General features: G+C 65.5%; 54 protein-coding genes (2 of these 54 running past the window's edge). 34 read left to right on the top strand and 20 right to left on the bottom strand.

Translation table 11 applies throughout. The features are described 5' to 3' along the window. From phnC to phnE (ACVW17_RS35870), 4 genes are all read left to right on the top strand, one after another. Positions 1 to 96, top strand: partial view of a phosphonate ABC transporter ATP-binding protein gene (gene phnC, locus ACVW17_RS35885; RefSeq protein WP_456798672.1) — the 3' end only. 720 nt of this gene lie to the left of the window's left edge; 96 of the gene's 816 nt are visible here — the last part of the coding sequence; the start codon falls outside the window, past its left edge; its stop codon occupies positions 94 to 96. An 80-nt stretch (positions 97 to 176) separates the two neighbouring features. After that, a complete protein-coding gene (gene phnD, locus ACVW17_RS35880) occupies positions 177 to 1,109 on the top strand; it encodes a phosphonate ABC transporter substrate-binding protein (RefSeq protein WP_456756240.1) in 933 nt (310 codons plus the stop codon). A gap of 81 nt (positions 1,110 to 1,190) precedes the next feature. Continuing rightward, entirely contained in the window at positions 1,191 to 2,075 is an 885-nt protein-coding gene (gene phnE, locus ACVW17_RS35875) for a phosphonate ABC transporter, permease protein PhnE (RefSeq protein ID WP_456798671.1), read from the top strand. After that, a complete protein-coding gene (gene phnE / locus ACVW17_RS35870) occupies positions 2,072 to 2,920 on the top strand; it encodes a phosphonate ABC transporter, permease protein PhnE (RefSeq protein ID WP_456798670.1) in 849 nt (282 codons plus the stop codon). The genes phnE (ACVW17_RS35875) and phnE (ACVW17_RS35870) overlap by 4 nt, the downstream gene beginning before the upstream one ends. Before the next feature lie 153 nt (positions 2,921 to 3,073). On the opposite strand, the gene phnF is transcribed toward phnE (ACVW17_RS35870), so the two are convergent. After that, on the bottom strand, positions 3,074 to 3,799 hold the full coding sequence (gene phnF, locus ACVW17_RS35865; RefSeq protein WP_456798669.1) for a phosphonate metabolism transcriptional regulator PhnF: 726 nt from the start codon (positions 3,797 to 3,799) through the stop codon (positions 3,074 to 3,076). Positions 3,800 to 3,903: 104 nt separating this feature from the next. On the opposite strand from phnF, the gene phnG reads away from it, so the two are divergent. The 9 genes from phnG to ACVW17_RS35820 are packed head-to-tail and all read left to right on the top strand — an operon-like array spanning position 3,904 to position 10,858. Next, positions 3,904 to 4,365, top strand: coding sequence for a phosphonate C-P lyase system protein PhnG (phnG, locus tag ACVW17_RS35860; protein WP_456798668.1), 462 nt, complete (start codon positions 3,904 to 3,906; stop codon positions 4,363 to 4,365). 4 nt (positions 4,366 to 4,369) lie between these two features. Beyond that, positions 4,370 to 4,978 (top strand): phosphonate C-P lyase system protein PhnH, encoded by a 609-nt coding sequence (gene phnH / locus ACVW17_RS35855; RefSeq protein WP_456798667.1) that lies wholly within the window; start codon positions 4,370 to 4,372, stop codon positions 4,976 to 4,978. A gap of 3 nt (positions 4,979 to 4,981) precedes the next feature. Beyond that, on the top strand, positions 4,982 to 6,085 hold the full coding sequence (locus tag ACVW17_RS35850) for a carbon-phosphorus lyase complex subunit PhnI (RefSeq protein WP_456798666.1): 1,104 nt from the start codon (positions 4,982 to 4,984) through the stop codon (positions 6,083 to 6,085). Next, positions 6,082 to 6,966 (top strand): alpha-D-ribose 1-methylphosphonate 5-phosphate C-P-lyase PhnJ, encoded by an 885-nt coding sequence (locus ACVW17_RS35845; protein WP_456798665.1) that lies wholly within the window; start codon positions 6,082 to 6,084, stop codon positions 6,964 to 6,966. Before ACVW17_RS35850 ends, ACVW17_RS35845 begins: the two co-directional genes overlap by 4 nt. Continuing rightward, on the top strand, positions 6,959 to 7,756 hold the full coding sequence (gene phnK / locus ACVW17_RS35840; protein WP_456798664.1) for a phosphonate C-P lyase system protein PhnK: 798 nt from the start codon (positions 6,959 to 6,961) through the stop codon (positions 7,754 to 7,756). Before ACVW17_RS35845 ends, phnK begins: the two co-directional genes overlap by 8 nt. An 8-nt stretch (positions 7,757 to 7,764) precedes the next feature. Continuing rightward, positions 7,765 to 8,463 carry a phosphonate C-P lyase system protein PhnL gene (phnL, locus tag ACVW17_RS35835; protein ID WP_456798663.1) on the top strand — a complete coding sequence of 233 codons (699 nt, stop codon included), beginning with the start codon at positions 7,765 to 7,767 and terminating at the stop codon, positions 8,461 to 8,463. Positions 8,464 to 8,476: 13 nt separating this feature from the next. Further along, the gene (locus ACVW17_RS35830) at positions 8,477 to 9,631 is read left to right on the top strand and encodes an alpha-D-ribose 1-methylphosphonate 5-triphosphate diphosphatase (RefSeq protein ID WP_456798662.1); all 1,155 of its coding nucleotides are present in this window, start codon (positions 8,477 to 8,479) and stop codon (positions 9,629 to 9,631) included. Then, the gene (gene phnN, locus ACVW17_RS35825) at positions 9,628 to 10,224 is read left to right on the top strand and encodes a phosphonate metabolism protein/1,5-bisphosphokinase (PRPP-forming) PhnN (RefSeq protein WP_456798661.1); all 597 of its coding nucleotides are present in this window, start codon (positions 9,628 to 9,630) and stop codon (positions 10,222 to 10,224) included. The genes ACVW17_RS35830 and phnN overlap by 4 nt, the downstream gene beginning before the upstream one ends. Positions 10,225 to 10,246: 22 nt before the next feature. After that, the gene (locus ACVW17_RS35820) at positions 10,247 to 10,858 is read left to right on the top strand and encodes a pyridoxamine 5'-phosphate oxidase family protein (RefSeq protein WP_456798660.1); all 612 of its coding nucleotides are present in this window, start codon (positions 10,247 to 10,249) and stop codon (positions 10,856 to 10,858) included. A 13-nt stretch (positions 10,859 to 10,871) separates the two neighbouring features. Here the strand turns inward: ACVW17_RS35820 and ACVW17_RS35815 are convergent, their stop codons facing one another. Then, positions 10,872 to 11,471, bottom strand: a complete 600-nt coding sequence (locus tag ACVW17_RS35815) for a TetR/AcrR family transcriptional regulator (protein ID WP_456798659.1) — start codon at positions 11,469 to 11,471, stop codon at positions 10,872 to 10,874. A 204-nt stretch (positions 11,472 to 11,675) separates the two neighbouring features. Between ACVW17_RS35815 and ACVW17_RS35810 the strand changes: the two genes are divergently transcribed. Continuing rightward, a complete protein-coding gene (locus ACVW17_RS35810) occupies positions 11,676 to 12,923 on the top strand; it encodes an efflux RND transporter periplasmic adaptor subunit (RefSeq protein WP_456798658.1) in 1,248 nt (415 codons plus the stop codon). A gap of 23 nt (positions 12,924 to 12,946) precedes the next feature. Next, the gene (locus tag ACVW17_RS35805; protein ID WP_456798657.1) at positions 12,947 to 16,129 is read left to right on the top strand and encodes an efflux RND transporter permease subunit; all 3,183 of its coding nucleotides are present in this window, start codon (positions 12,947 to 12,949) and stop codon (positions 16,127 to 16,129) included. 36 nt (positions 16,130 to 16,165) lie between these two features. On the opposite strand, the gene ACVW17_RS35800 is transcribed toward ACVW17_RS35805, so the two are convergent. The 4 genes from ACVW17_RS35800 to ACVW17_RS35785 form a co-directional block, all read right to left on the bottom strand. Continuing rightward, positions 16,166 to 16,384, bottom strand: coding sequence for a hypothetical protein (locus ACVW17_RS35800; protein WP_456798656.1), 219 nt, complete (start codon positions 16,382 to 16,384; stop codon positions 16,166 to 16,168). Positions 16,385 to 16,600: 216 nt separating this feature from the next. Continuing rightward, entirely contained in the window at positions 16,601 to 17,401 is an 801-nt protein-coding gene (locus ACVW17_RS35795) for an SDR family NAD(P)-dependent oxidoreductase (protein WP_456798655.1), read from the bottom strand. Position 17,402: 1 nt separating this feature from the next. Beyond that, a complete protein-coding gene (locus tag ACVW17_RS35790) occupies positions 17,403 to 17,957 on the bottom strand; it encodes a carboxymuconolactone decarboxylase family protein (RefSeq protein ID WP_456798654.1) in 555 nt (184 codons plus the stop codon). 47 nt (positions 17,958 to 18,004) lie between these two features. Continuing rightward, positions 18,005 to 18,955 carry a hypothetical protein gene (locus ACVW17_RS35785; protein ID WP_456798653.1) on the bottom strand — a complete coding sequence of 317 codons (951 nt, stop codon included), beginning with the start codon at positions 18,953 to 18,955 and terminating at the stop codon, positions 18,005 to 18,007. A gap of 236 nt (positions 18,956 to 19,191) precedes the next feature. Between ACVW17_RS35785 and ACVW17_RS35780 the strand changes: the two genes are divergently transcribed. The 4 genes from ACVW17_RS35780 (at position 19,192) to ACVW17_RS35765 (ending at position 26,141) form a co-directional block, all read left to right on the top strand. Continuing rightward, positions 19,192 to 22,665 (top strand): indolepyruvate ferredoxin oxidoreductase family protein, encoded by a 3,474-nt coding sequence (locus tag ACVW17_RS35780; RefSeq protein WP_456798652.1) that lies wholly within the window; start codon positions 19,192 to 19,194, stop codon positions 22,663 to 22,665. Positions 22,666 to 22,847: 182 nt separating this feature from the next. Further along, positions 22,848 to 23,234 (top strand): hypothetical protein, encoded by a 387-nt coding sequence (locus ACVW17_RS35775; protein ID WP_456799013.1) that lies wholly within the window; start codon positions 22,848 to 22,850, stop codon positions 23,232 to 23,234. 344 nt (positions 23,235 to 23,578) lie between these two features. After that, positions 23,579 to 25,159 carry an alkaline phosphatase D family protein gene (locus ACVW17_RS35770; RefSeq protein WP_456798651.1) on the top strand — a complete coding sequence of 527 codons (1,581 nt, stop codon included), beginning with the start codon at positions 23,579 to 23,581 and terminating at the stop codon, positions 25,157 to 25,159. A 163-nt stretch (positions 25,160 to 25,322) separates the two neighbouring features. Continuing rightward, on the top strand, positions 25,323 to 26,141 hold the full coding sequence (locus ACVW17_RS35765; protein WP_456798650.1) for an aldo/keto reductase: 819 nt from the start codon (positions 25,323 to 25,325) through the stop codon (positions 26,139 to 26,141). Between the two features lie 92 nt (positions 26,142 to 26,233). Here the strand turns inward: ACVW17_RS35765 and ACVW17_RS35760 are convergent, their stop codons facing one another. Next, positions 26,234 to 26,461 carry a hypothetical protein gene (locus ACVW17_RS35760; protein WP_456756216.1) on the bottom strand — a complete coding sequence of 76 codons (228 nt, stop codon included), beginning with the start codon at positions 26,459 to 26,461 and terminating at the stop codon, positions 26,234 to 26,236. A 161-nt stretch (positions 26,462 to 26,622) separates the two neighbouring features. Between ACVW17_RS35760 and ACVW17_RS35755 the strand changes: the two genes are divergently transcribed. Beyond that, entirely contained in the window at positions 26,623 to 27,903 is a 1,281-nt protein-coding gene (locus ACVW17_RS35755; protein WP_456798649.1) for an amidohydrolase family protein, read from the top strand. A gap of 10 nt (positions 27,904 to 27,913) precedes the next feature. On the opposite strand, the gene ACVW17_RS35750 is transcribed toward ACVW17_RS35755, so the two are convergent. Together ACVW17_RS35750 and ACVW17_RS35745 are read right to left on the bottom strand one after the other, a co-directional pair. Next, positions 27,914 to 29,152 (bottom strand): aminotransferase-like domain-containing protein, encoded by a 1,239-nt coding sequence (locus ACVW17_RS35750; RefSeq protein WP_456798648.1) that lies wholly within the window; start codon positions 29,150 to 29,152, stop codon positions 27,914 to 27,916. A 62-nt stretch (positions 29,153 to 29,214) separates the two neighbouring features. After that, the gene (locus tag ACVW17_RS35745; protein ID WP_456756213.1) at positions 29,215 to 29,757 is read right to left on the bottom strand and encodes a DUF3124 domain-containing protein; all 543 of its coding nucleotides are present in this window, start codon (positions 29,755 to 29,757) and stop codon (positions 29,215 to 29,217) included. Between the two features lie 58 nt (positions 29,758 to 29,815). On the opposite strand from ACVW17_RS35745, the gene ACVW17_RS35740 reads away from it, so the two are divergent. The 4 genes from ACVW17_RS35740 to ACVW17_RS35725 all read left to right on the top strand — a co-directional run bounded on the left by ACVW17_RS35740 (position 29,816) and on the right by ACVW17_RS35725 (position 35,281). Further along, positions 29,816 to 31,549 carry a cation:proton antiporter domain-containing protein gene (locus ACVW17_RS35740; RefSeq protein WP_456798647.1) on the top strand — a complete coding sequence of 578 codons (1,734 nt, stop codon included), beginning with the start codon at positions 29,816 to 29,818 and terminating at the stop codon, positions 31,547 to 31,549. A gap of 200 nt (positions 31,550 to 31,749) precedes the next feature. Continuing rightward, positions 31,750 to 32,826 (top strand): 3,4-dihydroxy-2-butanone-4-phosphate synthase, encoded by a 1,077-nt coding sequence (ribB, locus tag ACVW17_RS35735; RefSeq protein ID WP_456798646.1) that lies wholly within the window; start codon positions 31,750 to 31,752, stop codon positions 32,824 to 32,826. A gap of 192 nt (positions 32,827 to 33,018) precedes the next feature. Next, positions 33,019 to 34,233 (top strand): acyl-CoA dehydrogenase, encoded by a 1,215-nt coding sequence (locus ACVW17_RS35730; protein ID WP_456756210.1) that lies wholly within the window; start codon positions 33,019 to 33,021, stop codon positions 34,231 to 34,233. Positions 34,234 to 34,363: 130 nt separating this feature from the next. Beyond that, a complete protein-coding gene (locus ACVW17_RS35725) occupies positions 34,364 to 35,281 on the top strand; it encodes an MBL fold metallo-hydrolase (protein ID WP_456799012.1) in 918 nt (305 codons plus the stop codon). 128 nt (positions 35,282 to 35,409) lie between these two features. Here the strand turns inward: ACVW17_RS35725 and ACVW17_RS35720 are convergent, their stop codons facing one another. Continuing rightward, on the bottom strand, positions 35,410 to 36,267 hold the full coding sequence (locus ACVW17_RS35720) for a DUF1499 domain-containing protein (protein ID WP_456756209.1): 858 nt from the start codon (positions 36,265 to 36,267) through the stop codon (positions 35,410 to 35,412). Between the two features lie 307 nt (positions 36,268 to 36,574). Then, positions 36,575 to 38,203 carry a fatty-acid--CoA ligase gene (locus ACVW17_RS35715; RefSeq protein ID WP_456756208.1) on the bottom strand — a complete coding sequence of 543 codons (1,629 nt, stop codon included), beginning with the start codon at positions 38,201 to 38,203 and terminating at the stop codon, positions 36,575 to 36,577. Positions 38,204 to 38,279: 76 nt separating this feature from the next. Here ACVW17_RS35715 and ACVW17_RS35710 point away from each other — a divergent pair, with 76 nt between their 5' ends. Beyond that, positions 38,280 to 39,443 (top strand): extensin family protein, encoded by a 1,164-nt coding sequence (locus ACVW17_RS35710; RefSeq protein WP_456798645.1) that lies wholly within the window; start codon positions 38,280 to 38,282, stop codon positions 39,441 to 39,443. A 24-nt stretch (positions 39,444 to 39,467) separates the two neighbouring features. Here ACVW17_RS35710 and ACVW17_RS35705 read toward each other — a convergent pair whose 3' ends face one another. Further along, positions 39,468 to 40,145 (bottom strand): L,D-transpeptidase, encoded by a 678-nt coding sequence (locus ACVW17_RS35705; RefSeq protein WP_456798644.1) that lies wholly within the window; start codon positions 40,143 to 40,145, stop codon positions 39,468 to 39,470. A gap of 336 nt (positions 40,146 to 40,481) precedes the next feature. Here ACVW17_RS35705 and ACVW17_RS35700 point away from each other — a divergent pair, with 336 nt between their 5' ends. Together ACVW17_RS35700 and ACVW17_RS35695 are read left to right on the top strand one after the other, a co-directional pair. Beyond that, positions 40,482 to 41,459 carry a magnesium transporter CorA family protein gene (locus tag ACVW17_RS35700; protein WP_456756205.1) on the top strand — a complete coding sequence of 326 codons (978 nt, stop codon included), beginning with the start codon at positions 40,482 to 40,484 and terminating at the stop codon, positions 41,457 to 41,459. Positions 41,460 to 41,590: 131 nt separating this feature from the next. Beyond that, positions 41,591 to 41,812 carry a hypothetical protein gene (locus tag ACVW17_RS35695; RefSeq protein WP_456756204.1) on the top strand — a complete coding sequence of 74 codons (222 nt, stop codon included), beginning with the start codon at positions 41,591 to 41,593 and terminating at the stop codon, positions 41,810 to 41,812. 127 nt (positions 41,813 to 41,939) lie between these two features. Here ACVW17_RS35695 and ACVW17_RS35690 read toward each other — a convergent pair whose 3' ends face one another. Further along, the gene (locus tag ACVW17_RS35690) at positions 41,940 to 42,692 is read right to left on the bottom strand and encodes an SDR family NAD(P)-dependent oxidoreductase (protein ID WP_456756203.1); all 753 of its coding nucleotides are present in this window, start codon (positions 42,690 to 42,692) and stop codon (positions 41,940 to 41,942) included. 149 nt (positions 42,693 to 42,841) lie between these two features. Then, on the bottom strand, positions 42,842 to 43,483 hold the full coding sequence (gene pdxH / locus ACVW17_RS35685) for a pyridoxamine 5'-phosphate oxidase (RefSeq protein WP_456756202.1): 642 nt from the start codon (positions 43,481 to 43,483) through the stop codon (positions 42,842 to 42,844). Positions 43,484 to 43,591: 108 nt separating this feature from the next. On the opposite strand from pdxH, the gene ACVW17_RS35680 reads away from it, so the two are divergent. Both ACVW17_RS35680 and ACVW17_RS35675 read left to right on the top strand, forming a co-directional pair. After that, on the top strand, positions 43,592 to 43,999 hold the full coding sequence (locus tag ACVW17_RS35680) for an RT0821/Lpp0805 family surface protein (protein ID WP_456756201.1): 408 nt from the start codon (positions 43,592 to 43,594) through the stop codon (positions 43,997 to 43,999). Positions 44,000 to 44,123: 124 nt separating this feature from the next. Beyond that, positions 44,124 to 45,080: a DnaJ C-terminal domain-containing protein gene (locus ACVW17_RS35675; RefSeq protein ID WP_456798643.1), complete on the top strand. Its 957-nt coding sequence runs from the start codon at positions 44,124 to 44,126 to the stop codon at positions 45,078 to 45,080. Between the two features lie 387 nt (positions 45,081 to 45,467). Here the strand turns inward: ACVW17_RS35675 and ACVW17_RS35670 are convergent, their stop codons facing one another. Both ACVW17_RS35670 and ACVW17_RS35665 read right to left on the bottom strand, forming a co-directional pair. Then, positions 45,468 to 46,232 carry an anti-sigma factor family protein gene (locus tag ACVW17_RS35670; protein ID WP_456756199.1) on the bottom strand — a complete coding sequence of 255 codons (765 nt, stop codon included), beginning with the start codon at positions 46,230 to 46,232 and terminating at the stop codon, positions 45,468 to 45,470. A gap of 81 nt (positions 46,233 to 46,313) precedes the next feature. Beyond that, positions 46,314 to 46,802 (bottom strand): sigma-70 family RNA polymerase sigma factor, encoded by a 489-nt coding sequence (locus tag ACVW17_RS35665; RefSeq protein WP_021076763.1) that lies wholly within the window; start codon positions 46,800 to 46,802, stop codon positions 46,314 to 46,316. 222 nt (positions 46,803 to 47,024) lie between these two features. On the opposite strand from ACVW17_RS35665, the gene ACVW17_RS35660 reads away from it, so the two are divergent. From ACVW17_RS35660 to ACVW17_RS35645, 4 genes are all read left to right on the top strand, one after another. Next, positions 47,025 to 47,624: a histidine phosphatase family protein gene (locus ACVW17_RS35660; RefSeq protein ID WP_456798642.1), complete on the top strand. Its 600-nt coding sequence runs from the start codon at positions 47,025 to 47,027 to the stop codon at positions 47,622 to 47,624. Between the two features lie 219 nt (positions 47,625 to 47,843). Beyond that, the gene (gene aroC / locus ACVW17_RS35655; protein WP_456756197.1) at positions 47,844 to 48,932 is read left to right on the top strand and encodes a chorismate synthase; all 1,089 of its coding nucleotides are present in this window, start codon (positions 47,844 to 47,846) and stop codon (positions 48,930 to 48,932) included. 49 nt (positions 48,933 to 48,981) lie between these two features. Then, positions 48,982 to 50,175 (top strand): adenylate/guanylate cyclase domain-containing protein, encoded by a 1,194-nt coding sequence (locus ACVW17_RS35650; protein WP_456798641.1) that lies wholly within the window; start codon positions 48,982 to 48,984, stop codon positions 50,173 to 50,175. A 13-nt stretch (positions 50,176 to 50,188) separates the two neighbouring features. Continuing rightward, a complete protein-coding gene (locus ACVW17_RS35645) occupies positions 50,189 to 51,067 on the top strand; it encodes a DMT family transporter (protein ID WP_456798640.1) in 879 nt (292 codons plus the stop codon). 6 nt (positions 51,068 to 51,073) lie between these two features. Here the strand turns inward: ACVW17_RS35645 and clpS are convergent, their stop codons facing one another. After that, positions 51,074 to 51,379, bottom strand: coding sequence for an ATP-dependent Clp protease adapter ClpS (gene clpS, locus ACVW17_RS35640; RefSeq protein WP_021076758.1), 306 nt, complete (start codon positions 51,377 to 51,379; stop codon positions 51,074 to 51,076). Between the two features lie 228 nt (positions 51,380 to 51,607). Here clpS and ACVW17_RS35635 point away from each other — a divergent pair, with 228 nt between their 5' ends. Then, positions 51,608 to 52,456, top strand: coding sequence for a DUF1194 domain-containing protein (locus ACVW17_RS35635; RefSeq protein WP_212017953.1), 849 nt, complete (start codon positions 51,608 to 51,610; stop codon positions 52,454 to 52,456). A 100-nt stretch (positions 52,457 to 52,556) separates the two neighbouring features. Here ACVW17_RS35635 and ACVW17_RS35630 read toward each other — a convergent pair whose 3' ends face one another. The 3 genes in view from ACVW17_RS35630 to ACVW17_RS35620 are tightly spaced (at most 53 nt apart) and all read right to left on the bottom strand, a layout consistent with a single transcriptional unit that may run on beyond the window. Further along, positions 52,557 to 53,390 (bottom strand): nucleotidyltransferase domain-containing protein, encoded by an 834-nt coding sequence (locus ACVW17_RS35630; RefSeq protein WP_456798639.1) that lies wholly within the window; start codon positions 53,388 to 53,390, stop codon positions 52,557 to 52,559. Between the two features lie 53 nt (positions 53,391 to 53,443). Next, positions 53,444 to 54,685: a class I SAM-dependent RNA methyltransferase gene (locus ACVW17_RS35625; protein WP_456798638.1), complete on the bottom strand. Its 1,242-nt coding sequence runs from the start codon at positions 54,683 to 54,685 to the stop codon at positions 53,444 to 53,446. After that, positions 54,678 to 55,103: the 3' portion of a TlyA family RNA methyltransferase gene (locus tag ACVW17_RS35620; RefSeq protein ID WP_456798637.1), read on the bottom strand. It continues 336 nt past the right edge of the window; only the last 426 of its 762 coding nucleotides appear in the window; the start codon falls outside the window, past its right edge — the gene reads right to left on this strand; the stop codon is at positions 54,678 to 54,680. The genes ACVW17_RS35625 and ACVW17_RS35620 overlap by 8 nt, the downstream gene beginning before the upstream one ends.

Raw genomic sequence — 55,103 nt, 5'->3', positions numbered from 1 at the left:
TATGACCTCGAGGCCAATGACGTCATCGGCGCGGCGCCGCTGCCCGCGCCCGACGGTGCGACCGCGCCGGCGCTCGGCACCGCTGCCGCGGCCTGAGCGTCGCGCATTTTTCTTGATCTGCGAGGCTGGGCGTTTTGCCCGGCCAACAGGTGTGTAACCACAAAAGAGGGGTAGTCATGTTCACTCGTCGCATCATTCTGGTCGGCGCTGCCGCGCTGGCCTTCGCCGGTTCGGCGTCCGCGCAGGACTGGAAAGCCAAATATCCGGAGCTGACCTTCGCGGTGGTGCCGGCCGAGAACGCCTCGGGCGTCACCGAGCGCTGGACGCCGTTCGTGGCGTATCTATCGAAGGAGCTCGGCGTGAAGGTCACGCTGCGCATCGCCAACGACTACGCCGCCGTGATCGAAGGTCAGCGCGCAGGCAACATCCAGATCGCCAGCTACGGTTCGGCGTCGTTCGCCCGCGCCCGCCTCACCGGCGTCAAGACCGACGCCTTCGCCAACGACATGAACCAGGACGGTTCGACCGGCTACTACTCGGTGTTTTACGTCAAGGCGTCGAGCCCCTACAAGAAGGTCGAGGATCTGAAGGGCAAGAACCTCGGCCTGGTCGACCCGAATTCGACATCGGGCAACAACGTGCCGCGCTTCGAGCTCGACAAGATGGGCATCCCCGATGCCGAGGGCTATTTCGGCAAGGTCGTGTTCACGGGCAGCCACGAAAACGCCGTGCTGGCGCTGGCGCAAGGCACCGTCGACATGGCGGCCAATCAGTGGACCAACGACGACGATTCGACGCTCGCGCAGATGCTGACCAAGGGCATGCTGAAGAACGCCGACGGCTCCGCGATGAAGAAGGACGACTTCCGCATCATCAACAAGTCGTCGCCGATCATCAACGGCCCCTACGCCTATAACTCCGACCTTCCGGAGGACCTGAAGGCGGCGATCGCCAAGGCCTTCTTCGACGCGCCGACCAAGGACAAGGCCGCGTTCGACCGTCTCTCCGACGGCCAGAAGAAGGGTTTCCATCCCGCCACGACCAAGGATTGGGACAGCACGATCGAGCTGATCAAGTTCGTCGACAGGCTGCGCAAGAAGGCGAGCTGATCGCACCACGGAGACATGCGGAGCCGGGTTTTTCATAACCCGGCTCTTTCCGTTGAACCTCCAGCCCGGCTGATCAACACGATGGCAACTGCCGTATCCATCCTTCCGGCCCAGCAACTGGCGGTGCTGGAAGACGCCTACCGCAAGGCGGTTGCGCGCAAGCGGCTGAGGGGCGCGCTGGCGACCGCGGCGTTCTGCGTCGCCCTGGTCGTCGCCGCGTTCGGCGCCGAGGTGAACCTGCGCACGCTGTTCACCTATTTCGGCAATTTCGTCAGTTATTTCGATCGCATCCTCACGCTCGATTCCGGCGCGCGGGTCTGGACCGACCCCGCCGAATGGTTCTGGGGCTGGCACAAATGGCTGAGGATGCTCGGCGAGACGCTCCTGATCAGCTATGTCGGCACGTTGACCGGCGCGGTGTTCGCCTTCGCGCTCAATTTCTTCGCCGCCCAAAATACCTCGCCGGGGCCCTGGGTGCGCTTCATCATCCGCCGCCTGCTGGAATTCGCCCGCACCGTGCCCGGCATCGTGTTCGCGCTGATCTTCGTGATCGCGTTCGGCCTCGGCCCGATGGCCGGCGTGCTGGCGATCGCGATCCACACCACAGGCGCGCTCGGCAAGCTGTTTGCCGAGATCGTCGAAAATGCCGACATGAAGCCGGTCGAGGGCATCCGCTCCACCGGCGCGAGCTGGCTGTCCTGCATGCGCTTTGCCATCCTGCCGCAGGTCTCGGCCGGATACGCCAGCTACGCGCTGCTGCGCTTCGAGATCAATGTCCGCGAGGCGTCGGTGATGGGTTTCGTCGGCGCCGGCGGCATCGGCCAGGAGCTCGTGGTCGCGATCCGCAAGTTCTATTACTCGGACGTCAGCGCCATCCTCGTCACCATTATCCTCACCGTGTTCATCATCGACATCTCGACCGGCTGGCTGCGCGGCCGGCTGTTCGGCAAGGAGACGCGCCGATGAGCCAGATGCCGAAGCCGGATGCCGCCGAACTCCGTGCGAAATATCCCGACGCCTTCGAGCGGCCGGCATCGGCGCGGCTGGCATTGCCCGCGATGATCGCGGTCGCGTTCGCGATCTTCGTGTTCGGCCTGGTCGATCTCGACTTCTCGCCGTCCAGGCTGATCTCGGGCGTCGGCCAGCTCGGCTGGATCACCATGCTGATGATCCCGCCGAATCCCGGCGCATCATTCCCGCTCTACATGCAGGCGCTCGGCGAGACGCTGTCGATCGCGCTGCTCGGCACCACGCTTGCGGCGCTGTTGGCGCTGCCGGTCAGCCTGCTGGCGGCCCGCAACGTCATCCCCTCGAATTTCATCCGATTCCCGGTGCGGCGCTTCCTGGACACGATCCGCGGCGTCGATACGCTGATCTGGGCGCTGGTCTGGATCAACGTCGTCGGGCTCGGTCCGTTCGCCGGCGTGCTCGCGATCATGGTCTCCGACTTCGGCGCGTTCGGAAAGCTGTTCTCCGAGGCGATCGAGGCGGCCGACCGCAAGCAGGTCGAGGGCATCCGCGCCTCCGGCGGCAATGCGCTGCATGAGATTCGCTTCGGGCTGCTGCCGCAGGTGCTGCCTGTCATCGCCGGACAGGTGCTCTATTTCATCGAGTCGAACACCCGCTCGGCCACCATCATCGGCATCGTCGGCGCCGGCGGCATCGGCCTGCAGCTCGCCGAGCAGATTCGCGTGCTGGAATGGCAGAAGGTGTCGTTCCTGATCCTGATGATCCTGATCGCGGTCGCTGCGATCGACTTCGTCTCGAGCAAGCTGCGCTTCGCCATCATCGGACGGCGAGCGGTGGCGTAGGACTCCACCTCGCCCCGCTCTTGCGGGGAGAGGTCGGATTGCGAAGCAATCCGGGTGAGGGGTGCTTCCCCGTGCTCATATCTGTCGAATTCGCGGAGACAGCCCCTCACCCCAACCCTCTCCCCGCAAGAGCGGGGCGAGAGAGCAGAGCGATCAGCCGTTCTCGACCAGAAACTCGACGCGCTCGGCGGCGAAGCGCGAGCGCTTGGTCACCAGCGGCTGGTCCAGCATGTCGACATCGGTGGCATCGACCACCAGCACCGGCCGTCCCAGCGGCAGGTCGAGCCGCGCCGCATCGGTGGCATCGGCAATCGCGGCGGTGATCCGGGTCGAGGCGCGGTGATAATCCTTCACGCCGTAATGTCCGAGCAGCTTGGTCATCGAGTGGACATTGGCGAACACGCTGCCGGCATCGGGAAATCGCTCGGCGGACAGCCATGTGGTGGAGACGCAGATCGGTGTCCGGTCGGCAAGCCGCACCGCTTCGATCCGGATCAGCGGCGCACCGATCTTCAGGCCCAGCTCACGCGCGATCTCGCGGTTGGCAATATCCTCACCGGCCTCGATCAGCTGGCCACGCGGTTCGTGGCCGCCGGCGCCGACGATCTCCGAGAATCGCGTGCGCGAGCGCAACGGATAGGCGAGGCGCTGGGCTTCGACATAGGTGCCGCTGCCGCGCTCGGCGCGCACCAGTCCGCGCTCCGCCAATGCGGCGAGCGCGCGCCGCACGGTGTGGCGATTGACGCGGTAAGTCTCGGCGATCTCCATCTCGCCGGGCAGCTTTTCGCCCGCGGCAAAGCGGCCGTCAGCGATGCCGCGCTCGATGCCGTCGGCGACCTGCCGCCACAAGGCGACGCCGGAACTTTCCTGCATGCTCATCGCGCGGTGATACCAGAAATCTTCGGTTTGTCACGAAACAGTCATGGCGCTCCGCTATCAAGTTGTCTAGTATCATAGACAACTTGATACAAGCAAGGTTGCCAATGAGTTCGACCGGATCAAACAGCAAGCAGGCCCAGCGCAAGGCTGCGATGACGGTGCTGGCGCACTCCGCGGCTGCGGATATCGCGGGCAGGCTGGCGGCGATCGCAATGCCCGCGCACGAGAACCTCCGTGAACCGGAAAACGGCCTTGTGATGCTGCGCGGACGGATCGGCGGCGACGGCGCGCCGTTCAATCTCGGCGAGGCGACGGTGTCGCGCGCGGCGGTGCGGCTTGCCACCGGCGAGGTCGGCTTCGGCTACACGCTCGGCCGCGATGCAGAGAAGGCGCGGATGATCGCGCTGTGCGACGCCATGGTGCAATCGGCGGCGTTGTCCGGCGAGGTGGAGACCAAGGTGATCGCGCCGCTGCGTGCCGCGATGAATGCTGAACGCGCCCGCAAGGCCGCGGAGACCGCGGCGACGCGGGTCGATTTCTACACGATGGTGCGCGGTGAGGGGTGATGCAATGACGACGATTGCCGAAATGCCCGCAGGCTTTGCCGACAAGGTGCTGTCGGCGCAATCCACCTTCCGTTCCGTGATGGATGCGATGGCGCGTCCAGGCAGCGTGCAGCGCGTCGCAGCAAGCGTCGGGGTGCCCGCCGGCATGATGCGCGGCTCGGCCGCGATCGCGCTGACGCTGTTCGATCACGACACGCCGATCTGGCTCGATGCCGCGATGTCGGCGACGCCGGATGTCGCCCGCTGGCTGAAGTTTCACGCCGGCGCGCCGGTGGTCGGGGATTCCTCGATCGCAAGCTTCGCGCTGATCGGCGATGCCGCGAACCTGCCAGCGCTGGAGCGCTTCGCGCTCGGCAGCAGCGAATATCCGGACCGGTCGACTACGCTGATTCTCCAGGTCGACAGCCTGACCCAGGGGCCGGCCTTCGAGCTGAAAGGGCCCGGCATCGACGGCAGCGCGTTGCTGCAGGCGATGATCAAGCCGCGCGATCTGTTTCAGCGGCTCGCAATCAACGAAGTCCTGTTCCCGCGCGGCATCGATGTCGTGCTGGTCCATGACGACGCCATTGTCGCGATCCCGCGCACCACGCGGCTGATCGCAAGCGGAGTGTGAGCGATGTATGTAGCCGTCAAGGGAGGCGAACGCGCCATCGAGAACGCTCATCGCCTGCTGGCGCATGAGCGGCGCGGCGATCGCGATGTGCCCGAGGTGACGCTGGCGCAGATCTCCGAGCAACTCGCGCTCGGTGTCGATCGCGTGATGACCGAGGGCTCGCTATACGACCGCGAGTTGGCGGCGCTGGCGATCAAGCAGGCGCGCGGCGACATGATCGAGGCGATCTTCCTGGTCCGCGCCTTCCGCGCCACGCTGCCGCGCTTCGGCGCCACCGAACCGGTCGACACCGGCGAGATGCTGGTGCGGCGGCGGATCTCCTCGACCTTCAAGGACGTCCCGGGCGGCCAGATCCTGGGACCGACTTTCGACTACACCCATCGCCTGCTCGATCCGCAGCTCGCGGCAGGCTTCATGCCGGAGCGGCCGGCCACCGCGGAGGCGTCGCAGGCGGCAACGCCGCGGGTCACCGATATCCTCGGCCGCGATGGCCTGATCGAATCCTCGCCGCAGGCAGATAGCAACGCGCCGGTCGGCGACCTCACGCGCGAGCCGCTGAGCTTCCCGGCCGATCGCGATCTGCGGCTGCAGAACCTGGCGCGCGGCGACGAGGGCTTCCTGCTCGCGCTCGGCTATTCGACGCAGCGTGGCTATGGCCGCAATCACCCCTTCGCCGGCGAGATTCGCTTCGGCGAGGTCGAGGTCGAGCTGTTCGCCGAGGACGTCGATTTTGCGGTGCCGTTCGGCTCGATCGAGCTGACCGAATGCCAGATGGTCAACCAGTTCAAGGGCTCGACATCAGAGGCACCGTGCTTCACCCGCGGCTATGGCCTCGCCTTCGGCCAGAGCGAGCGCAAGACCATGTCGATGGCGCTGGTCGACCGCGCGCTGCGGGCACGCGAGCTCGGCGAGGAAGCGGCGGCGCCGGCGCAGGACGAGGAGTTCGTGATGTCGCACTCCGACAATGTGCAGTCGACCGGCTTCGTCGAGCATCTCAAGCTGCCACATTATGTCGACTTCCAGTCCGAGCTCGGCCTGCTGCGCAAGCTGCGGCAGGAATTTGCCGAGGCCAATCAGGCGATCGAACTGCAGGAGGCCGCGGAATGAGCGCGCCGACATACAATTTCGCCTATCTCGACGAGCAGACCAAGCGGATGATCCGCCGCGCGATCCTCAAGGCGATCGCGGTCCCCGGCTACCAGGTGCCGTTCGCCAGCCGCGAGATGCCGATGCCCTATGGCTGGGGCACCGGCGGCGTGCAGGTGACGGCCGCGATCCTCGGTCCCGACGACGTGCTGAAGGTGATCGACCAGGGCTCGGACGACACCACCAACGCGATCTCGATCCGCAAGTTCTTCGGCAAGACCGCAGGTGTCGCGACCACGACCTCGACCGTAGAGGCGACCGTGATCCAGACCAGGCACCGGATTCCCGAGGCGTCGCTGCATGAAGGCCAGGTGCTGGTCTATCAGGTGCCGACCCCCGAGCCGCTGCGCTTCCTGGAGCCGCGCGAGACCGAGACGCGGCGGATGCACGCGCTCGCCGAATACGGCCTGATGCACGTCAAGCTGTACGAGGACATCGCGCGCTTCGGCCACATCGCGACCGCCTACGCCTATCCGGTGAAGGTGAATGCGCGCTATGTGATGGACCCGTCGCCGACCCCGAAATTCGACAATCCGAAGATGGACAATTGCGCGGCGCTGCAGCTGTTCGGCGCCGGCCGCGAGAAGCGCATCTACGCGATCCCGCCCTACACCACGGTGGTGTCGCTGGATTTCGAGGATCACCCGTTCACGCGGTACCGCTTCAACGCGCCCTGCGCGCTGTGCGGCGCCGACAATTCCTATCTCGACGAGATCGTCACCGACGACAGAGGCGGGCGGATGTTCGTCTGCTCCGACACCGACTTCTGCGAGCAGCGCCAGGCCGCCGGCCATCACGGCACCGAGAGCGCCGCGCCCCACAAGGAGAAGGCGCATGCCTGAGCTCGCAAGCCTCGACAACGACCAGCCGCTGCTGGTGGCCGACGGGCTCGCCAAGAATTACGGCCGGCTTCCCGCCTGCCGCGACGTCTCGTTCGCGCTGTATCCCGGCGAGGTGCTGGCGATCGTCGGCGAGTCCGGTTCGGGCAAGTCGACCTTGCTGCAACTGCTTTCGGCGCAGCTCGCGCCGAGCGCGGGCCGGGTGTCGTACCGGATGCGCGACGGCGTGCTGCGCGATCTCGCCGAGCTCGGCGAGGCCGAGCGGCGCTTCCTGTTCCGCACCGACTGGGGCTTTGTGCATCAGGACCCGGCGCAGGGATTGCGCATGGGCGTCTCGGCCGGCGCCAATGTCGGCGAACGGCTGATGGCTGTGGGATGGAATCACTACGGCCGGATCCGCGACACCGCATCGACCTGGCTGGAGCGGGTCGAGATCGATGTCGGCCGTATCGACGACGCGCCGAAAACCTATTCCGGCGGCATGCGGCAGCGATTGCAGATCGCGCGCAACCTCGTCACCGAGCCGCGGCTGGTGTTCATGGACGAGCCGACCGGCGGCCTCGACGTCTCGGTGCAGGCGCGGCTGCTCGACCTGATGCGCAACCTGGTCAGCGAGCTTGGCCTCGCCGCCATCGTCGTGACCCACGATCTCGCCGTTGCGCGCCTGCTGTCGCATCGCGTGATGGTGATGAAGGGCGGCCGCGTGATCGAGACCGGTCTCACCGACCAGGTGCTCGACGATCCGCGCGAGCCCTACACCCAGCTGCTCGTTTCCTCGATCCTGCCGCCATGAGCTTGCCAATGACCGCGATGATCGAACTTGCCAACGCCGAGAAGACCTTCACCATGCATCTGCAGGGCGGCGTCGAACTGCCCGTGGTGCGTGGCGTCTCGTTCCACGTCGTCGCAGGTGAATGCGTGGTGCTGTCGGGCCCGTCGGGCGCCGGCAAATCCTCGATTCTGAAGATGATCTTCGGCAACTATCGCTGCGACAGCGGCCGGATCGGCATCCGCCACCACGGCACGGTGATTGACCTTGCGACCGCCGAGCCGCGCCAGGTGCTCAGCATCCGCCGCTCGACCATCGGCTATGTCAGCCAGTTCCTGCGCGCGGTGCCGCGGGTGGCGACCATCGACGTCGTCGCCGAGCCGCTGATCGTCAACGGCGCGACGCGCGAGGAGGCCCGCGAGCGCGCCGGGAAACTGCTGCGCCGGCTCAACATCCCGGAGCGGCTGTGGACCCTGCCGCCCTCGACCTTCTCCGGCGGCGAGCAGCAGCGCGTCAACATCGCGCGCGGCTTCATCTCGAACCTGCCGATCCTGCTGCTGGACGAACCGACCGCTTCGCTCGACGCGCCGAATCGCGCCGTGGTGGTCGAGCTGATTGCCGAGAAAAAGACCAAGGGCGTCGCCATGGTCGCCATTGTCCATGACGACGAAATCCGTCATCTGATCGCCGACCGGATCGTCGACGTCACCTCGTTCGCCGCTGCCGCCTGAAGGACCGTTTGCAATGACCGCCAAGCAAGACACCATCATCGGCAACGCCCGGCTGGTCCTCGCCGATCGCGTGATCGAGCAGGGCTGGCTCGCGATCGCGGATGGCAAGATCGCCGAGTTCGGCGAGGGCAGGGCGCCGGAGGCTGCCGAGGATGCCGGCGGCGATCTGCTGATGCCCGGGCTGATCGAGCTGCACACCGACCATCTCGAGATGCACTACGTGCCGCGGCCGAAAGTGTTCTGGAATCCGGTTGCCGCCGTGATCTCCTATGATGGCCAGCTCGCGACCTCGGGCATCACCACGGTGCTGGATTCGCTGCGGGTCTGGCGCGAGGACGGCGCCGAGGATGTCGACGGCCGCGCCGGCGTGCTGGCGGCGGCGATCTCGGCCGCGCGCGAGGAGAACCTGCTGCGCGCCGATCACTTCCTGCATCTGCGCTGCGAGGTGCCGATGCCTGACGTCGTCGCCGAGGCCAAGGAGCTGATCGACCGGCCCGACGTGCGGCTGATGTCGCTGATGGACCACACGCCGGGCCAGCGCCAGTTCCGCGACGAGGTCAAGCTGCGCGACTACTATCGCGGCAAGGGCGGCGGCATGACCGACGCCCAGCTCGACGTGCTGTTCGCGCGGCGCTTCGCCTACCAGAAGGAATATGCCGTCGCCAACACCCGCGCGATCGTGGCGCTGGCGCATGCGCACAGGATCCCGCTGGCGAGCCATGACGACACCACGGACGAGAACGTGGTCGACGCCATCAACGACAAGGTCGCGGTCGCGGAATTCCCGACCACGATGGAAGCCGCGCGCGGCCTGCATGCGGCAGGCATCGACATCCTGATGGGCGCGCCGAACGTGGTCCGCGGCGGCTCGCACTCCGGCAATATCGCCGCGGTCGATCTCGCCAATGAGGGCATGCTCGACATCCTGTCGTCGGATTACATCCCGTCGAGCCTGTTGATGGCGGCGTTGCAATTGCCGCGGCATGTGCCGGCGATCGATCTCGCTGCTGCCGTCCGCACGGTGACCAAGACGCCGGCGGAAGCCGTCGGGCTCATCGATCGCGGCGAGATCGCGGTCGGCCGGCGCGCCGATCTGATCCGCGTCCACGTCGCGCGCGACCTGCCCGTGGTGCGCAGCGTCTGGCGCGAAGGGGGGAGGGTGGCGTGACCGACGCGTCCGTCATCGCCGGGCCGCATGCCAGCACGATCGGTCCCGGCCGGTTGATCCTGGTGGTCGGCCCGAGCGGCGCCGGCAAGGATACGCTGCTGGGGCTCGCGAAAGCGGCCTGCGCTGGTGATCGTGACATCGTGTTTCCCCGCCGCCTGATCACCCGCCAGGCCTCGGCGTCGGAAGACAATGAGGAGGTCAGCGCGGAAACGTTCCAGAACGCGGTTGCCGCCGGTGACTATGCGTTGCACTGGGAAGCGCACGGCCATCGCTACGCGCTGTCGCGGACGATCGACGACGAGATCCGCGCCGGGCGCACGGTGATCGCGAACGTGTCGCGCACCGTGATCGCGGCGGCGCGGCGCAACTATGCCAATGCGGTCGTGGTGTCGATCTCGGCGCCGCCGGACGTGCTGGCGGCACGGCTGGCCGCGCGGGCGCGCAGCAGCGACGGCCTGCTCGCGCAGCGGCTGTCTCGTACCGTCGACGAGAGCACGGCGACGCCCGATTTCACCATCGTCAATTCCGGCACCGCCGAATATCACGCGCGACAGCTGGTCCGCATCATCAAGGGCGAGCGCTGGGACGACTAACCACAGAGGGAGAACAGCACTGATGTCGGTGATCTCTACGATCGAGCAGCTTGAGGCGATCTACGGCTTTCCGAACGACGCGTCGACCGTGAAGGTCGCCGATCATGTGACGCCGCTCTATCGTGTGCTCATCGAGAAATCGCCATTCGTGTCGCTGGCGACCTCGGGGCCCGAGGGACTCGATTGCTCGCCGCGCGGCGACCTGCCGGGCTTCGTGCGCATCCATGATCCGAAGACGCTGATGATGCCGGATCGCCGCGGCAACAATCGCTGCGACTCGCTGCGCAACATCGTGCGCGATCCCCGCGTCGGGCTGCTGTTCCTGATTCCGGGCTCGGGCAGCACGCTGCGCGTCAACGGCCGCGCCTATGTCACGGCCGAGCCGGAGCTGCTCGCCTCCTTCAAGATGGAAGGCAAGGCGCCGCGTACGGTGATCGTGCTGACTGTGGACGAAATCTACTTCCAGTGCGCCCGCGCGATCGTGCGCTCCGACCTCTGGAATCCCGACAAGCGGGTCGATGCGACGACCTTGCCGACGCCGGGCCAGATCCTTGCCGAGATGAGCGAGCACACGGTCGGCGGCGAGACATATGATCGCGAGTGGCCGGAGCGTGCGCGCCAGACGATGTGGTGACGTAACGGGCCGCTCAGCCCTTCGTCTGCTCGTCGAACGCCTTCAGCGACACCGCAGCGATCTCGCGCAGCGCGTTGCGGTCGGCACCCGAGGAGGCCATCACGCACATGCCTGACGTCACCGCGGAGAGATAGCGCGCAAGCGTGGCTGGATCGACGCTCTCGCCGAGGTCACCTTCGGTCTTGGCGCGGTCGAAGCGTTTGCGCAACTGGTCCTCGGTTCGGGTGCGACGCGCCGCCAGTTCAAACGGAACGTTCTCCGAGCCGGTGCCGCAGGCAAGGCCGCCCTGCACCAGCAGACAGCCGGGCGGGTTGGCGGGGTCGGTCTGGGCGTCCGCATGCTCCATCACGAATCGTTCGGCCACCTCGTGCGCGGTCGGGGCATCAAGCACCCGGTCCATCCAGGCGTCGCGCTTCTCGGTGTAGCGGTCGAGCGCGGCCTTCAGCAGGCCTTCCTTGCTGCCAAAGGCGGCATACAGGCTCGGCGGATTGATGCTCATCGCCTCGGTGAGCTGCGCGATCGTCGCGCCCTCGTAACCATGGCGCCAGAACACATCCATGGCCCGGTCCAAAGCGGCGTCCGCGTCGAAGGCGCGGGGGCGTCCCATTCCCATTTGTCGTTGCTCCGTAAGCCGGGTGCCGTTTCTGCGACGGATTGTCCCCGGCTTATCCTCTTGTTGCACGTGATGTTTTTCCGCGTCTTCCCATTTCCCCACGAATGAGATAATAAATTCATAGTGCTCGATACATAAGTATCTTGCGAACCGGCGTCCAGCTCCACATCTGTAGCGAACACTACAGATATCTGGAGCGCGTGAATGCCCTCGTCAACCCAAAATCCCCGTTTCGGCGGTTTCCGACGCGTCGTCGGCGGTGTCGTGATCCTTGGCGCCCTCGCGGCGGCCGGGTCGATCGCGACCGGCCACTATTTCCATGCAGCCCAGGCGACCGCGACTGCCACCGCCGCCGCTGAACCGGCGGTGCCGGTCACCGTGGCCGTGATCCACCCGCGGCCGACCACCCTGTTCGATGACTTCTCCGGCCGCCTCGAGGCCGTCGATCGCGTCCAGCTGCGTCCGCGGGTGGCGGGTGCGATCCTGTCGACCAACTTCACCGAGGGCGCGCTGGTGAAGGCCGGAGACATCCTGTTCAAGATCGACCCTGCGCCCTATGCGGCCGAGGTCGACCGGGCCCAGGCGCAGCTCGAGGCCGCCAAGGCCCGTGCGGTTTTTGCCGCCAATGAGGTTGAGCGCGGCGCGCAGCTGGTCGGCAACAACATCGTCACCAAGCGCGATTTCGACCAGCGCGACAACACCAATCGCGAGGCGATCGCTAACGTGAAAGCCGCCGAAGCCGCGTTGCAGACTGCAAAGCTCAATCTCGACTACACCGAGGTCCGCGCGCCGGTCGACGGCCGGGTCGGCCGGATCGAGGTCACGGTCGGCAATCTCGTCGCAGCGGGGACATCTTCGCCGGTGCTGACTTCGCTGGTCTCGGTCAATCCGATCTATGCGAGCTTCGATGCCGACGAGGAAGTGGTGCTGCGCGCGCTGAATTCGATCGCGGATGCCTCCGGCAAGCGCGGCAATCTCGACCAGATCCCGGTCGACATGGTGACGTCGGGCGGCCTCAGCGCCAAGGGGCACATCCAGCTGATCGACAACCAGGTCAACGGTCAGAGCGGCACCATTCGCGTCCGCGCCGTGTTCAACAACGATGACGGGCGATTGATCCCCGGCCAGTTCGCCCGCGTGCGCATGGGCCAGCCCAAGCAGCAGACCCTGGTGCTGATCGACGAGCGCGCCGTCGGCACCGACCAGGACAAGAAGTTCGTCATGCTGGTCGGCGACGACAGCCGCGCGGTCTACCGCTCGGTCACCCTTGGCGGCGCGGTCGATGGCCTGCGGATCGTCACCGCCGGCCTGAAATCCGGCGACCGCATCGTCGTCAATGGCCTGCAACGCGTGCGTCCCGGTGCGCTTCTGAAGATGGAAGTCGCCGAGATGGGCGCCCGCGGCATGCAGCAGGCATCCACTGAAACCAACCAGCACGTCGTGCAGCGCTAGGCGCTACACGCGGGGGCGGAGCCATGAATCTCTCGAAATTCTTCATCGACCGGCCGATCTTCGCCGGCGTGCTATCGATCCTGATCTTCCTGGCCGGCCTGATCTCGCTGGTGGCGATGCCGATCTCGGAATATCCCGATGTGGTGCCGCCGTCGGTCGTGGTACGCGCGACCTATCCCGGCGCCAATCCGAAGGTGATCGCCGAGACGGTGGCCACGCCGATCGAGGAGCAGATCAACGGCGTCGAAGGCATGCTTTATATGTCGAGCCAGGCGACCACCGACGGCGCGATGACGCTGACGGTGACGTTCCGGCTCGGCACCGACCCCGACAAGGCGACGCAACTGGTACAGAACCGTGTGCAGCAGGCCGAGCCGCGCCTGCCGGCCGTGGTGCGCCAGCTCGGCATCATCACCAAGAAGAGCTCGCCCGACCTCACCATGGTCGTGCATCTGCTGTCGCCGAACAACCGCTACGACATGACGTATCTGCGCAACTACGCAGTGCTCAACGTCAAGGACCGGCTGGCACGGATCGACGGCGTCGGCGACGTCCAGCTCTATGGCGCGGGCGACTATTCGATGCGGGTCTGGGTCGATCCGCAGAAGGCGGCCGAGCACAGCCTGACCGCAAGCGATGTGGTGCGCGCGATCCAGGCGCAGAACGTCGAGGCGGCCGCCGGCGTGGTCGGCTCCTCGCCGAGCGTCAAGGGTCTCGACCTGCAGCTCTCCGTCAACGCGGAGGGACGGCTGTCGACCGAGGAGCAGTTCGGCGACATCGTGGTCAAGACCGGCTCAGCCGGCGAGGTGGTGCGGCTGCGCGACGTCGCCCGGATCGAGCTTGGCGCCTCCGAATACGGCCTGCGCTCGCTGCTCGACAACAAGCAGGCGGTCGCGATCCCGATCTTCCAGGCGCCGGGCTCGAACGCGCTTGAGATCTCCGACCATGTCCGCGCCACCATGGCCGAGATCAAGAAGAACATGCCGGAAGGCGTGTCCTACCAGATCGTCTACGATCCCACCCAGTTCGTGCGCTCCTCGATCGAGGCCGTGATCCACACCCTGCTCGAGGCGATCGCGCTCGTCGTGCTGGTCGTGATCCTGTTCCTGCAGACCTGGCGCGCCTCGATCATTCCCTTGATCGCGGTTCCGGTGTCGATCGTCGGCACCTTCGCGGTGATGCATGTGTTCGGCTTCTCGATCAACGCGCTCAGCCTGTTCGGCCTGGTGCTCGCGATCGGTATCGTGGTCGACGACGCCATCGTCGTGGTCGAGAACGTCGAGCGCAACATCGAATCCGGGCTGTCGCCGCGCGACGCCACCAACCAGGCGATGCGCGAAGTGTCCGGTCCGATCATCGCGATCGCGCTGGTCCTGATCGCGGTGTTCGTGCCGCTCGCCTTCATCTCCGGCCTCACCGGGCAGTTCTACAAGCAGTTCGCGCTGACGATTGCGATCTCGACCGTGATCTCGGCGATCAACTCGCTGACGCTGTCGCCGGCGCTGTCGGCGCTGCTCTTGAAGGGCCATCACGAACCGAAGGACTGGCTGAGCCGGATCATGGAACGGTCGCTGGGCTGGTTCTTCCGCGGCTTCAACAAGGTCTTCACCAAGTCCTCGGAGAACTACGGCCGTACCGTCACCAAGGTGATCTACGGCAAGGCCGTGGTGATCGGCCTCTACGTGCTGCTGATCGGCGTGACCGGCGTGCTGTTCAAGCAGGTGCCGTCGGGCTTCGTGCCGGGCCAGGATAAGCAGTATCTGGTCGGCTTTGCCCGGCTGCCCGACGGCGCGACGCTCGACCGCACCGAGGAAGTGATCCGCAAGATGAGCGACATCGCGCTGACCCAGCCGGGTGTCGAAAGCTCGGTGGCATTCCCCGGCCTGTCGATCTCCGGCTTCACCAACTCCTCCAACGCCGGCATCGTGTTTTCGACGTTGAAGCCGTTCGACGAGCGCAAGGATCCGTCGCTCTCGGGACCTGCGATCGCGATGGCGCTGAACAAGAAATATGCCGGCATCCAGGACGCCTTCATCGCCATGTTCCCGCCGCCGCCGGTCAACGGTCTCGGCACCATCGGCGGCTTCAAGCTGCAGATCGAGGACCGTGCGGGCCTCGGCTATGAGGCGCTGAACGACGCCACCAAGGCGTTCATGGGCGCGATCCAGAAGGCGCCGGAGATCGCTGGTGCATTCTCGAGCTTCCAGGTCAACGTGCCGCAGCTGTTCGCCGAGATCGACCGCACCAAGGCGTTGCAGCTCGGCGTGCCCGTTACGGAAGTCTTCAACACGCTGCAGATCTATCTCGGTTCCTACTATGTCAACGACTTCAACAAATTCGGCCGCACCTATTCGGTCTATGTGCAGGCCGACGCGCCGTTCCGCGCGCGTGCCGACGACATCAGACAATTGAAGGTGCGTTCGTCGTCCGGCGACATGGTGCCGCTGTCGGCCTTGCTGAAAGTCCGCCAGAGCGCGGGTCCGGAACGTGCGATCCGCTACAACGGCTTCCTGTCGTCGGACATCAACGCCGCGGCCGCGCCCGGCTATTCCTCCGGCCAGGCGCAGGAGGCGGCGACGCGGATCGCGGCCGAAGTGTTGCCGCCGGGCTTTGCCTTCGAATGGACCGACCTGACCTATCAGGAGTTCATCGCCGGCAATTCCGGGCTCTGGGTGTTTCCGCTTGCGATCCTCCTGGTGTTCCTGGTGCTCGCCGCGCTCTATGAGAGCCTGGCGCTGCCGCTCTCGATCATCATGATCGTGCCGATGGGCCTGCTGGCCGCGATGTTCGGCGTCTGGCTGTCGAAGGGCGACAACAACGTCTTCACCCAGATCGGCCTGATCGTGCTGGTCGGCTTGTCGGCCAAGAACGCCATCCTGATCGTCGAGTTCGCGCGCGAGCTCGAATTCGCCGGGCGCTCACCGATTCGCGCCGCGATCGAGGCGAGCCGGCTGCGGCTGCGGCCGATCCTGATGACGTCGATGGCGTTCATCATGGGCGTGCTGCCGCTGGTGCTGTCGACCGGCGCGGGTTCGGAGATGCGGCGCGCGATGGGCGTCGCGGTGTTCTCCGGCATGATCGGCGTCACGGTGTTCGGCCTGTTCCTGACGCCGGTGTTCTATGTGCTGCTGCGCAGCCTCACCGGCATGAAGCCGCTGACGCAGCACGGCGAGGCGACGATCCCGGGAAAGGCACACGCGGCATGATGCCGCGTGTGTAAGCTTGATGTCAGCTTCGAAGGATCAGGCTGCGATATCGAGCAGCAGCAGCGACGAACCGCGGACCAGCACCTTGCGGCCCGCGGGCGTCAGTTCAAACGAATCGCCGCGCATGGCGACGTAGCCGAGCGTGATCAGGCTCTCGACGGCAAATCGGTTCAGCCGTGACGGGTTTGCTGCGGGAGCCCGCAGCGTTTTCAGCGCATCCCACTGATCGGGTCTGAGTTCGAATTCTTCGCTCATCGGTCCAGGCACTCCAGAAGTTCTTGGCGTGCGAGATACCGAGCGCAGATGAATTTCGTGCGACCACAACGAGTCAGGATTTCGATTTATGTGGACGCGCCGTCACATCGCCGTGTCATTGGAATACTTCAATTTTTTCGAATCATTGCGGCGCAATAACGCGTGATTGCGTCACATAGATTAACCGCGCGTGGTCACATAGGTTAATCGTCCGGGTTAACCGCGCCGCACGCTTGCGCCGCCATCGACCGGCAACGTGACACCGGTCACGAAATTCGCCTCATCAGAGGCGAGAAACAGCGCGGCATTGGCGACATCCCAGCCGGTGCCCATCTTGTGACGCAGCGGCACCTTGCTGTCGCGCTCGGCCTCGACCTCGGCGCGGCTCTTCTTGAATTCGCGCGCCCGCGTGTCCACCGCCATCGGCGTGTTCATCAATCCCGGCAGGATCACGTTTGCGCGAATGCCATATTGCGCATTCTGGTAGGCGAGCTGTTCGGTGAAGGCGATCATCGCCGCCTTGGTCGCCTTGTAGGCGACGTAGGGATAGGTCGTGATCGCGGCCATCGACGAGATGTTGATGATCGAGCCGCGCTGCTGCCGGCGCATGATCGGGATCACATGCTTGGCGGCGAGGATGCAGCTCTTCAGGTTGATCGCCACGCAGCGGTCGAACGCTTCTTCGGTAAGGTCGAGCAGTTCGGCATCGCCGCCGGACAGGCTGACGCCGACATTGTTGTGCAGGATATCGACGCTGCCCCAGCGGCCATGCGCATCCGCGACCATCGCCTTGATGTCGGCATTTTTGGTGACGTCGGCCTTGAAGGCAACTGACGTGCCGCCCTTGGCCGCGATCAGGTCGACGGTCTCCTGGGCCGACGCCAGGTTGTGATCGACACACAGCACCTTGGCGCCTTCGCGGGCGAAGGTCAGCGCAGTGGCGCGGCCGTTGCCGATACCCTCGCCGGGGCTCTGGCCGGCGCCGACGACGATGGCGACGCGATCTTTAAGGCGCATCTCACTTCACTCCCGGGATCGGGTACTGTTGCAGTACCTCTTTGTAGGTGGGCTCGTTGTCGATCTGCATGGTGGCAAGCACCCGCACCACGGCGCAGTAGAACGCGATGGTCAGTACCAGGTCGGTCATGTGTTCGTCGGACAGCTCCCGCTTGATCTCGGCGAAGGTCGCCTCCGACATCGCGAGCTCGCGCACCATCTCGCGGGCACCCCTGAGGATCGTTTTCGCCAACGGCTCGAGCGCCGAGGGCTGGCCGTTGGTCTCGGCGATCAGGCCCTGGATGTCCTCGTCGGTGACGCCGAACTCCTTGCCGATCTTCACATGGTGGGTGAACTCGTATTCCGACTTCTCGAGCCAGCCGACCTGCAGGATCGCAAGCTCGCGCAAGCGCGGATCGAGCTTGCTCTTGAAGCGGATATAGCCGCCGACGCCGTTGAAGGCGCGCGCCATCTCCGGCGAGTTGACCAGCAGCTTGTGCAGATTGGTGTTGCGCTTGAGCATGTCGCGATATTCTGGCGCGACCTGGTCGGCTTCGAGATAGGGCAGGCGGGCCATTGTTGTTATCCTTGGTTCGGCGGCTTGCGGAACAGGCGGCTATTGTCTCAGCCGTAGAGGGCTTTGTGCTCGCTTTCGTAATTGGCGTAGGAGTCCTTCATGCTGGCGCCGTTGAGCAGCATGGTCGCAACCACGGCGTTGTCGGCATCGAACACCGTCGAGCGCACCCACATGCTCTCGGTGCGCTTGCTGCCGGAGAGCGCCACGACCTCGCGCTCGACCCAATAGGTCTCGCCCGGGAATAGCGGCCCGCGCACGAGCCGGATCTCCTGGTCGGCGAACAGCCCGACGGCGGGCCCACGGACCGGCAACCGGTCCTCGCGGGCGCGGTACTGGAACAGCACGCTCAGCATCTCCATCGGGATGATGGCGCGGCCCCAGGGATTGTGCTCCAGCGAATAATAGTCCGACGGCTCGGTGATCACCTTGAGCTTGTCGGCCAGCGAGAACGGGTAGAGATCGCCCATGTTCTGGTCGAAATCCATCCTGATCGCCTGCCGCGGCGTCTTCATGCCGACCTTGATGTCGGCGAGGATCACCGGATCGGTCAGCGGCTTCAGTTCGCCGAGCCGATGGCTCAGCGCGGTCTCGCTGCCGTCACCGTCGATCGAGGCGGTGCCGCGCAGGATTTCAGTGCCGTCGCGCTTGATCATCCCGATGGTGCAAACGGTCTGCCCCGGCTTCGGCTTCTCGATCTGGGCCTGCACCTCTTCGCCTTCGAACACCGGGTTGCGATAATGCGCGGAGAGGCATCCGGTCATGAACCAGGCGCGGCCCCAGATCCGCTCGCACAGCGGCGCGAACTGGCTGAAATGGGTCGGTCCCTCGATCGTGCCGCCGCGGAAGCCGAGCTTCTGCGCGGTTGCGTCGTCGTGGATCGACGCGTGGGAGTCGTAGGTCTGGGCCTGCAGCATCTGCTTCGGGCTGCGCCAGGGACCCACCAGCAGACTCTCCTTCTCCACGATTTCCGTCGTGAACGCGGATTCGACTGTAATCATCCTTGGTCTCCCTTTGCCCGCCACCGTTTCAAAGATGCCGGGGTTCGGCAAGCCTCGCAGGACTACAAAGCCTCGCGGAGCAACAAGGCCTCGCAGGCGCAGCACGAGATATGTGCTGCGGCCATGGAACGGGGCTGTTCATGCATAACAAAATCAGTGCATGCTGATGCATGATTATTCCGACGACAACGAGACCGGTGCGGACCGGCGCGACTAACCGGCGGGGAGCCTGACTGATGGCGTTGATGGAAGTTGGACTGGACGACAAGTACCGGTTGGACACCAAGCGAATCTTCCTCTCCGGTACCCAGGCGCTGGTCCGATTGCCCATGTTGCAGCGCGAACGCGACCGCGCGCACGGGCTGAGCACCGCCGGTTTCATCTCCGGTTACCGCGGCTCGCCGCTCGGCATGTACGACCATGCGCTGTGGCGAGCGAAATCCTTTCTGAAGCAGCATGACATCGCCTTCGTTCCCGGCCTCAACGAGGATCTGGCGGCGACCGCGGTCTGGGGCAGCCAGCAGGTCGGCATGTTCCCCGGCGCCAAGGTCGATGGCGTGTTCGGCATCTGGTACGGCAAGGGCCCCGGCGTCGACCGCTCGCTCGATGCGCTCAAGCACGCCAACTCGGCCGGCACCTCGCCGAATGGCGGCGTGATCGCGCTCGCCGGTGACGACCATGGCTGCCAGTCCTCCACGCTCGCGCATCAGAGCGAGCAGGTGTTCGCCTCGGCGCTGATGCCGGTGGTCAATCCGGCAACGTTGCAGGATTATCTCGATCTCGGCATCCTCGGCTTTGCGCTGTCGCGCTATTCCGGCTGCTGGGTCGGCTTCAAGGCGATCTCCGAGACGGTGGAAAGCTCGGCCTCGATCGTCAGCGATCCCGACCGCATCAGGATCATCATGCCCGACGATTTCGAGATGCCGCCGGGCGGGCTCTCGATCCGCTGGCCGGATCCGCCGCTGGAGGCCGAACGTCGTCTGCACGGACCCAAGATGGAGGCCATCGCGGCCTTCGCCCGCGCCAACCGGTTCGACCGCATCGTGCTGGATTCCAAGCCGGCGCGGCTCGGCATCATGGCGACCGGCAAGGCCTATCTCGACTTGCGCCAGGCGCTCGCCGATCTCGGCATCACCGATGCCGAGGCGCAGGCGCTGGGGCTGCGCATCTACAAGGTGGCGCTGACCTGGCCGCTCGAAGCAAACGGCGCGCGCGCCTTCGCCGAGGGCTTGCAGGACGTGCTGGTGGTCGAGGAGAAGCGCGGCTTCATCGAGGACCAGCTGGTCCGCATCCTCTACAACATGGATGCTGCCAGGCGTCCGTCGGTGGTCGGCAAGCGCGACGAGAGCGGCGCGCCGCTGTTGCCGAGCGAGGGCGAGTTGACGCCGACCATGGTCGCCGCCGCCGTGGTGGCGCGGCTGCGCAAGCTCGGCCACCGCAGTCCGCTGCTGGAGCAGCGCCTGGCAAAACTCGAGGCGTTCGATCGTCCGGCCGAGGGTACGGGGACCGCGAAACTGTCGCGGACGCCGTATTTCTGCTCGGGCTGCCCGCACAATTCGTCGACCAAGATCCCCGAGGGCAGCCGCGCGATGGCCGGCATCGGCTGTCACGGCATGGCGCTGTCGGTGCCGAACCGCAACACCCAGACCATCTCGCATATGGGCGCGGAGGGCGTGAGCTGGATCGGGCAGGCGCCGTTCACCAGCGAACAGCACGTGTTCCAGAATCTCGGCGACGGCACCTACACGCATTCCGGTCTGCTGGCGCTGCGCGCGGCGGCGGCCGCCGGCGTCAACATCACCTACAAGATCCTCTACAACGATGCGGTGGCGATGACCGGCGGTCAGCCCGCCGAGGGCGGCTTCACGGTCTCGCAGATCGCGCATCAGGTCTGGGCGGAGGGCACCAAGAAGCTCGCGATCGTCTCCGACGATCCCGACAAATATCCCGCCAATTATTTCCCGTCGGGCGCCACCATCCATCATCGCCGCGAGCTCGACGCCGTGCAGCGCACCTTGCGCGAGATCGAGGGCCTCACCGTCCTGATCTACGACCAGACCTGCGCCGCCGAGAAGCGCCGCCGCCGCAAGCGCGGGCTGTTTCCCGATCCGGCCAAGCGCGTGTTCATCAATGAGCGCGTCTGCGAAGGCTGCGGCGACTGCTCGGTGGCGTCGAACTGCGTCTCGGTGCAGCCGCTGGAGACAGAGCTCGGTCGCAAGCGCCGCATCGACCAGTCGAACTGCAACAAGGATTTCTCCTGCATCGAGGGCTTCTGCCCGAGCTTCGTGATGGTGCAGGATCCCAAGCTGCGCAAGGCCGACCGCACCGCTGCCGATCCGAAGGCGCTGTTTGCCGACCTGCCGACGCCGCCTGCGGCCACCCTGAGCAATCCCTACAACATCCTGATCACCGGCATCGGCGGCACCGGCGTCATCACCATCGGCGCGCTGCTCGGCATGGCCGCGCATGTCGAGGGGCTGGCCTGCTCGACGCTCGACTTCACCGGCCTGTCGCAGAAGAACGGCGCGGTCATGAGCCATGTCCGGCTGGCGCCTACATCCGATATGCTGACCACGGTCCGCATCGCGCCGGGCAATGCCAATCTGATCCTCGGCTGCGACCTCGTCGTCGCCACCAGCGTGCCGGCGCTGAGCCGTGCCGAGCGCGGCGTCACCCGCGCCGTCGTCAACGCCGACCTGCTGCCGACCGCGAGCTTCGTGATCGATCCCGATATCGACTTCGAGGCAAGCTCGATGCGCGATGCCCTGAACGGCGCGGTGACATCAGGCGATCTCGACATCCTCGACGCCACCGGGCTTGCCACCGCGCTGATGGGCGACAGCATCGCCACCAACGCCTTCATGCTCGGCTTCGCGTTCCAGCGCGGCGCGATCCCGCTGTCGCTCGACGCGATTCTGAAAGCGATCGAGCTCAACGGCGCCGCGATCGAGATGAACAAGACCGCGTTCTCGTGGGGCCGGCTTGCCGCGCACGATCTTCAGCGCGTGGTCAGCGCCGCCCGCTTCAAGAATGCGGGCGCAGCTCCGGCCAAGAAGACGCTGGATGAAGCGATCGCATTCCGCGCCAAATTCCTCACCGACTATCAGGACGCGGCCTACGCCAAGCGCTATCTCGACGACGTCGCGCGTGTCCGCACGGCGGAAGCCGCGGCGGCGCCGGGCTCGCAGGACCTGACCGAGGCTTTTGCAAAAGGCCTGTTCAAGCTGATGGCCTACAAGGACGAATACGAGGTCGCGCGGCTCTATTCCGATGGCGAGTTCAGCAAGGCGCTGCGGGAGCAGTTCGAGGGCAATTCCGGTTTGAAGGTCCTGCTGGCGCCCCCGCTGCTGGCACAGCGCGATCCCGTCACCGGGCGCTTGCAGAAGCGCGAGTTCGGCCCGTGGATCTTCAAGGCGTTCGGCTTGCTGGCCGGGCTGAAGGGCCTGCGCGGCACCGCGTTCGACATCTTCGGCTATACCGCCGAGCGCAAAATGGAGCGCGCGCTGCCGGTCGAATATTCGGCGATGATCCTGCGGCATCTCGACGGCAACAAGCCGCTCGATCTGCCGCGCCTGGTGGCGCTGGCCAAGGCTGCGGACCTCGTGCGCGGCTACGGCCACATCAAGGAAGGCAACGTCGCCCGCTACCGCACCGAATGTGCGCGGCTGGAGCGTGCGATCGGCCAGCCGCTGGCACAGGCGGCCGAGTAGGGGAACTTTCCGCGGCCGCCTTGGTTGACCGGTAACCCTGCCCGCAACCTGCGGCTGGATTCGCGCGGCCGGGCCCCTACATGATGGCTGTTCTGTTCGAGTGATTTCAGGAGGCCTTTTTGACGGTCCTGAAAAACGTTTTGGTTGCAACCGTTTGCGCCGCGTGCCTGGCATGGGGCGGTGTGGCGTTGGCCGACGACTACCGCCCGAGCGAGTTCTTCAGCCTCGATCTTTCACGCGCAGTCCTGTCGCCGAAGCCGCTTGGCCCGCAGGCGCAGTTCGAGCCGGTTCCGGTCGAGGCGAAGGCCGACCATGGGCCGGATCAGCATGCAGCCGCCGAACCGAAGGTTGAGGAGCCGAAGGTCGAGCGGCAGAAGCCGGTACGGACCACCAGGGTGACGGCGCCGCGCGAGACGGCACCGCGCGAGCGGAAGCGCGCAGTCGCGCACGTTCCTGCTCGCGCCAAGCTCGCGCGTCGGCATTCGAACCCGCTCGATGCTGAAGCCCGCGATACCAGGATCCAGACCTGGCCGTGCCGCACCGGCGGCATCTGCAACTGGCGGCGGTGAGAGGCGGCGGCCGCGCCTCTCTCTTTCGAGGTGCACTAATCCCAAATCGTCATCCTGAGGAGCGCGCACTTGCGCGCGTCTCGAAGGATCGATGGCCCGTCTCTGGCCGATTCATCCTTCGAGACGCGCGGAGCCTGTCATCGGGCCGCGCTTCGCGCGGACCCGGTGGCGCCTCCTCAGGATGACGGGTCAGGCGCGTGAGCGCTCGGCGCCCGATGCCGTTCCCAGAATTTCCCTGAGTCATCCCGCCGTCGCAAAACCGTCGGCGCAGAGTCAAGAAACCGTCAGGGCGGAGTCAAACGGCCCAGGCAAAACCTTCGTTGCGATTCGACGAAGGTTATTCGATGCCGACAGCGATCTCCGCAAGGGGGCGAGGCCTTACAAGGCGTCAACTTCTGGTGCGCTCGGCGTCGACGGCTGCGCTCGCGGGATTGGAGGCGCTGGCAAGGGCCTATCTAAGCCGCGCCGCGGATCGGCCCGCGATCACAGGGATCCAGTCCGGCGATGTCGCCAGCGATTCCGCCGTGATCTGGGCCCGCGCCGATCGCGCCGCGCACATGCGGATCGAATGCGCCGCGGTCGAGAGCTTTGCCACCATCCTGCGCAGCGCGACCGCCGACGCGCTGCCGGAGCGCGACTTCACCGCAAAGCTGCTGCTGGATGGCCTGCCGCCGGGGCAGGACCTGTTCTATCGCGTCAGCTTCGAGGATCGCGACGGCCTCGTCGGCGAAAGCCGCATCGGGCATTTCCGCACTGCGCCGGTCGATCGCCGCTCGGTCTCCTTTGTCTGGTCCGGCGACGTCGTTGGGCAGGGCTGGGGCATCGACCCCGCTCGCGGCGGCCTGCGCAGCTACCGCACCATGCTGAACGAGCGCCCGGATTTCTTCATCCACTCGGGCGATCATATTTATGCGGATTGCACGGTGCCCGCGGAGCAAGCGCTGCCGAACGGCGAGGTCTGGCGCAACGTCGTCACCCCTGAGAAATCCGTCGTCGCGCAGACTCTTGAGCAGTTTCGCGGCAATTACAAATACAACTGGCTCGACGAGAATTTCCGCGCCTTCCATGCCGAGGTGCCTGTGTTCGCGCAGTGGGATGACCACGAGGTGGCCGATGACTGGTCGCCGATCGGCACCGCCGACGCGACCGGCTACGACGCGGACGGCAATTCGAAGCTGGTGGCGCGGGCGCGGCGTGCGTTCCACGAATTCATGCCGATGCGGCTGATGCCGGAGCGTGATGGCCGGGTCTATCGCAAGATCGCCTACGGGCCGCTGCTCGACGTCTTCATCATCGACATGCGCTCCTACCGCGATTCCGGCTGGAACAAGCAGGGCGATCCGGAGCAGGCGTTCATCCTCGGCGAGAGTCAGCTGGCCTGGCTGAAGCGCGAACTGATGGCATCGGATGCTGTCTGGAAGGTGATCGCGGCGGATCTGCCGATCGGGCTCATCAGCCTCGATGCCGTTGCGCTCGGCGACGGGCCGCCCGAGCGGCGCGAGCACGAGATCGCCGACCTGCTGTCCTTCATGAAGCGCGCCGGCGTCCGCAACACGGTGTGGCTCACGGCGGACATGCATTACACCGCGGCGCATCACTATGATCCGAACCGCGCCGTGTTCCAGGAGTTCGAGCCGTTCTGGGAGTTCGTCTCCGGTCCGCTGCATGCCGGCACCTGGTCGCCGGGCGCACTCGACAACACCTTCGGCCCGAAGGCGATGTACGAGAAGGGCTGCACCGCCGAGCAGGGCGACAACCTCGCGCCCTGCTTCGGCCTGCAATTCTTTGGCCGCGTCGACATCGACGGCAGGACCGCCGTGATGACAGTGACGCTGAAGGACGTCGACAACCACGATCTCTGGTCGGTCGACATCGAGCCAAGGCCGGACGCACGGCCCGGCCAGATCTTGGCGGAACATATTTAAGCTCGCCAATGCCGTCGCGACATCTTGATTTGCGGCGGCTTGCCCGAAGGGCCGGTTTGCGGGCAGACTAGGCATTGGCAGTCCTGCCAATTTCATTCCACGAAACGATTTGCTGGCGTGACGTCGTCGATTTCCTCGGCGTCCCACGCGTCAGGAGCTATCCATGGAAAATCTGCAGACACAGGGCATCAGCCTGCCGCAACTCGGGCTCGGCACCTTCCGCATGCAGGGCGATGCCTGCCGCGCGGCGGTCGAGAGCGCGCTCGGGCTCGGTTACCGGCACATCGACACCGCCGAGATGTACGCCAATGAAGAGCCGATCGGCGCGGCGATCGCGGCTTCCAAGGTCCCGCGCAAGGACCTGCATGTGACGACCAAGGTGTGGCACGAGAATCTGGCACCGGATGCGATCCGGACGGCGTTCGATGCCAGCCTGAAGAAGCTGCGGCTCGATCACGTCGATCTCTATCTGGTGCACTGGCCGTCGAAGAACATGAAGCTGCCGGCCGTGTTCGAAACGCTGATGCGGCTGAAGCAGGAGGGCCGCGTCCGGGCGATCGGCGTCGCCAATTTCACCACCGCGCTGCTCAAGATCGTGGTCGAGGACATCAAGGCGCCGATCGCCTGCAACCAGATCGAATATCACGCGATGCTGGACCAGACGCCGGTGCGGACATATCTCGCCGCGAAATCGATCCCGCTGGTGGCCTATTGTCCGCTGGCGCAGGGCCGTTTCGCGACCGACGAGACGCTGGCGAAGATCGGCAAGAAGCATGGTGCGACCGCAGCCCAGGTGGCGCTGAAATGGCTGCTCGATCAGGACGGCGTTGCGGCGATTCCGAAGGCCTCGCGCGCGGAGAGCCAGCAGGCCAATCTCGACGCGCTGAAGGTCAAGCTCGACGATGATGATCGCAACGCGATCGCTGCGCTCCGCAAGGACATGCGCTGCGTCAATCCGGGCTTTGCCCCGGCGTGGGATTGAGCCCCTCCAGCGTCTGATCAAGACGCAGAATAAGAAAATGGCTCCGCGAGGAGCCATTTTCCGTTGTGTCGGTCTCTTGGATGTGTCGGTGATTAGTAGCGATCGCGCCGGATCACGACCGTGCGGTCATGATCGTGATGCCAGCCGCGATGCCAACCGCGGTCATGCCAACCACGGCGCATCTCGGCGCGCGCGCCCCAGCCGCGATCCCAATGATGGTGATGGCCGCGCTTGATCACGACGGTCTCGGCGCTCGCAATCGACGGAACGGCCACTGCGAGCGTGCCGATCGCCGCAAGAACAAAACCAATCTTTTTCATGTCATCCTCCTCAAATGATGCGACGAGAAAACCGTGCAGGCATCGAAACGTTCCTGAGGAACAAGCAGAGTTTTCTGAACGGTTGTTCAGGTGGGCTTGCCTAACCCCGGAGTCCGACGCATCATCGCGCCACAAAAATCAATGTTCGGGGGGACGTTGCCGTGAGTGGATCTTCACGCCGGGATTTCTTGAAAGGTGCGGGATCGGCTGCCGCCGCTGCCATCGCAGGGCCGGCCGCAGCCGCGATGGGGCCGGATGACAAGTTCGACCTCGTGATCAAGAGCGGCGACGTGATCGATCCCAGCCAGTCGTTGCGCGGCAAGCGCGACATCGGCATCCGCTGGGGCCTGATCGAGGCGATCGAGGACGAGATCCCGGCCGCGCGCGCCAGCAAGATCATCGATGCGTCGGGCAAGCTCGTGATGCCGGGCCTCGTCGATCTGCATTGCCACGTCTACCCCTATGGATCCGCGATCGGCATTCCCGCCGACGAGCTGGTGCAATTCCAGGGCACCACGACAGTGGTCTCGGCCGGCGATGCCGGCGTCAACAACCTCGCGGCGCTGCGACGCTTCATCGTGGCGCAGTCGCGGACGCGGATTTATGCTTTCGTCCACATCGCCAATAACGGCCTGTCGGCCTTCCCGGTGGCCGAGCTCTACAACATCGACAACGCCCAGGTCGAAGCCTGCGCGATGGCGCTGGCCGAGAACCCGGACTTCCTGATCGGGGTCAAGGTGCGGATGTCGGAGAACGTCATCTTCAAGCACGGCATCGAGCCGCTGAAGCGCGGTATCCAGGCCTGCGAGATGTGCGGCTGGCCGGCGCGGATGATGGTGCATATCGGCGGCGTCGAGACCAAGGAGCTGATGTCCGACATTCTCGACCTGCTGCGGCCGGGCGATATCCTCACCCACGCCTATTCCGGCGCGCCGAACATGTCCGGCGCCTTCACCAACATCGTGCAGGACGGCAAGCTGTTGCCCGCAGCGCTCGCGGCCAAGCAGCGCGGCGTGCTGTTCGACGTCGGCCATGGCGGCGGCAGCTTTGACTTCACGGTGGCCGAGATCGCAATTCCGGCGGGCTGCACACCCGATACGATCTCTTCCGACATCCACGTCTTCTCCGGCAATTCGCCCGGCATCCCGTTCCTGCCGAACGTGATGAGCAAGTTTTTGGCGATGGGGTCCTCGCTGGATCAGGTCGTGGCAATGGCGACCTCGGCGCCGGCGCGGATCATCAATCGGACGCCCAAGATCGGCACGCTGCAGCGCGGCGCGCCCGGCGACCTCGCGATCATGGACCTCGTCGAAGGTCCGGTCACCTTCGTCGACACCCGCAACAACAAGCGCGATGGCAATCAGCAGTTGAAGCCGGTGCAGACAGTCATCAACGGCGTGCCGTTCGGCCGGCCCTATCAGGCGCCGTTTTCGGTGCGTTGAGCGCGGAACATCAGCCGCGCTTCTCCACATTGCTGCTGCGCGCGGGCACGCCGAATTCCTTGCGGCACACCTCGGCCAGCACCGCGATGCCTTCGCGGATCTGCGCGTGCGAGGGGTTCGCGAAGCAGAGCCGCAGCCGGCTGCCGGAATGCGCCTTGCTGGTCGACCATTCCGGTCCCGGATTGATCGAGACCCCGGCGGCGAGCGCGGCCTGATAGAGCTTCAACGTGTCGACATTGTCGGGCAGCTTGACCCACAGGAAGATGCCGCCCTTCGGCGCCTCGAATTCCGCCGCGGTGCCGAATTGCTCGTTCAGCGCCTCCATCAGCGTGTCGAGTTTTGCGCGCAGCCCTCGCGTCAGTTTGGGCACGTGGGTCGCGAAATGCGGCGCACAATATTCCGCGAGCACCATCTGCTCCAGCGCGCCGGAGCCGGCATCGGTCTTCAGCGGCAGCATCCGCGACATGATTGCCCATGGCGCGACGATGAAGCCGACCCGCAGCGCCGGCGCAATCGACTTCGAGAACGAGCCGATATGGATCACGCCGCCATGCGTGCTCATGGCGTAGATCGCGGGGGGCCGCTCGCCGTTCCAGATCAGATCGGCATAGCAATCGTCCTCGAAGATCGGCACGCCGTATTCTTTCGACAGCTTCAGCATCTCGGCGCGGCGGCTTTCGGGCAGGATCGAGCCGGTCGGGTTCTGCACGGTCGGGATGGTGTAGATGTATTTCGGCGTGATGCCGCGCCGCTTGTGATCGGCGAGCGCGGCGGCCAGCGCATCGATCCGGATGCCGTCGCCGTCGAGGGGAATGCCGACCGCGTTGACGCCGAGCCGCGTCAGCCGGTTCAGCGAGCCCTGATAGGTCTCCTGCTCGATCAGCACGGTGTCGCCCTTGGCGAGCAGGGTTTGATTGACCAGATCGAGCGCTTGCAGCGAACCGGAGACGATCATGATCTCATCCGGCGTGCAGCCAATTCCGGCATCGCGCTTCAGCTTCTCGGTCAGGAACTGGCGCAGCGGCAGATAGCCCTGTGGCCCGTGCGCGAGGTTGTAGGTCGCAAGATTCCGGCCCTCGCGCTTCAGCACGGCGTTGACCGCCTCCAATAGTCCGTCGACCGGGACCTGGTCGGGATCGTTGTTGCCGCCGACGAAGCTGTATTTGGCGAGCCCGGTCCAGCGCGCAGCCGGTGCAGGCAGGCCGGCCGGGAGCAGTGGTGCAAAATCGAACTGGGCTGAGGTGGACATGGGACGTTTCGCTCCGTGTTGTTATCGTTGAGGCGGCCGCACGTCAGCGGACGTCCGTGAAGTCAGTTCTTGCCGGTCAGCCGGATCGGGCGGCCCTGGCTGACGAAGGCATAGTGCCCGGCGCCGACGCTGCCGATCATCAGGGCCTCGACTGCCGGTTCCGCGATCTCGCCGGCGGCGGCCCAATCGACCACGAAATTCGCGCCGGTGCCGCCGCGTGTATCGGTCGTCGCGATCGCGACCTCGACGGTCGCAAACGGTTTTAGCGCGATCGGCGATTTGAGGTAGTTCTCCACCATCTTGCCTGATGTGTCGAAATAGGCGATCCGCTTCAGCACCAGCGGCTTGGTCTCGGAGGCATTGTGCACGCTGAGCGTCACCGAGAAATCCGCCCTGAGCTTGCCCTGGCTCATCGACACGCTGGAATACACCGGCACGTAGAACGCACCGGTGGCGGTGAGGCCTTCCGACGGCACCGCAGTCAGCGAGTTCGCAAAATTTTGTTCAATACTCGCCGGAGATTGTGCTAGCGCCTCCGTCACCCGCACGGTGGGCAGGCAGAGCAGAACTGCCAGAAAAATGCCGCCTGCGCGGATGTGACACATTGCTAGGTTGATCCTCACGCCCGGCCCTCTAGGTTGCGGCAAAGGAAGTCTTTGACGCATGCATGAACTGATTCCCGATATCACGCTCTGTATCCTGTTTGCCTGGGGGATTGGGCTATTGGCCCATTTCTCCCGGCAACCGCTGATCCTGGCGTACCTTATCGCCGGCTTTTTCATTGGTCCATTCGGCATGGGCTGGGTCAAGTCCCAGGAATCGATCAGCGTCATCTCCGAGCTCGGCCTGATCTTCATGCTGTTCATGATCGGGCTCGAAATCGACCTCAAGAAGATCATCCGCGCCGGCAAGGTCATCCTGTTCGCCGGCGCCGGCGAGCTGATCGGCGGCTGCCTGATCGGCGTGGCGTTCTTTGGGGGAATAGGCCTTGCGATCGGCGGCGGCAAGTTCGATGCGGTCTATCTCTGCGTCGCCTGCGCGCTGTCCTCGACCGTCATCATCGTCAAGGTGCTCTACGAGAAGCGCGAGCTCGATACGCTGCCGGGCCGCATCACGCTCGGCGTGCTGGTGCTGCAGGACATCTTCGCGATCCTGTTCCTGGCGGTTCAACCGAGCCTCGACAATCTGCAGATCAGCGTCGTGCTGCTGTCGATCGCCCGCGTTGCGGTGCTGGTCGCGACCGCACTGGTGCTGAGCCGCTACGTGCTGCCGCGGCTGTTCCACCAAATCGCGCGGCGGCCCGAACTGGTGCTGCTCGGCGCGCTTGCCTGGTGCTTCCTGATCGGCGAGATCGCCGAGCGGCTGCATCTGTCGCGTGAGATGGGTTCGCTGGTCGCGGGCGTCTCGATCTCGACCTTTCCCTACGCGCTCGACGTCACCGCCAAGGTCACGACGCTCAGGGATTTCTTCATCACGCTGTTCTTCGTCGCGCTCGGCATGACGATCCCGATCCCGGGCTTGCAGGTGATCGGACTGGCGCTTGTCATCGCGGCCTTCACGGTGGTGAGCCGCCTGGTCACGACATTCACGCCGCTCTATCTGATGAAGCAGGGCCTGCGCGCCAGCCTGCTGCCGGCGATCAATCTGGCGCAGATCTCCGAGTTCTCGCTGGTGGTGATCCAGACCGGCATCGCCGCCAACCATATCGGGACCGAGACCGCGAGCGCGGCCTCGTTCGCCTTCGTGGTGCTGGCAGTGCTCTCGACCTTCGCGATGGGGCGCAGCGACCAGATCGTGCGCGGCCTGATCGGCCCCTTGAAGCGCATCGGACTGCGCGATCTCGACCATGTCGGCGAAGGCCGCGGCGAGGGCGGCCAGGAGGGCGGACATGGCGAGATCCGGCGCATCGTGATCCTCGGCTTTTTCCGCGCCGCGAGCGCGCTGATCAGCCAGATCGAGCGGCAGAACCAGTCGCTGCTCGAGCAGATCAGCGTCATCGACTTCAATCCGCTGGTGTTCCGGACGCTGTCCGACCGCGGCATGCACGTGATCTATGGCGACATCAGCAACGTCGACACGCTGGTCCATGCCGGCATCGGCAAGGCCGAGATCATCATCCTGAGCGTGCCGGATTTCCTCCTGGTCGGCGCCGACAATGAGAAGCTGGTGCGCCACGTCCGCGCGCTCAATCCCACCGCGCGGATCGTCGCCACCGCCGATCTCCTGACCGGCGTCGACGATCTCTACGCCGCCGGCGCCGACTACGTGACGGTGACCCGGCTCAGCGACGCCGCCGAGCTTTACTCGGTGATCGAGGCCGCCGACGCCGGCCTGCTCGACGACAAGCGCGCCGAACTGGATGCCCAGCTCGCCGATCGGCGCGAGGTGCTGCCGTAGAAGCCGGCTGTGTAGCCCGGATGCAGCGAAGCGAAATCCGGGGATGTTTCCGTGTGCATGGTCCCGGATTTCGCTTCGCTCCATCCGGGCTACGAGCTCCTGGTATGCCTGCCAAACGCATGGCGGGTTGCATAATGATACTGGCGCTGCCATCGGAACCCGGCTAATCCACTGCCTGCATAAAGCGAGATGTCAGGACAATGGCCGATACGATCCAGGAAGTGCTGCAAGCCTTTGCGAAGGGTGAACTCGTCGTCGTCACCGACGATGACGATCGGGAAGGCGAGGGCGATCTGATCGTCGCGGCGTCGTTCTGCACGGCGGAAAAGATGGCCTTCATCATCCGCCACACCTCCGGCATCGTCTGCGCGCCGATTACCACCGAGGATGCCCGCCGGCTGCGGCTCGACCCGATGGTGGCGCACAACGAGTCCAACCACACCACGGCCTTCACCGTCTCGATCGACTACAAGCCCGATGGCGGCACCGGCATCTCGGCCGAGGAACGTGCCTCCTGCTGCCGCGCGCTGGCCAATCCCAATGCCGGCGCCAACGACTTCGCGCGCCCCGGCCACATCTTCCCGCTGATCGCGCGCGATGGCGGCGTGCTGCTGCGCTCGGGCCATACCGAAGCCGCGGTCGATCTGTGCCGGCTCTCGGGCTTGCCGCCGGTCGGTGTCATCAGCGAGCTGATGAACGACGATGGAACCGTGATGAAAGGCGAGCAGGTCGCGAAATTCGCCGCCGCCCACAAGCTCAAGCACGTCACGATCGCCGACATGATCGCCTACCGCCAGGCGCGCGAGAAGCTGATCGAGCGGGTCGCGACCTTCACCACCGAGAGCCCGATCGGTCCGCTGCAGGGCTACGCCTATCGTTCGCCGTTCGACGAGATCATGCATGCCGCCTTCGTCTATAACGGCATCGGCGATGGCCGGGACGTGCTGACACGGCTGCACAAGCCCAACATCGTCAAAGACCTCTTCACCGGGCCGGCGCGGATGGAAGCCGTGTTGCGGCACTTCGAGGCCGCCGGCCGCGGCGTGCTGGTCTATTTGCGCGACGGTGCCGCCGGTGTTCCGGTCCAGCCGGTCGGTGAGCAGAAGTCGGCGGAAGCCGATCGCAACAAGCAATGGCGCGAGGTCGGCGTCGGCGCCCAGATCTTGCGCGATCTCGGCATCACCTCGATCCGGCACTTGACCTCGTCGGTGCACGACTACAAGGGATTGTCCGGTTTCGGCATCGAGATCGTGTCGAATGAGAAGTTCGACGGTTAGCACCCGTCATTCCGGGGCGCGCGATAGCGCGAACCCTCAGGGGCGCAATTGCGCCCCGAGAATCTCGAGATTCCGGGTCTGGTGCTCGCGCACCATCCCGGAATGACGGTGAGAGGATCACCAATTGCGCTTCGCAGCTGAGCGCTTTAATTTACCCGCCAATTTCCGAGTGATGATGCGAAAGGATGTTTCATGAGCGTGCGCCCCCAGTCCAAGGACAAGCCGGCTGCCGCCAGCTTCCAGTGGGATGATCCCTTCCTGCTTGACGACCAGCTCACTGAAGACGAGCGCCTGATCCGCGACACCGCGCGGGCCTACGCGCAGGACAAGCTGCTGCCGCGGGTCACCAAGGCCTATCTGGAAGAGAAGACCGACCGCGAGATCTTCAACGAGATGGGCGAGCTCGGCCTGATCGGCGTGACGCTGCCCGAGGAATATGGCTGCGCCAATGCGAGCTACGTGGCCTACGGCCTCGTCGCACGCGAGATCGAGCGCGTCGACTCTGGCTATCGCTCGATGAACTCGGTGCAGACCTCGCTGGTGATGTATCCGATCTACGCCTATGGCGACGAAAGCCAGCGCAAGAAATATCTCCCCAAGCTTGCCACCGGAGAATGGGTCGGCTGTTTCGGCCTGACCGAGCCGGATGCCGGTTCCGATCCCGGTGGCATGAAGACCCGCGCCGAGAAAGTCGCCGACGGCTACAAGCTGAACGGCGCCAAGATGTGGATCTCGAATGCGCCGATCGCCGACGTGTTCGTGGTGTGGGCCAAGTCGGCAGCGCATGATAACCAGATCCGCGGCTTCATCCTCGAGAAGGGCATGAAGGGCCTGTCGGCGCCGAAGGTCGGCGGCAAGCTCTCATTGCGCGCCTCGATCACCGGCGAGATCGTGCTCGACAATGTCGTGGTGCCGGAAAGCGCGCTGCTGCCCAACGTCTCCGGCCTCAAGGGCCCGTTCGGCTGCCTCAACCGCGCCCGCTACGGCATTTCCTGGGGGGCGCTCGGCGCCGCCGAGGACTGCATGCACCGCGCGCGCCAGTACACGCTCGACCGCAAGCAGTTCAACCGGCCGCTGGCCGCCACCCAGCTGGTGCAGAAGAAGCTCGCCGACATGGAGACCGAGATCGCGCTCGGCCTGCAGGCCTCATTGCGCGTCGGCCGCCTGATGGACGAAGGCAAGATGGCGCCCGAGATGATCTCGATCGTCAAGCGCAACAATTGCGGCAAGTCGCTCGACATCGCCCGCATGGCGCGCGACATGCACGGCGGCAACGGCATCCAGATCGAGTATCACGTGATGCGGCACGCCGCGAACCTCGAGACGGTGAACACCTATGAGGGCACGCACGACGTCCACGCGCTGATCCTCGGCCGCGCCATCACCGGCATCCAGGCGTTTTCGTAAGGGACACTGCTCCGACAGCGTAGGATGGGTAGAGCGAAGCGAAACCCATCTTACTGCCCGCCATGCGGCTCGCATGATGGGTTTCGCTGCGCTCTACCCATCCTACAAGATCGCACTCCGGGCACTCACCATGGCCGACAACGACGACATCCCGTTCAATCGTGATTTTCCGCTGAAGCCCGGCGTGGTCGAGCAGGTCCGCCCCGGCGTCCGCCGCGTCCTCTGCAACAATCCGAGCCCGTTCACCTTCACCGGCACGGTCAGCTACATCGTGGGCGAGGGCAAGGTCGCGATCATCGACCCCGGTCCCGACGACGCGGCGCATGCGAAAGCGCTGCTCGATGCGGTCAAGGGCGAGACCGTGACCCACATCCTGGTCACCCATACCCACCGCGACCATTCGCCGAACACGCCGCGGATCAAGGCCGCGACCGGCGCGCCTGTTTATGCCGAGGGGCCGCATCGTGCCTCGCGGCCGCGCTTCGAGAGCGAGAAGCACAATCCGGAATCCGGCGCCGACCGCGATTTCCGGCCGGACATCGCGGTCAAGCACGGCGACGTCATCGAGGGGGCAGGCTTCGCGCTGGAGGCTGTCGCGACCCCCGGTCACACTGCCAATCATCTGGCCTTCGCGTGGACCGAGCGCAGCATCAATTTCGTCGGCGACCATGTGATGGGCTGGTCGACCTCGATCGTGGCGCCGCCGGACGGCTCGATGATCGACTACATGGCCTCGCTGGAGCGGCTGGAGCAGCGCGCCGAGCAGCTCTATTTCTCGGGCCACGGCCCGGAGATTCCGGAAGGCCCGCGCTATGTCCGTTTCCTGGCGCGGCATCGCCGTGCGCGCGAGGCGTCGATCCTGCATCGGCTCGGCAAGGGCGAGGCCGACATCCCGACCATGGTGCGGGCGATCTATATCGGGCTCGACCCGCGCCTCGCCAACGCCGCCGGCTATTCGGTGCTGGCGCATCTGGAGGACCTGGTCGCGCGCGGCGTCGTGGCGACCGACGGCGATCCGGTGATCGGTGGCACGTATCGGTTGGCGTAGGGACGCTGTCCATTCGTCATTCCGGGGCTCGCGAAGCGAGAGACCGGAATCCATTTCACCACATCACTTGCGGCCCGATGGATTCCGGGCTCATCGCTGCGCGATGCCCCGGAATGACGGAGAGAGATTTATTTCTTCACCGTCTTCGCCGGCGGCGCCTTGGGTGCGACCGGAGCCGCCTTCTTCGCCGGCTTGTCCTTGTCGTTTTCCGCCGCGGTGTTGAGGTCCTCGATCAGCTTCTTGACCCGCGCGGCATTGCTGCCGAGATCGGTGTCGAAATAGCGCGAGGCCGAGCGGATATCGACGCGGGAATCCTCGTCGTCGGGTGTCACCCGGATCGCGACGTCCTCGCGGAAGCCCATGATCGGTGTGCGCGCCACCGCTTCGATGCGGCCGATATTGCGCGGCGGCTGCGGGGCGCGGGCGTCGATGACGAGCCATTTGCGGCGGTTGACCAGCCGCAGCGCCAGCTCGTAGGCGCGGTCGGCCGGGACCTCAAGCTCGACCGTCTCAATATCCGGATAGGCGGCGCGCTGCCGCTCGGCCGAAGCGAGGCCCGCGTAGGCGGCGGGATTGGTGCCTTCCCCGGTGCGCAGCCGCGCCAGCGCCTCGAATCTCGGCGGGTCGATCGCGTCGGTGGTGACGTCGTAGAGTCGCGGCAGCTTGCGATACTGATAGGTCAGGTAGGCCGGGTAGGCGAGGATCGCGGCGTCGATCAGGAACGCGAGCAGGATCCGGCCCATGCCGCGGGTGCCGTTCTGCCAGATCGCGGCGAAGGCGGCCAGCCCAAGCAGGACCGACAGGCCGGCCAGGCCCAGCGCGCCGAAGAAGGTCGCCAGCGCCGGCTTGACCTCCAGGAACCCGAAACGGACGATCAGGATCGAGACCACCACCGCGACGACGGAGAAGATCGCAAGGTTGCGCGACCAGGTGGCAAGACCGGACACGGGCTCCTGCTGGTAGGGAGCGGAAAACCTGCGCGCCATCGTCGAAAAATCTGCCGGTTGAGAAGTCCCGGCGACCTCGGCCGCCGCCAATGACCGTGTGAGACCACGGACCTGCGGCGAATTCAAGGGATTTGGGCGGGTGTCTTATGCTCCGTTGGAGGGCAGGGCGATCGCACATCGCCGGCCTCCGCACCGGCGCACGGCCAAAACATCGAAAACAACCCCATGCAAAGGAGCCGGCGGCGTATGCCGGCCCCACCTCGGTTCGCATTCCGCTGCGCGTCATGCGAACCGATCCCGGAGCGAGCTGCGCTCGTCTCGACCCCCTCCGGGGAGATAAGGGAGCCTACGCCGCAGCGGTCGGGAAGGTGTAGTCCTTGAACTGGTCGCGCAGCGCCGTCTTCAGGATCTTGCCGGTCGCGGTGTGGGGAATGCCGTCGACGAAGGCGACGTCGTCGGGCATCCACCATTTGGCGATCTTGCCGTCCATGAACTTCAGGATGTCCTCCCGGGTGGCGCTCTGGCCCTGCTTGAGCTGCACGATCAGCAGCGGCCGCTCGTCCCATTTCGGGTGATGGACGCCGATCACGGCGGCTTCCGCGACCGCCGGATGGCCGACCGCGAGGTTCTCCAGATCGATCGAGGAGATCCACTCGCCGCCGGACTTGATCACGTCTTTGGAGCGGTCGGTGATCCGCATGTAGCCGTGCTCGTCCATCGTCGACACGTCGCCGGTGTCGAAGAAGCCGGCATCGTCGAGGATGTTGGCATCGACCCGGAAGTAGGCCTTGGCGATCGCGGGACCGGAGACCTTGAGGCGGCCGAAGGTCTTGCCGTCCCACGGCAACTCCTTGCCGGCATCGTCGGTGATCTTCATCTCGACGCCGAACGGCGGATAGCCCTGGGTTTGCAGGATGTCGAGCCGCTCCTCGCCGCTGCGATCGGTGAACGGCGGCTTCAGCGTCGCCAGCGTGCCGAGCGGACTCATCTCGGTCATGCCCCAGGCGTGGCGCACCTGGCTGCCCATGTCGAGGAACGCCTTGATCATCGAGCGTGGCATCGCCGAGCCGCCGCAGATCACCATCTGGAGGTCGGGCAGCTTGAGATTGTTGGCGGCCATGTATTGCAGCAGCATCAGCCACACCGTCGGAACGCCGGCGGTATGGGTGACCTTCTCGGTCGACAGCAGCTCATACACCGAGGCGCCGTCGAGCTTCGGGCCGGGCATCACCAGCTTGGTGCCCATCGACGGTGCCGAGAAGGCGATGCCCCAGCTGTTGGCATGGAACAAGGGCACCACCGGAAGCATTGTGTCCGATGCGGAGGTGCCGAGCGCGTCCTTCGAGTTGGCCATCAGCGCGTGCAATACGTTGGAGCGGTGCGAATACAGCACACCCTTGGGATCGCCCGTCGTGCCGGAGGTGTAGCACATCGCCGCCGCGGTGTTCTCGTCGAAGCTCTTCCACTCGAACTTGCCGTCGGATGCCGCGATCCAGTCCTCATAGGCGACCGCGTTCTTCAGCGTGGTCTGCGGCATGTGCGCCTTGTCGGTCAGCACCACGTAGCGCTCGACGCTCGGCAGCTGGCTTGCGATCTTCTCCAGCACCGGAACGAAGGTGAGGTCGGTGATGACGATGCGGTCCTGGGCGTGGTTGACGATCCAGGCGATCTGTTCCGGAAACAGCCGCGGATTGACCGTATGGCAGATCGCGCCGATCCCCATGATGCCGTACCAGACCTCGAGGTGGCGCCAGGTGTTCCAGGCGATGGTGGCAATGCGGTCGCCGAGCTTGATGCCGTCGCGCTCCAGGCTCTGCGACACCTTCAGCGCGCGGGCATGGATCTGGGCGTAGGTGGTGCGATGGATCGGGCCTTCGACCGACCGCGTCACGACTTCCTGCGTGCCGTGATATTTCGCGGCGTGCTCAATAATCTTGTGGCACAGCAAGGGCCAATCTTGCATCAAGCCAAGCATACGCAACTCCCTCCTCGATCCTCACGCATGATCTGCCGGCATCTTGGACGGCCGGTAGTAAAATCATGGAACTGACATGAACTGTAGCGCGGAGAAAGCAAGCCGAAAATGGCCTGATGGCGCGTTTCGTCGCGCCTGCGCGGCAATGGTTACCGCTACCGCCGCGCTGCTTTGCCTTGGCATGCAAGCGGGCCCCGCTGCGGCCGCCCGCGGCGCGCCGAGCTTCCCGTGGGACGATCTGTTCGGCACAAGGCCGCACCGGGCGCACAAGGCCGTGCGCCGCTCCGCGGTGCCGCTGCCGAAGCCGCGCCCCGCCGAGGCGCCGGCGGCATCCGAGGCACCGGCGACCGCTGAGCATGAGCCGTCTGCGGCCGCGACGCAGCGGCCTGCCGCGCCTGCCGAAGCGGCCAAGCCGGCTGAAGCGGCCAGACCGGCCGAGCCGCCCAGGCCGCAGCTCTCGGCCTGCCGGCAGGCGCTCACCGAGGAGATCGCGATCGCACCGAGCATTCCGGATATCCACGGCGCCGGCGGCTGCGGGGGCGAGGACCTCGTGCGGCTCGAGGCCATCGTGCTGGCGGACAAGCGCAAGGTCGCGGTCAAGCCCGCGGCGATCCTCCGCTGCAAGATGGCCGCCGCAGTCGCGGACTGGGTCCGCACCGATATCGCGCCGCTGGCGCAGAGCTTCGGCGGCGAGATCAGCAATCTCGACAATTTCGACTCGTTCGAATGCCGCGGCCGCAATCGCGTCGCCGGCGCACAACTTTCCGAACATGCCCGCGCCAATGCGCTCGACGTGCGCGCGTTCGGTCTTGCCAACGGCAAGTCGATCTCGCTGACCGATCGCAGTGTGCCGCGGACCCTGCGCGAGACCGTGCTGCATTCGGTCTGCTCCCGCTTCTCCACCGTGCTCGGCCCGGGCTCGGACTGGTACCACGAGGACCACATCCATCTCGACCTGATCGAGCGCCGCAACAATTACCGGATCTGCCAGTGGAACGTGTACGACCCGCTGCCGCAGGTCGCGCCGGTATTGCCGGCCGAGCGGCCTGAGGAGGCGCCGCCGCGCGAGGTCGCTGCAAAATCGGACGTGTCCAAGCCGGACGCATCGAAAGCCGACCGCAGTAAGGCCGATGAGCCGGATGCGGCGAAATCAGACGATGCGGCCGCGCCCGATCATGCTGCCGAAACCAAACCGCAACCGCAGCCAACAAAAAAGCGCCGGCACAGCCGGCGCTTTTGATCTCGTCCGCGTATCTGGTGCGGTTCAGTAGGTGACGTTGCCGCCGCCCTGCAGCGCCATCTGCGGCTTGTAGGGGGAGTCGCCATGCTTCGGCTCCAGCACCACCACGATGGTGCCGAGCTTGACGCGGTTGTAGAGGTCGATGACGTCCTCGTTGGTCATGCGGATGCAGCCTGAGGAGATCGACGAACCGATGTATTCCGGCTGGTTGGTGCCGTGGATGCGGAACAGCGTGTCCTTGCCGCCCGAGTAGAGATACATCGCGCGCGAGCCCATCGGATTGTCCGGGCCCGGGGCCACGAAGGTCGGCACGCCGAGGCGCGAGATCTCGCCGGGAGTGGGGTGCCAGGCCGGCCATTCGGTCATGCTGCCGACCTTGGCGATGCCGGACCAGGCCATGGCTTCTTCACCGACGGTGATGCCGTAGCGGATCGCCTTGCCGTCGTTCAGCACGTAATAGAGGTAGTGGTTGTCGGAATCGACCACGATGGAGCCGGGGGCTTCCTTGCGGTGATACTCGACGATGGCGCGGCGGAACGGCTCGGCGACCGGGGTCTTGACGTAGGTGGTCTTGGCCAGCAGTTCCTTGTCACGCGGCTTGAACGCAGCGGTATTGGTTGCCTCGTAGGTCGTGGCCTGCATGCAGCCCGACAACATCAGGCCCGCAGCCAGGATCCCGAAGGTAACTTTGAGCGACGACATGATTACATTCCAATCGAAAATCCGCGCCCGAAAGCGCCAACATTACGCCCCAAACGCCACGATTCCATGAGGGGCATTATCGCTGAAACCTGTCGTTCTTCCCAGACTTTAGATGGCTTTCCCGCATCGCGGGACGTGATCTGTGGCTTTTTTGCCGCAACTGTTCTGGCGTGGGTCGATTTTTTGTGCAAACAGGCAACGGTCGTCGAGTCGAAGCTCCCTCACTGCCACCTGGCCGCCACAAATATGGACGCCCGGTTAATGCCGCGGTCATGAAGCGCCCGCCAGAATCGGGCTAAGTCGGCGGTCCTGCGAGCCTTTTTTGTGGAGTTCGTGATGCTGTCGGTGTTCGTTCCCTCCGATTTCTCCCTCAAGAAGGTCGCCGCCACCGACCTCGGCGCGCTGCCCGAGGGCGCGGTCTGGGTCGATCTGGTGAACCCGACCGTGGAGGAGGACCGGGCCGTCGAGAAGCTCGCGGGGATCGCAGTTCCGACCCGGGAAGACATGCAGGAGATCGAGATCTCCAGCCGGCTCTATATCGAGAACAGCGCGCGCTACATGACTGCGACGCTGATGTGCCATTCCGACACCGACATGCCGCGCACCACGGCGGTCACCTTCATCCTGACCAGCCATCGCCTGGTCACGGTGCGCTACGACCTGCCGAAACCGTTCGCGCTGGTCGAGAACAAGCTGGCCCGCGCCTGTTCCCCCGGCATCACCGGCGAGCAGGTGCTGATGGAACTGCTGGATGCCGTGATCGACCGCTGTGCCGATCTGCTGGAGCGCTGTGGCGCCGACATCGACCAGGTCTCGCACGACATCTTCGAGCCGGAGAGCGAGCGCCACGGCCACGCCAAGCAATATTCGCAGATCCTGATCGCGATCGGCCGCAAGGGCGACCTGACCTCGAAGGTTCGCGAAAGCCTGGTCTCGATCGGCCGCCTCGTCACCTTCCTGTCCGCGATCGTGGAAGGGGTGAAATGGTCCAAGGACATGCGCGAGCAGCTCAAGACCATGCAGCGTGACGTGGCCTCACTGACCGATCACGCCTCCTATCTCTCCAACAAGATCACCTTCGTGCTCGACGCCATGCTCGGCGTGGTCAATCTGGAACAGAACAACATCATCAAGCTGTTCTCGGTAATGGCGGTGGTCTTGATGCCGCCGACGCTGATCGCCTCGATCTACGGCATGAATTTCAAGATCATGCCGGAACTCGAATGGACGCACGGCTATCCGTTCGCGCTGGTGCTGATGCTGATCGCGGCGATCGTTCCGTACTGGATTTTCAAGTGGAAGAAGTGGCTGTAGCGCTTGTTCCATCGTCGCGTTTTGGGACGCGCTTTTCTGCCTTATTTCCTCTCCTAAAATTTGAGCGTTGCGCTGAACGTTTGGGCGAAACTTGTCTGCGATAACGCCCGCCTCGAAGCCGGAGGACAGCAATGGTTGAGAAGATCATAACGCCACGGCGTAACGTCATCGACTTTGCGCGCTATCAACAGGACCGCGCAGCAGGCAAGGTGCAGGCGATCTCGCCGAGACTTTGCCGTTACTGTGACGCGGCGCTGCTTGATGGCGAGGACGAAGACGACTGCTCCAGCGCGCTGAACGACGTCGCGCTGCGGCAAACTGAGAAGAAGTCACGCCGGTTTTACGCCGACTAGAGGCAGAAGCCTCGTCCGCGTCGTTACGCCTGCCATCGAAGCAATCCCTCTATCACGGCCGCGGCGGCGGCCGGGATCGCCTCGAACCCCTCGCTTCCTTCCCCGGAATCACATCCAAGCCCGAAGCTCAGACGTGCTGGCCACCATTGATGTGGATCTCGGCGCCGTTCACGTAGGAGCTGGTCTCCGTGCACAGCACGTAGATGATCTTGGCGACCTCGTCGGGGGTGCCGAGACGATGCATCGGGATCTGCTGGTCGACGATCTTCTCGGTGCCGGGCGACAGGATCGAGGTGTCGATCTCGCCGGGCGCGATCGCGTTGACGCGAACGCCGACGCGGCCGAAGTCCGATGCCATTTCGCGCGTCAGCGCCGCCAGCGCCGCCTTCGACGTCGCATAGGCCGCCCCCGCGAACGGATGCACGCGCGAGCCGGCGATCGAGGTGACGTTCACCACCGCGCCCTTGGCGTGCTTCAGCTCCTCGATCAGACCGCGCGCGATCATGATCGGAGCGAAGAAGTTGACGTGGAAAACGTGATTCCAGGTCTCGACGTCAGTGTCCATGGTGCCAAGCCGGCCGCCGCCGGGCGCCTTCGGCGAGATCGCGGCGTTGTTGACCAGCGCGTGCAGCTCGTCGTTGTCGAGCCGCCGCCGGATCTCGGAGATCGCGCGCACGGTGTCGTCATGGCTGCCGAGATCGACCTCGATGTGGTCTTCCGGCCCGGCGCCCCACGGACAGACCTCGGGGAACGCATGCCGCGACAGGGTGATGACGCGCCAGCCGGCGGACGAGAACCGGATCGCTGTGGCGTGGCCGATGCCGCGGCTCGCGCCGGTCAGGAGCAGCGTGCGCCGCGGCGCATTGGAAGGGCGGGTCATCGACGGGGTTCTTTCGTTTTCGTCATGCGCAGCATCGTGCCGGGCATCGACGTCCTTGAACGATGGAGGATCAAGCCGTCGATGGCCGGGGTCATCTTACACGAAGACGCGCTTCGTACTTTCGCCCTTCCATGACGGTCGCGGCTTTTTCAGGGATAGAGCCGCACCTTCGACCAGGCGCTGCCGGCGCCATCGCGGCGGAATTCGATGCGGTCGTGCAGGCGATACGGGCGGTCGTGCCAGAACTCGATGCGCTGTGGCGTGATCCGCCAGCCGCTCCAGCCCGGCGGCCGCGGCACCTCGCCGATGACATATTTCGCGCCGGCCTTGGCGATCGCCTGCTCGAAGGCGAAGCGGCTCTCCAGCGGCTGCGACTGCTTGCTGGCCCAGGCGCCGATCTGGGCCTGCTTCGGCCTTGTGGCGAAATAGGCGTCGGCCTCGGCATCGGTGACCGGCGCGACCGGCCCGCGGATGCGCACCTGGCGGCGCAGCGATTTCCAGTGAAACAGTAAAGCCGCCTTAGGATTTGCGGCCAATTCGCGGCCCTTGGCGCTGGCAATGTGACTGTAGAACACGAAGCCGTCGGCATCGAAGCCCTTCATCAGCACCATCCGCACGTCGGGCAGGCCGTCGGCGTCGACGGTCGACAGCGCCATCGCGTTCGGATCGTTCGGCTCGGACTTGACCGCTTCCGCAAACCATTCGCCGAACAGGGCGAACGGCTCCTCCGCCGCGGTGAAATCACCCGATGTTAACGGTGTCGGGTGTTTGATGGAGGTCGTGTCGGTCATGTCAGGAGTCCCGATTTGCATCCGCCCGCGTCAGACAACGCGTTACTGGCCCTATATAGGGCATGGGGGCGCGTTGTCCTATCGGTGATCCGTCCCGCGGGCGCGGTGGTGACCTTGATCGTTGTCGGCGTCGGCGCCAGCGGCTGCAGCCTGTCGCGCACCGATGCCTTCGCCAAGATCGACGACAAGGATGTGACGGGCTCGATCAGCCCGACTCTGGTCAACGCGCCGATGCCGACCGACAGCGATCTCGCCTTCGCCCGCAACGCCGCCTCCGACGTGCTGACCAAGGGCGACAAGGATTCCAGCCAGCCTTGGGAAAACCCCGAAACCGGCGCGCGCGGCTCGGTGACGCCGCTGGCCCAGGCCTATTCGGGCGAGGACGGCAAGACCTGCCGGGATTTCCTCGCCAGCTATGTCAACGGAACCACCGAAAGCTGGCTCCAGGGCGCCGCCTGCAAGGCTGGACAAGGGCGGTGGGAAATCCATAGTTTGAAGCCGTGGAGAAAGTCCTGAGGTTCCGGCTGGAGTCGGTCCAGGACTAGTTGCAAAAATGCCACTGACCCCCCACATCAAGGCGAGGTGGGCCCAGATCGGGTTCCCAGCCAGAATCGATTTTCCCGTGAAGGAGACGTGACGGATGCGCGACCCCTATGAGGTCTTGGGGGTGCAGCGGAGCGCCAGCGCTGCGACGATCAAGAGCGCCTATCGCAAGCTCGCCAAGAAGCATCACCCCGACAACAACAAGAACGACCCGAAGGCGGCGGCCCGCTTTGCCGAGATCAACACCGCCAACGAGATCGTCGGCGACGAGGACAAGCGCAAGCAGTTCGATCGCGGCGAGATCGATGCCGAAGGCAAGCCGCGCTTCCAGGGTTTCCCGGGCGGCGGCAGCGCCGGCGGCCGTGCCGGTCCGGGCGGCTTCGAGTACAGCTTCCGCGGCGGCCCCGGTGGCGGCATGGGTGGCGGCAGCTTCGAGGACATCCTCAACAGCATGTTCGGCAATGCCGCGCGCGGCGGCGCCCGCGCGGGCCGCACGAGCCCGTTCGAATTCGATGGCGGTGGGGTCGGCGTCGACCTCGATCTGTCGGTCGCGATGACGGTCTCGCTGGAGGAATCGGTCAGGGGCGGCGACAAGCGCGTCCGCCTGCCGACCGGGCGCGAGCTCAACGTCAAGATTCCGCCCGGCGTCACCGCGGGCCAGCAGATCCGGCTGAAGGGGCAGGGCGACACCGCGCCGGGCCATCCGCCCGGCGATCTCCTGATCACGATCTCGATCGCGCCGCATCCGTTCTTCAAGGTCGACGGCAACGATCTCAGGATCGATCTGCCGGTGACGCTGTACGAGGCGGTGCTGGGCGGCAAGGTGCGGGTGCCGACGCTGGGCAGCGCGGTCGAGCTGTCGATCCCGAAGAACACCTCGAGCGGCCGCACCTTCCGCCTCAAGGGCAAGGGGCTGCCGAAGGCGGGGGCTGTCGGCGACCTCTACGTCACCACCCGCATCATCCTTCCCGATGGGAACGATGCCGAGCTTGAGGCATTGATGCAGACGTGGCGGGAGCGTAACCCCTATAATCCGCGCAGCGATCTCGGCTGACCGCCGAGGCGCGTCCCTAAGACGCGAAGACGCGAAACTGCAACTACCCCGGACTCTATCGGGGTAGACGCGGCGTCGTGAGCGCGTCAAAGGATGACCGGCCGTCCGTACTCCTGGTCTGCGGCGTGCAGACCGGATGGCGGAAAAAGGAGTGCGGCCTCGAGAGGGGGACCAGCGCGGTACACAAAACCCCAATCGAGGCCGCGTGCGCCGATCGGCGGATCGGGCGCTGATCATCTTCGCGTGAGCATCCGGTGCGATAATGAGACGCGGCAATGACGCGAATCGAAATTTTCAATGTCGGAATTGGGACGCTGAGTGAGGCTGGATTCACTTACTCGAAACGGCACAATGTCGCGACACGATCTCCCGTAGAATTACGGAAGATCAGCCGCCGCTCTTCTCCATCTGATCGTATACGGCCTGCGCGACCTGGTTCAGCCGGCTGCGGTCGGTGCCGCCGCTGACCACATAGGCAACACCGCGATCGGCCCAAAACAATGCGCCGTCGCTGCCCTGCACGGCGTAGCGCATCTGGGTCGCCTCGGTCTTGGCCTTGGCGGTATAGACCGTGAAGCGCTCGCCGGACGTGCTCTCATACATCAGGAACGACGCCGGCCCGCTCGGCCCCGGCAGCAGGCGGCCGCCGACCAGCTTCAGCCCGCTGAGCTCCGGCGCCCGGACGTCCCAGCCGCAGCGCTTGGTCAGCCATTGCTGCAGATGGTCGCGCTCGCTGCCGGGCACCTCCACGGGATGCCGGACCTCGACCACGTAGAGCCGGTGCGCATCGAGCGCATCAAGCGTGAAGCTCTGGAAGGTCGATGGTGCAGCCGTAGCGCCGCGCGCGATCCAGCCGACGCTGCCGCCGGCGATGAAGGCGACCAGCGTTGCCGCCACCGCGCCATAGACCCAGCGGCGCGGCTGGCGCACCAGCCGTTCGAGCTCGAGCCGCTTCGGCACCGCCTCGTCCAGCACGCCGTCGTAGCGCGCATGCAGCGTCTCGGCCATCGCGCGCCATGACTGCACCCGCGCCGCGTCGTCAGGATGGGTGGCGAGCCAGGCCTCGACATCGCCGCGGCGTTCGGCCGGCAGCTCGTTGTCGACGTAGGCGTGCAGCTCGTCTTCGGTGACGGGGATGTTCGGGTTCGTCATATCAGTCGTCTCTGCCAAATCCTGTTCGAAAATCGTTCAAGCGAAACAGCTCAAGCGAAATGCCTGCCATCGCGCACGTTATCATTTCACCCGCCTCAGCGCCGGGCGCTGGCCCTCGATCGAGGCCCGCACATGGGCGCGTGCGCGGGCGAGGCGGGACATCACGGTGCCGATCGGTACGCCCTGGATGTCGGCGACCTCGCGGTAGCTCATGCCCTCCAGCATCACCAGCAGCAGCACCGAGCGTTGCTCCTCGACCAGCGTCGACAGCGCGCGCTCGATATCGCGTCCCTCGGCCTCGGTGCCGCTGGCATCGGCATTGTTGTCGAGCAGCGGCATCAAAGGCGGCCGCCGCGCCAGCGAGCGCCTGCGGTTCTTGTTCAGGTTGGTCAGGATCGTATAGAGCCAGCTCCTGACGTCGCCGCCGAGAAACAGCCGCTCCGAGCGCAGCGCCCGCACCAGCGTGTCCTGCACCAGATCGTCGGCGATATCGGTGTCGCGCGTCAGCGCCCGCGCATAGCGGCGGAGCGCCGGAATCATGGCTTCGACACTTTGGCGAAACGCGGTCATGCATCCAGTCTTCGATGGTCTCGGCGATGAGCTGCCTTGTCCAGCATAACACCCTAACGGCGTGGCTATTCCGGTTGCATCGATCTGCGCGCAGAGCGCCTCAGCTGCGGCGGATTTGGGCTTGTCGCCAGGCGAAGCGCTGGTGTACCTCGAAGCCATAAAATTCGAGGCGTGGAAGCCTGTGGTGAGGCGCCCGACAGCTCAGGATCAGCCGTTACGGGAATGCCGGTGCTGACCATCTACTACATCCGTCACGGCGAGACCGCGTGGAACGCCGAAGGCCGGCTTCAGGGCGCGCAGGATATCGCGCTCAACGAGCGCGGCCGCGCCCAGGCGGCGCATGCCGGACGCATCCTCGGCGATCTCCTGGCGCGCGACGGCCGTGACAAGACGACGCTGCCATTCGTCGCGAGCCCGCTGATCCGGGCGCGCGCCACCATGGAGCTGGTGCGCGCCGAGCTCGGCCTGCCGCCGGGCGATTACGCGCTCGACGCGCGGCTGCGCGAGATCGGCTACGGGACGTGGGAGGGCTCCACCTTGGCGCAGGCGCAGGCCGCCGATCCCGCCGTCTATGCCCGTCGCCTGGCCGAGAAGTGGCAGGTCGCGCCGGAGGGTGGCGAGAGCTATGTCGAGGTGCAGGCGCGGATGACCGACTGGTACCATTCGGTGACGTCGGACACCGTTGCCGTCGCCCATGGCGGCACGGCGCGGGCGCTGATGGTGGCGCTCGGCTTCGAGACGCCGGCCTCGGCCGCCGAGCTTTATATCGAGCAGGGCGCGGTCTACGTGTTCGGCAAGGCGAGCCTGCGGAAATATAGTTAAAGCCAGTAACTCTCTCCATCGTCATTCCCCGGTGCGCAATTGCGCACCTGAGGGCGACGCGTAAGCGTCGAGCCCGGAATCCATCAGGCCGAGTGTCCCGTGGGCCAATGGATTCCGGGCTCTCGCTTCGCGAGCCCCGGAATGACGACCTGGACGGCTATGCCCGGCCCTGACGAAGTCGAGGTTTGACCCCGCTGCCTCCGCGCGTTACGACACGCCATGTCCTTCAACACCTTCGGCCATATGTTCCGCGTCACGACCTTCGGCGAGAGCCATGGGGTCGCGATCGGCTGCGTGGTGGACGGCTGCCCGCCGATGATCCCGCTGACCGTGGAGGAGATCCAGCACGATCTCGACCGCCGCCGGCCCGGCCAGTCGCGCTTCACCACCCAGCGCCAGGAGCCGGACGCGGTGAAGATCCTGTCCGGCGTGATGGCGCATCCGGAAACCGGCGTGCAGGTCACGACCGGCACGCCGATCGCGCTGTTGATCGAGAACACCGATCAGCGCTCGAAGGACTATTCCGAGATCAAGGACAAGTTCCGCCCCGGCCATGCCGACTTCACCTATGAAGCGAAATACGGCCTGCGCGATTATCGCGGCGGCGGCCGTTCCTCGGCGCGCGAGACCGCGACCCGCGTCGCGGCCGGCGCGATCGCGCGCAAGGTGCTGCCCGACGTGAAGGTGCGCGGCGCGCTGGTGCAGATGGGCCCGCACAAGATCGACCGCGAGAAGTGGGACTGGGACGAGATCGCCAACAACCCGTTCTTCTGTCCCGACAAGGACAAGGCGGCGTTCTTCGAGAGCTATCTCGACGGCATCAGGAAGAGCGGCTCCTCGATCGGTGCCGTCATCGAGGTCGTCGCCGAAGGCGTGCCGGCCGGGCTCGGCGCGCCGATCTATGCAAAACTCGACAGCGATTTGGCGTCGGCGATGATGAGCATCAACGCGGTCAAGGGCGTCGAGATCGGTGCCGGCTTCGGCGCCGCCGAACTCACCGGCGAGGAGAACGCCGACGAGATGCGGACCGGCAACAATGGCACGCGCTTCCTGTCCAACCATGCCGGCGGCGTGCTCGGCGGCATCTCGACCGGCCAGCCCGTGGTGGTGCGCTTTGCGGTCAAGCCGACATCCTCGATCCTGACCACGCGCCGCACGGTGGATCGCAAGGGCGCCGATACCGACATCCTGACCAAGGGCCGCCACGATCCCTGCGTCGGCATCCGTGCGGTGCCGGTCGGCGAGGCCATGATGGCCTGCGTGCTGGCCGATCATTTTCTGCGCGACCGCGGGCAGACCGGGCGCTGATCCCCTATATCCTATATAATGGCGGTACCAGACCGCCTTGGGGACTGCCATGAACGCGTCGGAGCTTCGGGATATCATCGCATGGATGATCGGCGGCGCGCGATCGGCGCCGACCCCGGTGCAGATGATGGCGGAATGCTGCGAACGGCTGACGCGGGCCGGCCTGCCGCTGTGGCGCATCGGCGTCTTCGTGCGCACGCTGCATCCCGAGATCTACGGCCGGCATTTCTTGTGGAGGCCGGGTGCTGAGGTCGAAACCGGCACCGTCGCGCACAACATCGAGGAGTCCCCGGACTTCGCCGTCAGCCCGCTGCGGATCGTCTTCAAGCAAGGCGTTGAAGTACGCGCGCGGTTCGACGACCCCTCGAGCAAACGCTTTCCCATAGTCGAGGACCTGCAAGCCGAGGGCGTCACCGACTATATCGCGGTGCCGCTGATCAACACCGACGGCCGCCCCAATGCGTCGAGCTGGACCACCAAGCAGCCGGGCGGCTTCACCGACGAGCAGCTCGATGCGATCCGCTCGATCACCGTGCCGCTGGCGCGCTACATCGAGATCGTGACGCTGCGCCGCACCGCCTCGCTGCTGCTTGATACTTACGTCGGCAACCGCGCCGGCGAGCGCATCATGGGCGGCCAGATCCGGCGCGGCCATGCCGACACGATGGATGCCGCGATCTGGCTGTCCGACCTGCGCGGCTTCACCGCGCTGTCGGACCGCCTGCCAGCCGAGACCGTCGTCGAGATCCTCAATCTCTATTTCGACTGCCAGGTCACCGCGATCCGCGACCATGGCGGCGAGGTGCTCAAATTCATGGGCGACGGCCTGCTCGCGGTGTTTCCGGTCGACGAATATCTCGGCGACGAGGTGCAGGTCTGCTCGCGGGTGCTGGATGCCGCGCGCGCTTCCCGCGCAGGCGTCGAGGCGCTGCAATTTCCCAATGGCGATGCGGTCGAGCGTTTCCGCTTCGGCGTCGCGCTGCATCTCGGCCGCGTGCTCTACGGCAATATCGGCGGCGGCAACCGGCTCGATTTCACCTGCATCGGTCCGGCGGTCAATCTCGCCGCGCGGCTCGAGAAGATCGCCGGTCGTCTCGGCCGTACCGTCGTCGCCTCCGAGCGCTTCGCCGGCATCCATGACGGCGGCTGGAGCGATCTCGGGGAGTTTCCGATCGCGGGATTTGCCAAGGCCGAACGGGTCTACGGCCTGTTCGACGAGGCGCCGGTCGCGGCTGCGAGCTAGCCGCCGGTGTGACGTGGCTGACACGAACGCGCAGCATCGCAAGGGGATTGCGCTGGTCGTGGCGGCGACTGTGGCCTGGAGTACCGCGCCGTTCTTCACCCGGCTGCTGCACTTCGATTCCTGGACCATCCTGTTCTGGCGCGGGCTGTTCGGCGGCGGCGCGATCGCGCTGTTCCTCCTCGCGACGCAAGGCCGGCGCGGCGTGCGCGATCTCGTCGCGATGCCGGCGAGCGGATGGCTGGTGGCCGGTCTCTCGACCTTCGGCATGGTGACGTTCATTCCGGCGCTGCAACTGACCAGCGTCGCCAATGTCGCCATCCTCATCGCGATGCAGCCGTTCGCGGCGGCCGCGATCGCCCGACTCTGGCTCGGCGAGCGGGCGCAGCCCGGCACATTGCTGGCAAGCCTCGTCGCGCTCGCGGGCGTCGCCATCACCGTCAGCGGCGCCGCAGGCGTTACGGATTACAGGGGCATTGGGCTCGCCTGCGTGATGGTGCTGGCGATTTCGCTGATGACGGTGGTGATCCGGCGGCACCGGGGCACGCCGATGATCGCTGCCGCGGCGCTCTCGAACTTTCTCGGTAGCGTCACCAGTCTGCCGCTCGGGCAGGGCATCGGCGCGGTTGGCGGCACCGATCTCGGCGTGCTCGCGATGTTCGGAGCGTGCCAGGTCGGGCTCGGGCTCACTTTGTTTACTGTCGGCTCCAGATTCCTGCCGTCCGGGCAGGCGTCGCTGATTGCCACCCTGGAGACGCCGCTGATGCCGTTCTGGGTATGGCTGGCGTTCGCTGAAGTGCCGTCGCTGCGCGCGCTCATCGGCGGCGCGATGGTACTGGGGGCCGTCGTCGCAGACATCGTGGCCAGCCAGCGGGCCGATTCAGCGCGACGGTGATGCCTGCTACTCTTCCGGCTCGGTGGTGAACAGCAGCGGATAGCCCTTGGCGCGGCCGGCGTCGGTGGCGCGCGTCGCCTTGGTTTCGGCGACGTCCCTGGTGAACACCGCGACCACGCAGACGCCGCGCTGATGCGCGGTCAGCATCACCTTGTAGGCCTGGTCGTCGGTCATGCGGAATTCACCCTTCAGCACGGTGACGACGAACTCGCGCGGCGTGTAGTCGTCGTTGACCAGGATCACCTTGTGCAGGCGTGGCCGCTCGACCTTGGTCTTGGTTCGGGTTTTCGGCTTGACGACAGTATCTGGCATCGCACTCCCTCGCGATTGCCCCGTAAGACTACCGTCTTCCGGCAGCTGTTGGAACCGTTCGAATTGCACGGCCTCATTGCGGCAACGGCACGGCGCGTGCCGCCGCATTCGCGGCAAGTCACGTCGAACCTGCAAGCGCCTAACTCGAATGTGAAGGACAGATGATATCAGCGCTTTTCGCCGCCTGATTTGCGTGTCACCATGACGCGACACGACGGGAGGGCCGCAATGCGCTGGTATGTCTCGATCGGAGCGGTGCTTGTCGCGGGCATGCTGGCCAGCGGCGATGTGGCCGGTGTTGCCGCGCCCGGCCCGGGACCACAGACCGGCCGGCTGGCTGAAAAGGAATCCACGCCGAGCGTCGACATCGAGCTGATCATCGCGGTCGACGTCTCCTATTCGATGGACATGGACGAGCTCGCGATCCAGCGCGAGGGCTATGCGCAGGCGATCGTTTCCAAGGATTTCCTGCAGGCGCTGAAGGCCGGCCCGAACGGCAAGATCTCGATCACCTATTTCGAATGGGCCGCCTCCAACGACCAGAAGGTCATCATCCCCTGGCGGGTGATCGACGGTCCTGAATCCGCCGACGCGGTCTCCGCCGAGATCATGAAGACGCCGGTGCGGCGCGCCTCGCGCACCTCGATATCAGGCGCGATCTATTTCGCGATCCCGATGTTCGACGAGAATCCGCATCGCGGCCTGCGCCGCGTGATCGATATTTCCGGCGACGGACCCAACAACAACGGCGCACCGATCACGCCGGCGCGCGATGCGGCGCTCGACAAGGGCATCGTCATCAACGGCCTGCCGATCATGGTCAAGGAGCCGTCCTACTCGACGATGGACATCGAGAATCTGGATTACTATTACGAGGATTGCGTGATCGGCGGACCCGGCTCCTTCGTGGTGACGATCAAGGATCGCGAGAAATTCAAGGAGGCGATCCGCACCAAGCTATTGCTCGAGGTCGCCGGCCGCACTCCCGAGCGCCCGGTGGTGCGGACCGCCGAGAAGGAGCCGCGGGTCAGTTGCATGATCGGCGAGAAGATCTGGCAGGATCGCTGGGGGCGATAGCTGTGATGTAGGATGGGTAGAGCGGAGCGAAACCCATCATTCTAGCCGCAAAGAAGAATTGATGGGTTTCGCTCCGCTCTACCCATCCTACAGTTCTTTGCTAGCCCAGCCTGCAAATCTTTGAAACGTCGCTTTCAAGTTCGCGCAGCAGCTGCAACGCACCGGTATGCTCGCCGGCTCCGATCCGTCGCCAGACTTCGGCAACATGCGTAGCGAGGTCGCGGACCGTCACCGGAAAATTCGCGGCCTGCGCCAGCGCGCCCTTCTCGTTGATCAGATATTGCCCGTTCAGCGCAAACAGCACCTGCGCGATGCAGGCCAGCGCGCGATAGGCGCAGCCGGCGATGTGCGTGCTGTCGCCGCGCGGCAATGCGAGCTCGGCATTCTCGATCGCGAACAGGATTTCCCATTGGAAACGCCGCACGAGAGCATCGCGCAGCGCCGGCGGGTAGGGCGCAGTCCGCGCCTTCAATGCCGCGATCAGGGCGTCGGGATCATGCAGGACGCGGCACAGCGCGATCTCGCCCATCCAGGTCGCCGAGCAGAAGCCGTGCGGATGGCCGGGCTGGTAGTGCACGCTGATCTCGCCGCCGCGGCAGGCATCGATGACAGCGGTGACCTGGTCGATGCTGCGGTAGAGCAGGTCGACCTTGCGGCCGCCGATCGCAAGCCAGGCGCCGCCGACGATCCATGGTCCCCATTCGCCGACCGGCGTCACATGCGCAGCAGCGGGATCGTCGACCAGGGCCGCAACCGCCGCGCGCAGCTGGTCGATATCGAGAGCGGCGCCATCCCGATAGTAGATACCGAGATCGCAATCCGACATTTCATGCGCTGTGCCGCGCGCCCGCGAGCCGCCGAGCACGATGGCGGTGACGCCGGGCACGGCGACGAGGATGGGAATGATGCGCGCGAGCAGCGGATCGTGGGACATGCAGGGCGGACTATAACGAGACTGCCAGGCGCTGCGATAGTCGCAGCGTCGTCTCAGCGCGCAAACCGTGCCACCAGCTCGATATGCGGCGTGTGACGGAACTGATCGACCGGGGTGACATCGGCGAGCTTGTAGCCGCCATCGATCAGGATCTTTGCGTCGCGCGCAAATGTCGCGGCGTTGCAGGACACCGCGACGACCACCGGCACCTTGCTGGCCGCGAGCTGGGTGACCTGCGCCTGCGCGCCCTGACGCGGCGGATCGAACACGACGGCGTCATAGTCGCGCAATTCCTGCGGCATCAAGGGGCGGCGGAACAGGTCGCGCGCCTCGGCCTTCAGCGGCTTCAGCCCCGGCGTCGTCTGCGCGGACTTCTGCAGCGCCGCGATCGCGCCGGCGTCGCTGTCGAACGCCGCGATCCGCGCCTTCTCCGCGAGGCGGAGCGCAAACGGGCCGACGCCGCAAAACAGATCGGCGATGTGCTTGGCGCGGCCGCAATGCGCACGAACCAGCGCCGCAAGCGTCTCCTCGCCCTTGACGGTGGCCTGCAGGAACGAGCCCGGCGGCAGCACGACCTTCGCCTTGCCGATCGCAATCTCGGGCGAGCCGCGCTGCAGCACCAGTTCGCCGTGCCGGGTCAGCCGTGCCAGCCGGTGCTTTTCGGCGACCCGCGACAAGGTGGTGATCAGGCTGGTCGGCAGCGAGCCTGAGCCGCGCACGTCGATGTCGAGGCCGTTGAGCGTCGCGGTCACCTGGATGTCGAGCGGCTTGCCGATCGAGATCAGCGGCTCGGCGACCGCCCAGGCCGCCTCGAGCGCGCCGTCGAGCGCGGGATCGAGGATCGGGCAGCGGTCGACGGGAACGATGTCGTGCGAACCGGCAGCGGCGAAGCCGACCTTGAGGACCTCATGGGTGCCCATGCGCCCGTGCAGCGTGATGCGGCGGCGGCCCGCGCCGTGCGCGTCGAGCAGCGGCGCGACCTCGGCGTCGATCCTGGCCTGCGCCAGCGTTTCCACGACAATGTTGCGCTTCCAGGCGTGGTAAGGCGCCTCGCTCCAGTGCTGGATCGCACAGCCGCCGCAGACACCGAAATGCGGACAGAACGGCGCGATGCGCTCGGGGCTTTGCTGGGTGACCCGCAGCAGCCGCCGCCGGTCGGGATGATTGCCGGGGACGTCCTCGACCTCGACGGTTTCGCCGGCCAGCGTGTAGGGCACGAAGATCGACTGCGCGCCGTCGATCGCGACGCCGTCGCCACGGTGGCCGACATGGTCGATGGAGAGAAGCTCAGCCACGGCGGGCGCCGAGGAAGAATTCGATGTTGCCGTCGCCGCCTGGGATCGACGACGGGAACACCTCGATATCGGTGCAGCCCTGCGAGGCGGCAAAGGCGGCGATGTCGTCGCAGATCTGCTGGTGCACCATCGCGTTGCGGATGACGCCGCGCTTGGAGTGTTTGCGGGCCGCCTCGAACTGCGGCTTGATCAGCGCCAGCAGATGCATGGGGGCTGCCGCCAGCGACAGCGCCACCGGCAGCACCAGCTTCAGCGAGATGAAGCTGACGTCGATCACCACGACGTCGGGCCGCGCCGGCAGGCGCTTGCCCTCGAAATTCCTGATGTCGGTCTCCTCCATGGAGACGATCTTCGGATGCCCTTGCAGCGACGGGTGCAGCTGGCCGTGCCCGACATCGACGGCGAAGACGAGGCTCGC

The organism is Bradyrhizobium sp. USDA 4473 (assembly GCF_054063335.1).
This window is presented reverse-complemented; position numbering and strand designations above follow the sequence as displayed.

What these genes read in the sequence shown, in the direction of transcription:
- phnD (WP_456756240.1), top strand. Translation starts at nt 177, where the DNA reads ATGTTCACTCGTCGCATCATTCTGGTCGGCGCTGCCGCGCTGGCCTTC.
- phnE (WP_456798671.1), top strand. Translation starts at nt 1,191, where the DNA reads ATGGCAACTGCCGTATCCATCCTTCCGGCCCAGCAACTGGCGGTGCTG.
- phnE (WP_456798670.1), top strand. Translation starts at nt 2,072, where the DNA reads ATGAGCCAGATGCCGAAGCCGGATGCCGCCGAACTCCGTGCGAAATAT.
- phnF (WP_456798669.1), bottom strand. Translation starts at nt 3,799, where the DNA reads ATGAGCATGCAGGAAAGTTCCGGCGTCGCCTTGTGGCGGCAGGTCGCC.
- phnG (WP_456798668.1), top strand. Translation starts at nt 3,904, where the DNA reads ATGAGTTCGACCGGATCAAACAGCAAGCAGGCCCAGCGCAAGGCTGCG.
- phnH (WP_456798667.1), top strand. Translation starts at nt 4,370, where the DNA reads ATGACGACGATTGCCGAAATGCCCGCAGGCTTTGCCGACAAGGTGCTG.
- ACVW17_RS35850 (WP_456798666.1), top strand. Translation starts at nt 4,982, where the DNA reads ATGTATGTAGCCGTCAAGGGAGGCGAACGCGCCATCGAGAACGCTCAT.
- ACVW17_RS35845 (WP_456798665.1), top strand. Translation starts at nt 6,082, where the DNA reads ATGAGCGCGCCGACATACAATTTCGCCTATCTCGACGAGCAGACCAAG.
- phnK (WP_456798664.1), top strand. Translation starts at nt 6,959, where the DNA reads ATGCCTGAGCTCGCAAGCCTCGACAACGACCAGCCGCTGCTGGTGGCC.
- phnL (WP_456798663.1), top strand. Translation starts at nt 7,765, where the DNA reads ATGACCGCGATGATCGAACTTGCCAACGCCGAGAAGACCTTCACCATG.
- ACVW17_RS35830 (WP_456798662.1), top strand. Translation starts at nt 8,477, where the DNA reads ATGACCGCCAAGCAAGACACCATCATCGGCAACGCCCGGCTGGTCCTC.
- ACVW17_RS35820 (WP_456798660.1), top strand. Translation starts at nt 10,247, where the DNA reads ATGTCGGTGATCTCTACGATCGAGCAGCTTGAGGCGATCTACGGCTTT.
- ACVW17_RS35815 (WP_456798659.1), bottom strand. Translation starts at nt 11,471, where the DNA reads ATGGGAATGGGACGCCCCCGCGCCTTCGACGCGGACGCCGCTTTGGAC.
- ACVW17_RS35810 (WP_456798658.1), top strand. Translation starts at nt 11,676, where the DNA reads ATGCCCTCGTCAACCCAAAATCCCCGTTTCGGCGGTTTCCGACGCGTC.
- ACVW17_RS35805 (WP_456798657.1), top strand. Translation starts at nt 12,947, where the DNA reads ATGAATCTCTCGAAATTCTTCATCGACCGGCCGATCTTCGCCGGCGTG.
- ACVW17_RS35800 (WP_456798656.1), bottom strand. Translation starts at nt 16,384, where the DNA reads ATGAGCGAAGAATTCGAACTCAGACCCGATCAGTGGGATGCGCTGAAA.
- ACVW17_RS35795 (WP_456798655.1), bottom strand. Translation starts at nt 17,401, where the DNA reads ATGCGCCTTAAAGATCGCGTCGCCATCGTCGTCGGCGCCGGCCAGAGC.
- ACVW17_RS35790 (WP_456798654.1), bottom strand. Translation starts at nt 17,957, where the DNA reads ATGGCCCGCCTGCCCTATCTCGAAGCCGACCAGGTCGCGCCAGAATAT.
- ACVW17_RS35785 (WP_456798653.1), bottom strand. Translation starts at nt 18,955, where the DNA reads ATGATTACAGTCGAATCCGCGTTCACGACGGAAATCGTGGAGAAGGAG.
- ACVW17_RS35780 (WP_456798652.1), top strand. Translation starts at nt 19,192, where the DNA reads ATGGCGTTGATGGAAGTTGGACTGGACGACAAGTACCGGTTGGACACC.
- ACVW17_RS35770 (WP_456798651.1), top strand. Translation starts at nt 23,579, where the DNA reads ATGCCGACAGCGATCTCCGCAAGGGGGCGAGGCCTTACAAGGCGTCAA.
- ACVW17_RS35765 (WP_456798650.1), top strand. Translation starts at nt 25,323, where the DNA reads ATGGAAAATCTGCAGACACAGGGCATCAGCCTGCCGCAACTCGGGCTC.
- ACVW17_RS35760 (WP_456756216.1), bottom strand. Translation starts at nt 26,461, where the DNA reads ATGAAAAAGATTGGTTTTGTTCTTGCGGCGATCGGCACGCTCGCAGTG.
- ACVW17_RS35750 (WP_456798648.1), bottom strand. Translation starts at nt 29,152, where the DNA reads ATGTCCACCTCAGCCCAGTTCGATTTTGCACCACTGCTCCCGGCCGGC.
- ACVW17_RS35745 (WP_456756213.1), bottom strand. Translation starts at nt 29,757, where the DNA reads ATGTGTCACATCCGCGCAGGCGGCATTTTTCTGGCAGTTCTGCTCTGC.
- ACVW17_RS35740 (WP_456798647.1), top strand. Translation starts at nt 29,816, where the DNA reads ATGCATGAACTGATTCCCGATATCACGCTCTGTATCCTGTTTGCCTGG.
- ribB (WP_456798646.1), top strand. Translation starts at nt 31,750, where the DNA reads ATGGCCGATACGATCCAGGAAGTGCTGCAAGCCTTTGCGAAGGGTGAA.
- ACVW17_RS35730 (WP_456756210.1), top strand. Translation starts at nt 33,019, where the DNA reads ATGAGCGTGCGCCCCCAGTCCAAGGACAAGCCGGCTGCCGCCAGCTTC.
- ACVW17_RS35725 (WP_456799012.1), top strand. Translation starts at nt 34,364, where the DNA reads ATGGCCGACAACGACGACATCCCGTTCAATCGTGATTTTCCGCTGAAG.
- ACVW17_RS35720 (WP_456756209.1), bottom strand. Translation starts at nt 36,267, where the DNA reads ATGGCGCGCAGGTTTTCCGCTCCCTACCAGCAGGAGCCCGTGTCCGGT.
- ACVW17_RS35715 (WP_456756208.1), bottom strand. Translation starts at nt 38,203, where the DNA reads ATGCTTGGCTTGATGCAAGATTGGCCCTTGCTGTGCCACAAGATTATT.
- ACVW17_RS35710 (WP_456798645.1), top strand. Translation starts at nt 38,280, where the DNA reads ATGAACTGTAGCGCGGAGAAAGCAAGCCGAAAATGGCCTGATGGCGCG.
- ACVW17_RS35705 (WP_456798644.1), bottom strand. Translation starts at nt 40,145, where the DNA reads ATGTCGTCGCTCAAAGTTACCTTCGGGATCCTGGCTGCGGGCCTGATG.
- ACVW17_RS35700 (WP_456756205.1), top strand. Translation starts at nt 40,482, where the DNA reads ATGCTGTCGGTGTTCGTTCCCTCCGATTTCTCCCTCAAGAAGGTCGCC.
- ACVW17_RS35695 (WP_456756204.1), top strand. Translation starts at nt 41,591, where the DNA reads ATGGTTGAGAAGATCATAACGCCACGGCGTAACGTCATCGACTTTGCG.
- ACVW17_RS35690 (WP_456756203.1), bottom strand. Translation starts at nt 42,692, where the DNA reads ATGACCCGCCCTTCCAATGCGCCGCGGCGCACGCTGCTCCTGACCGGC.
- pdxH (WP_456756202.1), bottom strand. Translation starts at nt 43,483, where the DNA reads ATGACCGACACGACCTCCATCAAACACCCGACACCGTTAACATCGGGT.
- ACVW17_RS35675 (WP_456798643.1), top strand. Translation starts at nt 44,124, where the DNA reads ATGCGCGACCCCTATGAGGTCTTGGGGGTGCAGCGGAGCGCCAGCGCT.
- ACVW17_RS35670 (WP_456756199.1), bottom strand. Translation starts at nt 46,232, where the DNA reads ATGACGAACCCGAACATCCCCGTCACCGAAGACGAGCTGCACGCCTAC.
- ACVW17_RS35665 (WP_021076763.1), bottom strand. Translation starts at nt 46,802, where the DNA reads ATGACCGCGTTTCGCCAAAGTGTCGAAGCCATGATTCCGGCGCTCCGC.
- ACVW17_RS35660 (WP_456798642.1), top strand. Translation starts at nt 47,025, where the DNA reads ATGCCGGTGCTGACCATCTACTACATCCGTCACGGCGAGACCGCGTGG.
- aroC (WP_456756197.1), top strand. Translation starts at nt 47,844, where the DNA reads ATGTCCTTCAACACCTTCGGCCATATGTTCCGCGTCACGACCTTCGGC.
- ACVW17_RS35650 (WP_456798641.1), top strand. Translation starts at nt 48,982, where the DNA reads ATGAACGCGTCGGAGCTTCGGGATATCATCGCATGGATGATCGGCGGC.
- clpS (WP_021076758.1), bottom strand. Translation starts at nt 51,379, where the DNA reads ATGCCAGATACTGTCGTCAAGCCGAAAACCCGAACCAAGACCAAGGTC.
- ACVW17_RS35635 (WP_212017953.1), top strand. Translation starts at nt 51,608, where the DNA reads ATGCGCTGGTATGTCTCGATCGGAGCGGTGCTTGTCGCGGGCATGCTG.
- ACVW17_RS35630 (WP_456798639.1), bottom strand. Translation starts at nt 53,390, where the DNA reads ATGTCCCACGATCCGCTGCTCGCGCGCATCATTCCCATCCTCGTCGCC.